The sequence below is a fragment of the Mycobacterium saskatchewanense genome (genome assembly GCF_010729105.1).
Taxonomy (GTDB): domain Bacteria; phylum Actinomycetota; class Actinomycetes; order Mycobacteriales; family Mycobacteriaceae; genus Mycobacterium; species Mycobacterium saskatchewanense.
Genome location: NZ_AP022573.1, coordinates 54,924 through 112,594, shown reverse-complemented (window position 1 = coordinate 112,594; position 57,671 = coordinate 54,924). Strand labels below are relative to the sequence as shown.

Sequence of the window (57,671 nt, the reverse complement as noted above, 5' to 3'; positions counted from 1 at the left end):
TGGTCGCCGTCGAGGTCCACGCAGGTCGCCCGCGAGATCAACGTCAGGATGCCCGGGTTGACCACATTGGTCTTCATGTCGCTGGTGTCGTCGAGCTGGCGGCCCTCGGGGATGACGAGCCGCCCGACCCTGCTGCTCGGGTCGGTCAGCCGGGCGACGGCATTGGCGGCGGGGATCTCGGTGCGCATCCGGTAGTAGCCGGGCTGGATCGAGTCGATCTTGCTGTTGCCGTGCGCGGCGTTGACGAACGCCCGCACGGTGCGCACGACGCCCTGGTTGTGCAGGGTCTCGCCCACCATGGTGGTCGAGTCGCCGGACTGGATCTGGATGACGACGTCCCGCTTGCCGCCCCCGCTGTAGTCGTCGCCCGAGCCGAACATGGAGTGCCAGAACTTGGTGGCGACGAACACGCCGGCCACGATGACGACCACCAGGACCGCCAGGACGATCTTGCCGGCAAAGCGGCGGCGCCGCTTGCCCCGCTCGACCCGGTTCCTGTCGACGCGGCTCATCCTGCGCCGGGGCGGGCCGACCGCTTCGGGCTCGGCCCGGCGTGCGCTGTCAACCATCGGTGGCCCCCCGCATCACCGCCGCGCGGCGCTGATCGAGCCAGCTCTGCAGGATGGCCACCGCCGCCGCCTGGTCGATCACGGCGCGCTGCTCTTTGGCCCGCACGCCGGCCGCGCGCAGCGACCGCTGCGCGCTGACGGTGGTCAGCCGCTCGTCGGCGAGGCGCACCGGGACGGGGGCGATCCGCGCGGCCAGCGCCTCGGCGAGCTCGATGGCGTCGAGGGCCGACGGGCCGGTCCGGTCGGCGAGCGTCCGCGGCAACCCGACGATCACCTCCACCGCTTCCAGTTCGGCCGCCAGCTCCGCGAGCCGGCGTATGTGCTTGCCCGACCGGTCCCGGCGCACCGTTTCCACCGGGGTGGCCAGGATGCCGTCGGGGTCGCTGCAGGCCACGCCGATGCGCACGCTGCCGGCGTCGATGCCCAGCCGTCGGCCACGCCCCTGCTCGGGATCGCCGGGCCGGTCAGGCACGCGGTGCTGTACCGAGGCCACTCAACCGACCTGCGCTATCGCGGCGATCCCCGAGCGGACCGCATCGAGCGCCGCGTCGAGGCCGGCGGTGTTCTTGCCGGAGCCCTGCGCCAGGTCGGCCTTGCCGCCGCCGCGGCCGTCGACCGCCGCGGCCATCCGCTTGGCCAGGTCGTCGGCGCGGATGCCGAGCTCCTGGGCGCCCGCGTTCGTGGCGACGGCGTAGGGCACGCTCCCGTCGTTGTCGGCGATCAGGGCGACCACCGCGGGGTCGGTGCCCAACTTGCCGCGGATGTCGCCGACCAGCGACCGCAGGTCGGCCGCCGTCGTCCCGCCGGACATCCGCTGCGCCACCAGACGCACGCTACCGATCCGCTCCGCGCCGGCCGCCGCGTTGGTCGCCGCGGCCCGCGCGCTCGCCTGCCGGGCGCGTTCCAGCTCTTTCTCCGCTGCCTTGAGCCGCTCCACCAGGCCGGCCACCCGGGCCGGCACCTCCTCGGACGGCACCTTGAGCGACGACGCCAACCCGGCCATCAGCGCGCGCTCCTTGGCCAGGTGGCGGAAGGAGTCCAGCCCCACGTAGGCCTCGACGCGGCGCACCCCGGACCCCACCGACGATTCGCCCAGGATCGTCACCGGACCTATCTGGGCGGAGTTGTGCACGTGCGTCCCGCCGCAGAGCTCGATCGAGAACGGGCCGCCGATCTCCACGACGCGCACCTCGTCGGGATAGGCCTCGCCGAACAGGGCCATTGCGCCCATCGCCTTGGCCTTCTCGAGCTGCTCGGTGAACGTGTGCACCTCGAAGTCGGCCTGCACGGCCTCGTTGGTCACCTCTTCGATCCGGGTGCGCTGGTCCTCGGTCAGCGGTCCCTGCCAGTTGAAGTCGAACCGCAGGTAGCCCGGCCGATTCAGCGACCCCGCCTGGACGGCGTTGGGGCCCAGCACCTGGCGCAGCGCGGCGTGCACCATGTGGGTGCCGGAGTGCCCTTGGGTGGCGCCGCGGCGCCACTCCGGATCGACCGCCGCGACGACGGCGTCGCCCTCCACGAATTCCCCGGATTCCACGTTGACCCGGTGCACCCACAGCGTTTTGGCGATCTTCTGCACGTCGGTGACGGCCGCGCGGGCGCTCTCCCCGGAACCGGTCCCGCTGATGAAGCCGGCGTCGGCGATCTGCCCACCGGACTCCGCGTAGAGCGGGGTGCGGTCGAGCACCAATTCGACGCGCTGCCCGGGTTGGCCGCCGTGCGCGATCACCGGAACCCGCTTGCCGTCCACGAAGATGCCGAGGATCCTTGCCTCGGAAGACAATTCGTCGAAGCCGGTGAACTCGGTGGGCCCAGCGTCGACGAGCTCGCGGTAGGCGGTCAGGTCGGCGTGCGCGTGCTTGCGCGCGGCAGCGTCGGCCTTGGCGCGACGGCGCTGCTCGGCCATCAGCTCCCGGAAGCCGATCTCGTCGACCTGCAGGCCGGCCTCCGACGCCATCTCGAGGGTGAGCTCGATCGGGAAGCCGTAGGTGTCGTGCAGGGTGAAGGCGTCCGAGCCGGAAATGGCTTTGGCGCCCGACGCTTTGGTGGCCCCGGCCACCTCGTCGAACAGCCGCGACCCCGAGGCCAGGGTGCGGTTGAACGCGGTCTCCTCGGCGACGGCGATGCGCCGGATGCGGTCGAAGTCGGCGACGAGCTCGGGATACGACGGGCCCATCGCGTCGCGCACGGTGGCCATCAGGTCGCCGACGACCGGGCCCTCGATGTCCAGCAGCTTGGCCGAGCGGATCACCCGGCGCAGCAGCCGCCGCAGCACGTAGCCCCGCCCGTCGTTGCCGGGGCTTACCCCGTCGCCGATCAGGATGGCCGCGGTGCGGCTGTGATCGGCGATGACGCGGTAGCGAACGTCGTCGTTGTGGTTGCCCACGTCGTACGGGCGTGGGGCCCGCGCGGCGACGGTGTCGATCACCGGCCGCAGCAGGTCCGTTTCATAGACGTTGTGGACGCCCTGCAGGATGAACGCGACCCGCTCGACGCCCATGCCGGTGTCGATGTTCTTGCGCGGCAGCGGCCCGAGGATCTCGAAGTCGGTCTTGCCGGTGCCCTCGCCGCGCTCGTTCTGCATGAACACGAGGTTCCAGATCTCGATGAAGCGGTCCTCGTTGGCGATCGGGCCGCCGCCCACGCCGAATTCCTCGCCGCGGTCGTAGTAGATCTCCGACGACGGGCCGCACGGCCCGGGGATGCCCATCGACCAGTAGTTGTCCTCCATGCCGCGGCGCTGGATCCGCTCGGCGGGCAATCCCGCGATCTCCTGCCACAGCCGCTCGGCCTCGTCGTCGTCGAAATAGACTGTGGTCCAGAGCCGTTCGGGATCGAGGCCGTAGCCGCCATCCTCAAGACGGTTGGTGAGCAGCGCCCAGGCCAGTTCGATGGCCTCGCGCTTGAAGTAGTCGCCGAACGAGAAGTTGCCGGCCATCTGGAAGAACGTGTTGTGCCGGGTGGTGATGCCGACCTCGTCGATGTCGGGCGTGCGGATGCACTTCTGGATACTGGTGGCCCGCGCGTACGGCGGGGTGCGCGAGCCCAGGAAGAACGGCACGAACTGCACCATGCCCGCGTTGACGAACAGCAGGTTGGGGTCGTCGAGGATCACCGACGCGCTCGGCACCTCGGTGTGGCCCGCTTTCACGAAGTGATCAAGGAACCTCTTCCTGATCTCGTGTGTCTGCACTCTCGTTCGCTTCTTCCTATTAGCCCGCTGTCGACCCGACGTACCTTCCCAGCCTATTCGGCGGTCGAGTGCGCTCCCGCCAACCCTCCGGAAAGCTCAACCCTCCAGGAAGCTCAGCCGGACCGAGCGCCGCGGGTTGTCCCGGTTGAGGTCCACCAGCACGACGCTTTGCCACGTGCCCAGCTGTGGCTCACCGCCGGTGACCGGCACCGTCACCGACGGCGCCACGATCGCGGGCAGCACATGGTCGGCGCCGTGGCCCTCCGAGCCGTGCGAGTGCCGGTAGCGGTCGTCGCGGGGCAACAGCCGTTCCAGCGTCTCCACCAGGTCGTCGTCCGACCCCGCCCCGGTCTCGATGATCGCCACCCCCGCCGTCGCGTGCGGGACGAACACGTTGCACAACCCGTCGCCGCGCGACCAGCAGAACCCGCGCACCGCCTCGGTGAGGTCCACGATGCGGCGACGCGAGGTGTCCACGTCAAGCACGTCGGTATGCACCCGGACAAGCCTACGGCGCGGCCTCGCTGATCGGCCAACCGAATGTGAGGGCGGCCACACCGGGGCATTGCGGCCGATCACCGGCAGGAGGAAGGTGATTGGTGGGCCCGGTGGCGCCACGGGGCCCGGCCCAGACAAAGCCCCGACACAGGAGGCCGATCGTGTACACACGCTCCACCACCATCCAGGCGCAACCGCTGTCGATCGACATCGGGATCGCGCACGTCCGCGATGTCGTCACACCCGCGCTGAGACAGATCTACGGGTTCGTGGGGGTGTCGCTGCTGGTCGACCGGCAGTCCGGCAGATGCATCGCCACCAGCGCCTGGGAGAGCGTGCAGGCGATGCGCGCCGCCGCCGGGCGGGTGGCCCCCGTTCGCGACCGCGCCGCGCTGATGTTCGACGGGAGCGCGCGGGTCGAGGAGTGGGAGATCGCTTTGCTGCACCGCGACCACCACACTCGCGAGGGCGCCTGCGTGCGGGCCACCTGGCTCAAGGTCGTGCCGGATCAGCTCGGTCGGTCCCTGGACTTCTACCGGACGGCGGTGCTCCCGGAGATGGAGGCCCTCGACGGGTTCTGCAGCGCCAGCCTCATGGTCGACCATCCCGCGCGCCGGCGGGCGGTGTCGTGCTCGACGTTTGACAGCGTGGACGCCATGGCCCGCAACCGCGACCAGGCGACCGAGCTGCGCAGCCGGCGGGTGCGCGACCTGGGCGCCGAGGTGATCGACGTTGCCGAATTCGAGCTGGCCATCGCCGACCTGCGGGTGCCCGAGCTGGTCTAGGCGCGGGTCGGCCGGTCGCCGCGGGCCCTGCTAGGGCAGAGCGTCTCCGGGGAACCGGCGGCAGGGGTGCACCTCGTAGGTGAAGACGCATCGGCTCATCTTCTCGTCGGCGAAGGTCTTCTCGTCGGTGAAGGTCTTCATGCCCGTCCCCTCTTGCGGATGATCGCCCGCAGCCGCTCCAGCCGCCCGGCCATGTCACGTTCGGCGCCGCGGCCGGTGGGCCGGTAGTAGTCGACACCCACCAACTCGTCCGGTGGATATTGTTGGCCCACAACGCCGTCCGGGTGGTCGTGGGCGTACCGGTAGCCCTGCGCGTTGCCCAGCGCCGCGGCGCCCGAGTAGTGGCCGTCGCGCAGGTGCGGCGGCACCAGCCCGGCCTTGCCGGCCTTGACGTCGGCCATGGCGGCGGCGAGCGCGGTGGTCACGGCGTTCGACTTGGGCGCCGTCGCCAGGTAGATGGTGGCGTGAGCCAGTGTGAGTTGCGCCTCGGGCATGCCGATCAGCGCCACGGTCTGCGCGGCGGCGGCCGCCACCTGCAGGGCGGTGGGGTCGGCCATGCCGATGTCCTCGCTGGCGAGGATCATCAGCCGGCGGGCGACGAACCGCGGGTCCTCCCCCGCGACGAGCATGCGCGCGAGGTAATGCACGGCGGCATCGACATCGGAGCCGCGCACCGACTTGATGAAGGCGCTGACGACGTCGTAGTGCTGATCGCCGTCGCGGTCGTAGCGCACGGCGGCCCGGTCCAGGGACTGCTCGACGGTCTCGACGGTCACCTCGCCGCCGGCGTGCTGGGCCCCCTCGGCGGCGACCTCGAGCGCGGTCAGCGCGCGGCGGGCGTCGCCCGCCGCCAACTGCACCAGCAGGTCGACGGCCTCGGGCCGCACCGCGACCCGGCCGCCCAGCCCCCGGGGGTCGTCGATCGCCCGTCGCACCACCGTCCGGATGTCGTCGGGCGTGAGCGGGCGCAGCTGCAGGATGACCGACCGCGACAGCAGCGGGGCGACCACCGAGAACGACGGGTTCTCGGTGGTCGCCGCCACCAGCAACACCACCCGGTTCTCCACGGCCGACAGCAGGGCGTCCTGCTGCGTCTTGGAGAACCGGTGCACCTCGTCGATGAACAGCACGGTCTGCTGGCCGGAGAGCAGCGCCCTGCGCGCGACATCGATAACGGCGCGAACCTCTTTCACGCCGGCGGACAGCGCCGACAGGGCCTCGAACCGCCGGCCGGTCGCCTGCGAGATCAGCGCCGCCAGCGTCGTCTTGCCGCTACCGGGCGGGCCGTAGAGGATGACCGACGCCACGCCCGAGCCCTCGACCAGGCGGCGTAGCGGCGACCCGGCCGCCAGCAAGTGCCCCTGGCCGACGACCTCGTCCAGCGACGCCGGCCGCATCCGGACCGCCAGCGGCGCACCCGCCGACACGCCCAGGCCGCCGCCGGGGCCCGCCTGCGGCGCGCCGGGCAGGTCGCCGGGGACGTCGAACAGACCGTCGGACACGGCTTCAGGCATACCACGCCCAGTCAATCCGGGCGGGGTGCCCGCATCTTTGCTAAGTTCCGTGTGCGCGTGCCCACGAAGTTGAGCAACAGCTAGGACGACATGAGCCAGCCTCCCGAGTATCCAGGCACCCCGGCCGACCCGCACGGCGGAAATCACAACCCTCCCGGCTACCCGCCACCACCACCCGGCTATGGCGCACCGCCTCCCGGTCCCGGTTACGGCGCACCGCCGCCCCCTCCCCCGCCCGGCTACGGCCCCCCGCCCGGCTACGGCCCGCCGCCCGGGTACGGGGCGCCGCCCCCGCCGCCACCGGGCTACGGGCCGCCGCCCGGATACGGCCCCCCGCCTGGCGGTTATCCGCCGCCCGGGTACGGCGTTGCGCCCGAATCGCAGTTCAGCATCGGCACCGCGATCAGCTGGGCCTGGACGAAGTTCACCAACAACGCCGTGCCGTTGGTGGTCGCCACGCTGGTGTACGGGGTGCTGATCGCCATCGCCATGGGCGTGGTCGGGCTCGGCCAGAGCATGGGGACCACGACCACCACCTCCGACGACGATTCCTTCAGTTTCAACACCAACGTCGGGCCCGCCGGGATGGCGGTCATGGCGTTGGGCTATCTCATCGTTGCCGTCGTCGGTGCGCTCGCCGAATCCGCCTACCTCTCAGGCTGTTTCGACATCGCCGACGGGCGGGCGGTCACCATCGGCTCGTTTTACAAGCCGCGCAACTTCGGGATGGTGTTGCTGGCCTCGCTCATCGTCGTCGTGCTCACCGGCATCGCCTCGGCCCTGTGCTTCCTCCCGGGCCTGATCCTGGGCATCTTCGTCCAGTTCACCATCCCGTTCGTCATCGACCGCTCGCAGTCGGCGATCACCGGGCTGACGTCCAGCTTCTCGACGGTGGCGTCGAACTTCGGCAACGCGTTACTGGTATGGCTGGTCGGGTTTGCCCTGGTCTTCGTCGGCGCGCTGGCGTGCGGCGTCGGCCTGCTGGTCGCCGCCCCGGTCGCCTCGCTCATCCTCGTCTACGCCTTCCGCAAGCTGACCGGCGGGCAGGTCGCGCCGCTCGAGCGGCAGGGTCACCAGGCCGGACCGCCGCCGGGGATGCCGCCCTACCCCGCCGGCTGAGGGGTCCGGACGAGCGAGGCGCAGTCGCGGTGCGCTGCAGCCTCGCCGCGCTCGTGATTTGATCGGCGGTTATGAGCATCAAAGTGGCGCTGGAGCACCGCACCAGCTACACCTTTGACCGGCTGGTCGGCGTGTACCCGCATGTCGTCCGGCTGCGCCCGGCGCCGCACTGCCGCACCCCGATCGAGGCCTACTCGCTGCGCGTCGAACCGGCCGAGCACTTCATCAACTGGCAGCAGGACGCGCTGGGCAATTTTGTTGCCCGCCTTGTCTTCCCGAACCCGATGCGCCGGCTGACCATCACGGTCGGCCTGATCGCCGACCTGAAGGTGATCAACCCGTTCGATTTCTTCATCGAGGACTGGGCCGAGACCTGGCCGTCCGGCGGAATGACGTACCCCAAGGCGCTGGCCGACGACCTCAAGCCCTACCTGCGGCCCGTCGACGAGGGCGGCGAGGGGTCCGGACCCGGCGATCTGGCGCGGGCGTGGGTGCGGAACTTCTCGGTGCCCGACGGCACGCGCACCATCGACATGCTGGTCAAGCTGAACCACGCGGTCAACGCCGACGTCGCCTACAGCTTGCGGATGGAAGCCGGGGTGCAGACACCGGATTACACGCTGCGCGCCGGCGTCGGCTCCTGCCGGGACTCGGCCTGGCTGCTGGTGTCGGTCCTGCGCCAGCTCGGGCTGGCCGCGCGGTTCGTGTCCGGCTATCTGGTGCAGCTGGCCTCCGACGTCAAGGCGCTCGACGGCCCGTCGGGGCCGGCAGCCGACTTCACCGACCTGCACGCCTGGGCCGAGGTGTACATCCCCGGCGCGGGCTGGATCGGGCTGGACCCGACGTCGGGGCTGTTCGCCGGGGAGGGCCACATCCCGCTGGCCGCCACCCCGCACCCGTCCTCCGCGGCGCCGATCACCGGCGGCACCGAGCCCTGCGAAGCGACGCTGGAATTCTCCAACACCGTCACCCGCGTCCACGAAGACCCGCGCGTCACCCTCCCCTACACCGACGAGGCGTGGCACACGATCTGCGAGGTCGGCCGCGGCGTCGACGAGCGGATGGCGGCCGCCGACGTGCGGCTGACCGTCGGCGGCGAGCCCACCTTCGTGTCGGTGGACGACCAGGTTTCCGAGCAGTGGACGACGGCCGCCGACGGCCCGCACAAGCGGCAACGCGCCTCCGACCTGGCCGCCCGCCTCAAGGCCGTGTGGGCGCCGCAGGGCCTGGTGCAGCGCGGCCAGGGCAAGTGGTATCCCGGGGAACCGTTGCCGCGCTGGCAGATCGCCCTCTACTGGCGCACGGACGGACGGCCGGTGTGGAACGACGAGGCGCTGCTCGCCGACCCGTGGGCCACCGAGCCGGCCGATCCCGTCGACAGCGCAGCGGCGTACGAGGTGCTGGCCGGGGTCGCCGACGGCTTCGGGCTGCCACTGAGCCAGGTGCGCCCGGCCTACGAGGACCCACTGCAGCGGCTCGCGGCCAAAGCCCGCCTGCCCGAGGGCGATCCGGTGCGAGCGCCCGAGGACCTCGCTCCCGAAACCGACACCCCGGCCGGCCGCGCCGCGTTGCTGGCCCGCCTCGACGAATCCACCGCCACTCCAGAGGCGTTCGTCCTGCCGCTGCATCGCACCGACGACGACCTCGGGTGGGCGAGCGCCGACTGGCGGCTGCGCCGCGGGCGCGTCGTGTTGCTCCCCGGCGACTCGCCGGCGGGGCTGCGGCTGCCGCTGGACTCGATCAGCTGGAAGCCCCCGCGGCCCATGTTCGACGCTGACCCCCTGGCAGCGAAGGATGCCCTCTCGGCGGAGTCGGGCGCGGCGGTGGTCACCGATCCCGAGGGGGCGCCGCCGACCGCCATGGTCGCCGAGGTCCGTGACGGCCTGGTGTACGTCTTCATGCCGCCCACCGGGGCGCTCGACCACTTCCTCGACCTCATCGCCCGCGTCGAGGCGGCGGCCGCGAAGGCCGGCCGCGCCGTCGTGATCGAGGGCTACGATCCCCCGCCCGATGCGCGGCTGCGGTCGACGACGATCACCCCCGACCCCGGCGTCATCGAGGTCAACGTGGCGCCCAGCGCCGGCTTCGCCGAGCAGCGTCAACTGCTCGAAACGCTGTACGAGCAGGCCCGATTGGCTCGGCTGTCGACGGAGTCGTTCGACGTCGACGGCACCCACGGCGGCACCGGCGGCGGCAACCACATCACGCTCGGCGGCGCGACGCCCGCGGACTCGCCGCTGCTGCGCCGCCCGGATCTGCTGGTCTCACTGCTCACCTACTGGCAGCGGCACCCGTCGCTGTCCTACCTGTTCGCCGGGCGGTTCGTCGGCACCACCTCGCAGGCGCCGCGGGTGGACGAGGGCCGCGCCGAGGCGCTCTACGAGCTCGAGATCGCCTTCGCCGAGATCGCCCGGCTGTGCGCGGGCGGGGCGCCCAAGCCGTGGGTGACCGACCGCGCGCTGCGGCACCTGCTCACCGACATCACCGGCAACACCCACCGCGCCGAGTTCTGCATCGACAAGCTCTACAGCCCCGACAGCCCCCGCGGGCGGCTCGGCCTGCTCGAGCTGCGCGGGTTCGAGATGCCGCCGCACCTGCGCATGGCGATGGTGCAGTCGCTGCTGGTGCGGTCGCTGGTGGCGTGGTTCTGGGACGAGCCGCTGCGCGCCCCGCTGATCCGCCACGGAGCAAACCTGCACGGGCGATACCTGTTGCCGCACTTCCTGATTCACGACATTGCCGACGTGGCCGCCGACCTGCGCGCGCACGGCATCCCGTTCGAGACGAGCTGGCTTGACCCGTTCACCGAATTCCGCTTCCCGCGCATCGGCACCGCCGTGTTCGACGGGGTGGAGATCGAGCTGCGCGGCGCGATCGAGCCGTGGACGACCCTCGGCGAGGAGTCCACCGCGACGGGCACCGCCCGCTACGTCGACTCGTCGGTCGAGCGCATCCAGGTGCGCATCATCGGCGCCGACCGCCATCGCTACGTGGTGACGGTCAACGGCTACCCGGTTCCGTTGCTGGCCACCGACAATCCCGACATCCACGTGGGCGGTGTGCGGTTCAAGGCCTGGCAGCCGCCGAGCGCGCTGCACCCGACCATCTCGGCGGACGGCCCGCTGCAGTTCGAACTGATCAACCTCACCAGCGGCACCTCGTGCGGCGGTTGCACCTACCACGTCGCCCACCCCGGCGGCCGCGCCTACGACGAGCCGCCCGTGAATGCCGTCGAGGCCGAGGCGCGCCGCGCCCGCCGCTTCGAGGCCACCGGCTTCACCCCCGGCAAGCTGGACCTGGCCGACATCCGGGAGAAGCAGGCCAGGATCTTCACCGACATCGGCGCGCCGGGCATCCTCGATCTGCGGCGTGTGCGTACCGTGCAGCGGTAATGGCAGTCGCGGACATGACATTCGGAGCCGGCGAGGCCCCGACGGCCGCCGGCGGCCGCTACGACGCGGACCGCCTGCTGGCCGGGTACCGCACCGCCCGCGCCCAGGAGGCGCTGTTCGACCTGCGGCGCGGCCCGCGGATCGGGTACGACGAGTTGGTCGACCGCGACGGGAACGTGCGGCCGGCCTGGTCGGAGCTGGCCGACGCGGTCGCCGAGCGGGGCCGGGCCGGGCTGGACCGGCTGCGGTCGGTGGTGCACGGCCTCGTCGACAACGACGGCATCACCTACACCGAGGTAGACCCGGCCCGCGACGGGGTCCCCGGGCTGGAGCCGAGGCCGTGGAGCCTGGACACCCTGCCGATCGTGGTGTCGGCGGCCGACTGGGACCTGCTGGAGGCCGGGCTGGTGCAGCGGTCGCGCCTGCTCGACGCCGTGCTCGCCGACCTGTACGGGCCGCGCAGCATGCTCACCGGGGGCGTCCTGCCGCCGGAACTGCTGTTCGGCCACCCCGGTTACGTGCGCGTCGCCAACGGAATCGAGGTGCCCGGGCACCACCAGCTCTTCATGCACGCCTGCGACCTGAGCAGGCTGCCCGACGGCAGCTTCGCGGTCAACGCCGACTGGACGCAGGCGCCGTCGGGCGCCGGCTACGCGCTGGCCGACCGCCGCGTCGTCGCCCACGCGATCCCGGACCTCTACGAGCGGATCGCGCCGCGCCCCACCACGCCGTTCGCCCAGGCGCTGCGGCTGGCGCTCATCGACGCGGCGCCCGACGTCGCCCAGGACCCGGTGGTGGTCGTGCTGACCCCGGGCATCTACTCCGAGACCGCTTTCGACCAGGCGTATCTCGCCACCCTGCTGGGCTTCCCGCTGGTGGAGAGCGCCGACCTCGTGGTTCGCGACGGCAAGCTGTGGATGCGTTCGCTCGGGACGCTCAAGCGCGTCGACGTGGTGTTGCGCCGCGTCGACGCGCAATACGTGGATCCCCTTGACCTGCGCGCCGATTCGAGGCTCGGGGTGGTCGGCCTGGTGGAGGCGCAGCATCGCGGGACGGTGACGGTGGTCAACACGCTGGGCAGCGGCATCCTGGAAAGCCCCGGCCTGCTGCGGTTCCTGCCCGAGCTGGCCAAGCGGCTGCTCGCCGAGGAGCCGCTGCTGCAGACCGCCCCGACCTACTGGGCCGGCATCGCCGGCGAGCGCTCCCACCTGCTGGCGAACCTCTCGTCGCTGCTGGTGAAGTCCACCGTCGGCGGGAAAACGTATGTGGGGCCTGCACTTTCGTCCCAGCAGCTGGCCGATCTGGCAGCCCGGATCGAGAAGACGCCGTGGCAGTGGGTGGGCCAGGAGCTGCCGCAGTTCTCGTCGGCGCCCACCGACCACGCCGGCGTGCTGTCGTCGGCCGGCGTCGGCATGCGGCTGTTCACCGTCGCCCAGCGGAGCGGGTATGCGCCAATGATCGGCGGCATCGGCTACGTGCTGGCGCCCGGACCCGACGCATATCTGCTGAAAACCGTTGCCGCCAAGGATATCTGGGTGCGCCCGACGGAGCGCGCACGGACCGAGACCGTGGGCCTGCCCGTGGCCGAGCCGCCGGCGAAGACCGCCGCGGGCACCTGGGGCGTCAGCTCGCCGCGCGTGCTGTCCGACCTGTTCTGGATCGGGCGGTACGGCGAGCGCGCGGAGAACATGGCCCGGCTGCTGATCGTCGCCCGCGACCGCTTCCACGTGTACCGGCACCACCAGGACACCGAGGAAAGCGAGTGCGTGCCCGTGCTGCTGGCCGCGCTGGGTGACATCACCGGGACCGACACCGCCGCCGACGCACAGGACGCCAGCGACGGGGCCGAGATGATCGCCGTCGCCCCGTCGACGCTGTGGTCGCTGACCGTGGACCCCGCGCGGCCGGGGTCGCTGGTCCAGTCGGTGGAGGGGCTGGCGCTGGCGGCGCGCGCGGTGCGCGACCAGCTGTCCAACGACACGTGGATGGTGCTGGCCGGGGTCGAGCGCGCGATCGCGCTGCGGGCCGAACCGCCGGACTCGCTCGCCGAGGCCGACGCGCTGCTGGCCCACGCGCAGGCCCAGACGCTGGCCGGGATGCTGACCCTGGCGGGGGTGGCCGGCGAGTCGATGGTGCGCGACGTCGGCTGGACCATGATGGACATCGGCAAGCGGATCGAACGGGCCCTGTGGCTCACCGCGCTGCTGCAGGCCACGCTCATCACGGTCCGCGGGGCGGCCGCCGAGCAGACGATCATCGAGTCCACCCTGGTGGCATGCGAGTCGTCGGTCATCTACCGGCGCCGCACCGTCGGCAACATCAGCGTCGCCGCGGTGACCGAACTGATGCTGTTCGACGCGCAGAACCCGCGGTCGCTGCTCTACCAGGTGGATCGCCTGCGCGCCCGACTCAAGGACCTGCCGGGCGCGTCGGGGTCGTCACGGCCGGAGCGGCTCGTGGACGAGATCGCCACCCTGCTGCGGCGGTCGCATCCCGCCGAGCTGGAAGTGGTCGCCGGCGGGCGGCGGGCGGAGCTGTCGGAGCTGCTCGCCGCCGTGCACGCGGAGCTGCGCGACCTCGCCGAGGCCATCACCACCACGCAGCTGGCCCTGCCCGGCGGGATGCAACCGCTGTGGGGTCCCGACGAACGCCGGGTGATGCCGGCTTAGCTGGTCGGCCTGTCGCGGCGGAAATTCCTAGATCGATGCCGCCCGGTCCATGGGAACGCCGCGGTAGCGGTGCGGGTCGGGCAGTCGACGACGACGCAGCATGTGCACCAGCACCAGGACCGACAGCGTGGCGGCGTAGACGCACCACAGCGACGTGAACGCCTGCAGGTAGAGAACGGCGACCACAATCAGCCCCACCAGGTTCGCCAACCCGAACATCACGATCGAGCGGTAGCCCGACAGCACCGCCGGGCCGATGACGGCGATGACGTAGAGCGCCGCCCACAGATAGGGGTGGCTGACGTCGGTGTGGTACGCCAGCGCATGGGGGCACCTCGTCATCCCGACCGGCCTGGTGAGGACGACGACGGCCAGATATGCCGCCACGACGGCGCCGAGCGCCACGAAGGGCGCCACCCGCAGTCGCGCACCGCGCGGCTCGAGCATCAACACCGCCAGCGGCACCCAGGCGGGCAGCAACGGCAATGCGATGACGATATAAGCGCGCATCGCCACCTGGGCCAGCCCGGCGGGGACGACGCCGTTGGGCCACACCGCCGCTTCGAGGAGCTGGTGGAACGCGAAAATGGTGGGCAGCAAAGCGAATGGCACCTCCCGCCAGTGCCTCACCTCGCGCAGGGTTGCGACCGCGACCGGTAGCAGCGCCGTGCCCACCACCAGGTCCGCCGTCATCGAGAAGCACATCGCCCCAGTCTGCCCGTTTGCGACGCCGCCAACCGAGGACGGCTACCCGGCTATCGCCGCCGGCCCGGTCTCCTGCGACGTCAGCTCCTCGACCACGGTGTGGATGAACTGCATCTTCTCCAGCACCTTCGTGGGCAGCACGAACGGGTACAGGTCATCGTGGCCCATGGACCGGTTCACCATGTTCAGCGACCACGACAGCGGCAGCCACAGGTCGATGATCATCTGAAATGCGCTGGGCCCCAGCGGCGGCCGGTCGAACGTCGCCGTCGCCGGCGCCAGGCCGCACCACGCGCAGGTGTCCAGGGTGTCCCGGATGTGCAGGTAGTGCGCGAACGTCTCGGCCCAGTCCTCGGCGGCGTGCATCGTCGCGTACGACGACACGAACGTCTCCTGCCAGCCCTCCGGCGCGCCGTTGCGGTAATGCCGGTCCAGCGCCTCCTGGTAGTCGGCGTCGGGGTCGCCGAACAGCTCGTTGAACCGGGCGACGTAGTCGGCCGTCGGGGCGATCAGCCGGTAGTAGTAGTAATGGCCGATCTCGTGGCGGAAGTGCCCCAGCAGCGTCCGGTACGGCTCCTCCATCTCGACGCGCAGCTGCTCGCGGTGCACGTCGTCGCCCTCGGCCAGATCGATGGTGATGACGCCGTTCTCGTGTCCCGTGATCACCTTCTCGTGCGCGCTGGACAGCAGCCGGAATCCCAGGCCGTAGTCGGGGTCCTGGTCGCGCCCGATGATCGGCAGCCGCAGCTCGTGCAGCTCCACGATGAGCCGCCGTTTGGCCGCCTCGGCGCGGGCGAAGGCCGCCAGCCCCTCGGTGTCGGCGTCGTTGGGCCGCTCAAGGGTGAGCGCGCACGACACGCACAGGCTCCCGCGGTCGCTCTTGGGGACCAGCCAATTGCATTCGGCCAGATAGAGGTTGCCGCACAGCTGGTATTCCTCGGCGGGCACGGCGCCGGCGTGCTCGCCCTCGTCGCCCTTGGCGATGACCAGCAACGCCATCTGCTCGAGGGAGAAGCCCAGCGCGCTGCCGCACGACAGGCACTCGGAGTTCTCGAACGTCAGGCGCTGGCCGCAGTTGGGGCAGTGGAAGTCACGCATCGAAGGACTCCCCCTCGAACGGCACGACGTCGACGGCCACGTCGATCTTGCTGTGTTCGGAGTTGGTGTAGATGATGCCGCGCACTGGCGGCACGTCCGCGTAGTCGCGTCCGCGCCCGACGATGATGTAGCGCTGGTCGACCAGCTGGTCGTTGGTGGGATCGAGCCCAAGCCACTCGAATTGGCCGGGCTCCTGCGGCGTCCATACCGCGGCCCAGGCGTGGGTGGCGTCGATGCCGATCATGCGATCCTTTCCGGGGGGCGGGTCGGTGGCCAGATACCCCGAGACGTAGCTGGCTGCAAGACCGTTAGCGCGGAGGCAGGCGATCGCCAGCCTCGCAAAGTCTTGACATACCCCTTCGCGGGCCGCCAGAACCTCGTTGACCCCGGTGGAAATCGTCGTCGACCCCGAGCGGTAGGTGAAGTCGGCGAAAATCCTCGACGTGAGCTCCCGCAGCACCTCCACCAACGGCCGCCCCGGCGGGAAACTGGGCGCGGCGTAGTCGCGGACCGCGTCGGTGATCTCCGGCGGGTCGAGGTCAAGGGTGAACTCGGTGGCGAGCGCCCCCCGGCTACCGGCCGGCCGGGCCGCCTCCCACGGCTGGGTCGCCGGCCCGCTGCTGTACCGCTGCGGCGGCGGCGGGTACACGTCGACGATCGAGTCGCTGGTGATCGTCAGCGCGCGGTGCGGTTCGGTGACGTGGAAGTAGTTGCTGATGTTGCCGTACACGTCGCGGCTGGTGGAGCTGTCGGCGGGTGCGGGGTCGATGGTCAGCCGGTGGGCGATGCAGCGCTGGCGCAGCGAGTCGCGCGGGGTGAGGAAACCGCGGCCATAAGAGCTGGTCACCACGTCCGAGTAGCGGTACTCGGTGCGGTGGGTGACGCGGTGGCGGTGGGCGACGGGGGCCTCATCCGGCTGCGGGCCGGCTTCGGACAAGCGCACCTCCTGGACGTTTCTGCGGCGACCTATTTCTACTACTGTCGGCCACGCGCCGCCTCCGGGAGCACAATCAATGACGTGGCCACGTGGGACGACGTCGCCCGCATCGTCGGTGGGCTGGCACTCACCTCGGAGCCGTCACCGCATGACTGGCGGGTCGGCAAGAAACTGCTGGCGTGGGAGCGGCCGCTGCGCCCGTCGGACCGCGAGGCGCTGGCGCGCAGCGGGGTGGAGCCCCCCTCGGGCGACATCCTCGGCGTCCGGGTGTCCGACGAGGGCGTCAAGTTCGCGTTGATCGCCGACGAGCCGGACATCTACTTCACGACCCCGCATTTCGACGGCTACCCCGCGGTGCTGGTCCGGCTGGCCGAGGCGTCGGTTCGCGGGCTCGAGGAGCTGATCACCGAGGCCTGGCTGACGCAGGCGCCGAAGAAGCTGGTGCAGGAGTTCCTGGCCGACTCGATGTGAGCGGTCACACCCTGCGCACCTGCCGCAGCTCGATCACCCGCTGCAGGTCGTCCACGCAGGCGGTGACGACGTCGGCCAGCACCACCTCGGTCTTCTCCCGGGCCTGCGACTGCAGCCGGCGCGCGTGGTGGCGCGCGGCCGCGGTGTACGCCGACGCGCCCGCCGGGTCCGGGTCGGCGAGGGCGGTCGCCGCCGCAAGCTCGACCAGCACGGTGGGCACGGTCGGCGGGAACCCGTCGCGGCAGCTGTCGACCGCGAGGGCACGCGCCAGTTCCAGCACCGACCCCGCCAGCAGCGCCACGTGCACGGCCTGGTGCTCGGCGGCGTCGACGGCGTCGCGCAGGCCCCACCGTCGCGGCGCGATGCGCACAGCCTGGCGGGCGGTGGTGCGCGCGCCGACCAGCTCGCCGAGCTCGGCGTGCACCCGGTCGACGGCCGACAGCGGCCAGTCGGGCGGGGCGGCCCGGCGCCCCGCGGCGACCTCCGAGGCGTCCGTCAGGACACCGTGCAGGACGCCGAGTACCCCGACGCGCGCGGTGCGCAGCACTCGCAACGGGTCGGCCGGAAACAGCAGCACGGCGAACACGATCGCGACGACGCCCCCGAGCAGCGCGTCGAAGAGGCGCTCGAAGCCGACGCCGCTGCGGTACAGCGCGAGCACCAGGATCGCGGAGACGGCGGTCTGGTTGGCGAACATCATCCCCTGACCGATGTAGCCGTGACCGATGAAGACCGCCACGCACAGCGCCAGCAGCGCGGCCACCCCGATGGCCAGGGAACCGGGGCCGAACACGGCCTGCACCAAGGTGCCCACCGCGATGCCCACGGTCACACCGATCATCATCTGGATGGCCCGCTGCGCGCGCAGCACGTTGCTGATCGACAGCGACACCGCGGCGGCGATCGGCGCGAAGAACGGTTGTGGGTGGCCGAGCGCCTCGTGGGCGACGTACCAGGACAGGCCCGCGGCGACCGAGGTCTGCAGCAGCGTGAACCACACGCCGCGCAGCCGCTTGAGGCCTGCGCGCGCCGCCCTCACGGGAACTAGGCCGGCTGCAGCTCGAACAGCGGGATCACCCGGCTCGTGTTGGCCTGGTACTCGGCGACCACCGGCGCCGCGGCGACGACCTTCGGCAGGACGTCCTCGCGGTCGGCAATCGGCAGCTCGCGGGCGGTGACGTCCAATGCCTGGACACCCGTTTCGGCGCCGACCTCCACGCGCGCCCGTGGATTCGCCCGCAGGTTGTGCACCCAGGCCGGGTCCCTGGGGGAGCCGGCGAAGGAGCCGATGATGATCAGCTTGCCGTCGATGCGGAAGTAGGCCAGCGGTGATACCCGCGGCTGCCCGGACCTGGCGCCGGTCGTGGTGAGCAGCAACAGGTTCGCGCCCGCGAACTGCCCGGCGACCTTCCCGCCGTTCGCCCGGAATTCCTCGATGAGGGCGTTGTTGAATTCTCTTACGTCGCCGATGTCCGGTCTGTCAGCCATGCCTGCTCAAACCTGTTTCGGCTTGGCGTCTATTCCGGATTCCTTGCGCTGCTGGGCGGTGATGGGGGCGGGCGCGTTGGTCAGCGGGTCGACGCCGCCGCCGGTCTTGGGGAACGCGATGACGTCCCGGATCGAGTCGACGCCCGACAGCAGCGCGTTGATCCGGTCCCAGCCGAAGGCGATGCCGCCGTGCGGCGGGGCGCCAAAGGTGAAGGCCTCCAACAGGAATCCGAACTTCTCCTCGGCCTCGGCCCGGTCCAGGCCCATCACGGCGAAGACCCGCTCCTGGACGTCGCGGCGGTGGATACGGATCGAGCCGCCACCGATCTCGTTGCCGTTGCAGACGATGTCGTAGGCGTCGGCGAGCACGCTGCCCGGATCGGTGTCGACCACACCCTCGTACTCCGGCTTGGGCGAGGTGAACGCGTGATGCACCGCGGTCCACGCCCCCGCGCCGACGGCCACGTCGCCGGCGGCGGTCGCCTCCTCCGCGGGCTCGAACAGTGGCGGGTCCACCACCCACACGAACGCCCATGCGGCGGGATCGATCAACCCCAGCCGGTGCGCGATCTCGTTCCGGGCGGCCCCGAGCAGCGCCCGCGACGACTTCGGCGGCCCGGCCGAGAAGAAGACGCAGTCCCCCGGCTCGGCGCCGACGTGCGCGGCCAGGCCGTCGCGTTCGGCGTCGGACAGGTTCTTGGCCACCGGGCCGCCCAGCGTGCCGTCCTCGCCGACCAGCACGTAGGCCAGTCCCCGGTGCCCGCGCTGCTTGGCCCACTCCTGCCAGCCGTCCAGCGTGCGACGCGGCTGCGACGCCCCGCCGGGCATCACGACGGCCCCGACGTATGGGGCCTGGAAGACGCGAAACGTGGTGTCGGAGAAGAACTCCGTGCACTCGACGAGTTCGAGCCCGAAACGCATGTCGGGCTTGTCGGAGCCGAACCGCCGCATGGCATCGGCGTAGCTGATCCGCGGGATGGGCGTCGGAACCTGGTAACCGATCAACGCCCACAGCGCCGTCAGGATCTCCTCGGAGATCGCGATGATGTCCTCGGCGTCGACGAAGCTCATCTCCATGTCGAGCTGGGTGAACTCGGGTTGCCGGTCGGCGCGGAAGTCCTCGTCGCGGTAGCAGCGGGCGATCTGGTAGTAGCGCTCCATTCCGGCGACCATCAGCAGCTGCTTGAACAGCTGCGGGCTCTGCGGCAGGGCGTAGAACGAGCCGGGGTGCAGCCGCGCGGGCACCAGGAAGTCGCGCGCCCCCTCGGGCGTGGAGCGGGTGATCGTCGGCGTCTCGATCTCGACGAAGTCGTGCCGGGCCAGCACCGAACGTGCCGCGGCATTGACGTTGGAGCGCAACCGAATCGCCGCGGCCGGGCCCTCGCGGCGCAAGTCCAGGTACCGGTATTTGAGCCGCAACTCCTCGCCGGCGGGCTCGTCGAGCTGGAACGGCAGCGGGGCACTCTCGCCGAGCACGGTCAGCGCGGTGGCGTTGACCTCGATGTCGCCGGTGGCGATCTCCGGATTGGCGTTGCCCTCGGGGCGGGTCTCGACGACGCCGGTGACGGCGACGCAAAACTCGGCTCGCAGGCGGTGCGCCTGGGCCAGCGCCTGTCCTTCCTGCAAGGACGCGCGGAACACGACCTGCGCGACACCCGAGGCGTCCCGCAGGTCGATGAAGATGACGCCGCCGTGGTCGCGGCGGCGGGCTACCCAACCGGCCAACGTGACCTGCTGGCCGGCGTCGCGATTCCGGAGCGACCCGGCCCCGTGGCTGCGCAGCACAAACACTCCCTTTCACCCGGTTGGAACGAGTGCCCAGTCTAGAGGGAGGTAATTTCGCTCCTATCGTCACCAACATCGCACTCGTGGGTCCGGGCGCCGTCGGCACGACGGTCGCCGCGCTGCTGCACCGGGCCGGGCATCCCGTTCTGGTGTGCGGCCGCACCCCGCGCGACGCCATCGAACTGCGACCCGACGGCGCGGACCCGATCGTGGTGCCCGGCCCCGTGCTCACCGACCCCGCCGACGTGGCCGGCCCGGTCGACGTCGTGGTGCTGGCCGTCAAGGCCACCCACAACGCCGATGCCGGCCGCTGGCTGGCCCGCCTGTGCGAGGAGCACACCATCGTCGCGGTGCTGCAGAACGGGGTGGAGCAGGTCGAGCAGGTGCGGCCGCACTGCCCGTCGTCGCCGGTGGTCCCCGGCATCGTGTGGTACTCCGCCGAAACCCAGCCCGGGGGCTGGGTGCGGCTGCGGACCGAGGCCGCGCTGGTGCTGCCGAGCGGCCCGTCCGCGCAGGCCGTCGCCGACCTGCTGCGTGGCGCCGGCTGCCGCGTCGACTGCGACCCCGACATCGTCACCGCCGGCTGGCGCAAGCTGCTGACCAACGCGCTGGCCGGGTTCATGGCGCTCGCCGGGCGGCGGTCGGGGATGTTCCGCCGCGACGACGTGGCCGCGCTGGCGCGCCCCTATGTCGCCGAGTGCCTGGCCGTGGCGCGGGCCGAGGGCGCCCGCCTCGGGGACGAGGTGGTCGACGAGGTGGTGGAGCTCTTCCGCCGGGCCCCGGAGGACATGGGGACCTCGATCCTGGCCGACCGCGAGCATCGCCGGCCGATGGAGTGGGACATCCGCAACGGCGTGATCGCCCGCAAGGGCCGCGCCCACGGGCTGGCGACGCCGATCAGCGACGTTCTGGTGCCGCTATTGGCCGCGGCCAGCGACGGGCCCGGATAGATTGGTGCGATGTTCAACGACGGAATGCAGATCGACACCAGCACCGCGTCGAGCTCCGGCGGCCGCGGGATTCGCATGGCCCTCGGGGGCGGCGCCGGCGGGCTGCTGATCATCTTCCTGGCGTTGTTCTTCGGTGTCGACCCCGGCGGGATCGTGAGCCAGCAGCCGATGGATACCAGCGGCGACGTGGCACCCGGGTTCGACCTCAGCGTCTGCAAGACCGGCGCCGACGCCAACAAGTACGTGCAGTGCCGGGTGGTGGCGACGGGCAACTCCGTGGACGCGGTGTGGCACCAGCTGATGCCCAAGACCTACACCCGGCCGCACATGCGGTTGTTCACCGGATCGGTGGACACCGGCTGCGGGCCGGCCACCACCGCCGTCGGGCCGTTCTACTGCCCGGTGGACCAGACGGCCTACTTCGACACCGACTTCTTCCAGGAGCTGGTCGACAAATTCGGTTCCAGCGGTGGGCCGTTCGCGCAGGAGTACGTCGTCGCCCACGAGTACGGCCACCACGTTCAGCAGCTGCAGGGCGTGCTGGGCCGCTCGCAGCAGGGCGCGCAGGGCGCCGGCGGCAACGGGGTGCGCACCGAGCTGCAGGCCGACTGCTACGCCGGCATCTGGGCGCACTACGCCTCGACCGTCAAACAGGAGAGCACCGGCGTGCCCTATCTGGAACCGTTGAGCGACAAGGACATTGCCGACGCGCTGTCGGCCGCGGCGTCGGTCGGCGACGACCGCATCCAGAAGGAGTCGACCGGGCGCGTCAATCCCGAGTCGTGGACCCACGGTTCGTCGGCGCAGCGGCAGCACTGGTTCACCGTCGGCTACCAGACGGGCGACCCGAACAAGTGCGACACGTTCAGCGCGACCAGTCTCGGCTAGTCGCGGCCGCCGAGATCGCCTGTGCGGTCGTGATCCGCGACCGAGCGTGACCCACACCGCAATCTCGGCGCTTGGTGCGCACGGGGACTGGGCCGGTTAGCCTGGCGGCGTGCTCACAGAATTGGTAGGCCTGCCGGGCGGCTCGTTTGAGATGGGATCGGCCTCGTTCTATCCGGAGGAGACGCCGGTCCACACGGAGTCGGTGGGGCCCTTGGCGATTGAACGCCACCCGGTCACCAACGCCCAGTTCGCCGAATTCGTGGCCGCGACCGGTTATGTCACGGTCGCCGAGCGAAGCCTGGACCCCGCGCAGTACCCGGGCCTGGACCCCCAGGACTGCGCGCCGGGCGCGCTGGTGTTCCGCCCGACGCCCGGTCCGGTGGACCTGCGGGACTGGCGGCAGTGGTGGACATGGGTTCCCGGCGCGCACTGGCGGCGTCCGTTCGGGCCCGATTCGTCCATCGACGACCGCCCCGACCACCCCGTCGTGCAGGTCGCCTTTCCCGACGCGTCCGCGTACGCCCGCTGGGCCGGGCGCCGGCTGCCGACCGAGGCCGAATGGGAGTACGCCGCCCGGGCCGGAACGACGACCGTCTACCCGTGGGGTGACACGGTCGCCCCGGACGGGCAGCTGATGGCCAACACGTGGCAGGGGGACTTCCCCTACCACAACACCGGCGCCCTCGGCTGGGTCGGCACGTCACCCGTGGAATCGTTCCCGCCCAACGGGTTCGGCCTCTTCGACATGATCGGCAACGTCTGGGAGTGGACCGTCACGCGGTACCAGACCCGGCACCGGCCCGGCGGTCCGGCCAACACGTGCTGCCCGCCGCCGGACATGGGCGACCCGGCGGTCATGCAGACACTGAAGGGCGGCTCCCACCTGTGCGCCCCGGAGTACTGCCATCGGTACCGGGCCGCCGCGCGGTCGTCGCAGTCGCAGGACAGCGCGACCTCCCACATCGGATTCCGCTGCGCGACGTAACGGATGAGTGGCGCAGCACCCGCGTTAACGCCGCGCCGAACCCGCTGGCCTAGCCGTTAACACGGGGGCAGGTGGCGTAACATTCGGTATACCGCCACCGCCGCTTCCAGCTGGCACAGTAGTGCCATGCCCCGGCGGCCCCACATTCCCCCGAAGGACTTTCCGCGTCCGCCGACACGGGAGTACGCCGGTACCCGGGCCGACGCGGCCCGCTGGGTCCGCGACGTCCTGCGCGGCCAGATCCTCGAGGGCGCGTTCGGCGGCCTGGCGGCGGCCCGTCCGGCGCTGCCGTCGGAGTCGGCGCTGGCCGCCGAATTGGGCGTGAGCCGCAACGCCATTCGGGAAGCGCTCAAGCTGCTCCGCGCCGAGGGGCTCATCACCCGCGTCCAGGGCTCGGGCACCTTCGTGACGGGCGCCAAGCTCCGCCAGCACCTGGACCGGTTGGAGGGCCTCGCCGAATCCCTGGCCGGGCACCGGATCCCGGTGGAGAACCGGGTACTGTCCGTGCGCGAGTCGACCGCCACGCCGTTCGTGGCGGCGAAGCTGCAGCTGCCGGAGAACGCGCCGATCCTGTTCATCGAACGGCTGCGCTCGGTGGGTGGGGTGCCGCTGTCGCTGGACACCACCTCGCTGCGCGCCGGCGCGATCCCGCTCGACGCCAATTTCGACTCCGACGACGTCTTCACGATCATCGAGACCAAACTCGGCGTCCGCCTGGGATGGGCGGAGATCACCGTGGAGTCCGTGCTGGCCGACGCCACCACCTCGGAGCTGTTGCGCGTCCGGCCCGGAGCCCCGCTGCTGCTCCTGCACCGGCTCACGCACCTCGAGGACGGGACGCCCTTCGACCTGGAGACAGTTCGCTACCGCGGGGACCGCTGCTCCCTGGTCACCACCACACCCCGCGACCAGCCACCGTAAGCCTGGCCGCAGTCACCACTCCTCACCAAACCCCGAACCGAACGAAATCGATTGCGAGGTAATACCGTCATGCCCGAACAACCCAATATCGTCTACTTTCACGTCGACAACCTCGGCCTCGGCGAGCTCGGCTGCTACGGCGGTGGCATCCTGCGCGGGGCCGACACCAAGCGCATCGACGAGTTCGCCACGGAGGCGCTCAAGCTCTCCCACTTCGTCGTCGAACCGCAGTGCACGCCGACCCGCTCGGCGCTGATGACCGGGCGCTACCCCATCCGCTCCGGAAACCACACCATCGCCCTCGGCGGCAACGACGGCGGAATCGTCGCCTGGGAGCGCACCATCGCCGACATCCTGTCCGAGGCCGGCTACGCCACCGCCTGTTATGGCAAGTGGCACATCGGCGCCGAGGACGGCCGGTGGCCCACCGACCACGGATTCGACGAATGGTACGGCCCGGCAAGGACTTACGACGAGTGCCTGTGGCCCGACGACCCCTGGTACGACGGGGAGCGGGACGGCTACTCGTACATGTACGAGGGCACCGAGCAGGACGGCGTCCGCACCACCGACCAGCAGCTCACGGTCAAGCTGAAGGGCGAGGTCGACGGCGAGTACGACCGCCGCGCAAAGGCGTTCATGAGGCGCAGCGTCGAGGCGGGAAAGCCGTTCTACCTCTACCACAACCACTCGCTGATGCACTTCCCCATGGTGGTGCGCGAAGAGTTCAAGGGGCAGAGCACCAATGGCGAGTGGGGCGACTCACTGCTGATGCTCGACCACGATTTCGGGAGCATCCTCGACGCGCTCAAGGAGTTGGGCATCGAGGACAACACGGTGGTGGTGTTCGCCGGTGACAACGGCCCGGAGGACCACCTGCTCGGCCGCGGCACCGCGGGCTTTTTCGACGGCTCCTACTTCAGCTCGGCCGAGGGCGGCATCCGCACGCCCTGCCTGATCCGCTACCCCGGCCAGGTGCCGGTGCGCGAGAGCAACGAGATGGTGCACGTCACCGACATGTTCCCGACCCTGCTGCGGTGGGCCGGCTGCAGCCCTCCCACGGACCGGATCATCGACGGCATCGATCAGCGCGAATTCTTCTCCGGCGCCGAGGAATCCAACCGCGAGGGCTGCATGGTGTGGCTCAACGAGGAACTCCACGCCGTCAAATGGTCGCAGTTCAAGATCAGCTTCAAGCGCCAGCAGCACTTCCACGACCCGGAGATCCCGCTGGGCTTCGCCCGCATCATCAACCTCCTCGAGGACCCGAAGGAGCGGGAGGCCGTGAACCAGACCTTCGTGCGGTGGTGGGTGATGCAGCACGCCCGCCGGTTGATCCGGCAGTTCGAGGCGAGCGTCGAGACCGAGGACCTGATCCCGTCCGGGGCGCCCATCGATTACGTTCCGCGCCAGCGCGCTTCCTGACATCGCGACGGCGGCGCCCCGGTGGAGGTCACTCCACCGGGGCGTTCGTCATCCTCGGACGGCCCCGCTTGGGCGGGGGCGCCGCATGTTTCGGCATCCGCCCGGCGTCGTCGAGCGCCCGGCGCAGGATCATTTCGATCTGCCCGTTGAGGCTGCGAAACTCGTCGTTGGCCCAGCGGCTCAGCGCTTCGTGGACGGCGGGGTCGACCCGGAGCAGGACCTGCCGGCGGTCGCTCACGTGTAGAGCGTGCCGGTGTTGACCACGGGCGAGGGCGGCTGGTCCGCGCAGAGCACCACCATGAGGTTGCTGACCATGCTGGCCGCGCGCTCCTCGATGCGGGTGCGGGCCTCGACCGACGCCGCTCGCTTGCTGCCGTCGCAGCATTCGGAGATGGCCAAGGCATCGACCTCCTGGAGAATTGTGATAAAGCTGCTATCACTTTTCGGGCCGCTTGGTGGTCGGTCAGATCAACGGCAGCACCAGGTACGCCACCGCCGCGGCGGTCAGCGCCAGCATGGCGGCACCGGCCACGGCCACCTCGGTCGCCGGTCCAGCACACGGCGGGCGGTCACACAGGATCCGCTGGCGCGTCCGGCCGGCGAGGTAGAACAGCGTCGCGGCGGCGACGACGATGCCGGCCAGCGCGAGCTGTCCCGGGCTGCGGTTCTGCACCAGCGGATCCTTCAGCATGACCAATATTCCGTTGCCCGCCAACGCAATCGACGTGCGCCGCCACGACAGCACCGTGCGCTCCGGCTGCAGGCCGGTATCGGAGGTCATCAGCCTGCGGCGAGCGCGAGACCGACGAGCAGCCCGCCGAGCGAAAGCAGCCCGGCGGCCAGCATGCCAGGACCGACGGGCCGCGGCAGCGGGCCGCCGCGGCGCATCGCGTCGTCGACCTGGCGCCAGCGCGACCAGCCGGTGGCGGATGTCGCCATCGCCAGCACACCGATTGCGCCGCCCGCGATGTGCCGCAGCCCCGGCACGGCGAGGGGCGGCATGAATTGCGCCACCGCGATCGCCGCGGCCAGCAACCCCAAAGCGGTGCGCTGCCAGGCCAGAAAAGTCCGCTCGTTGGCCAACGTGAACCGGTAATCGGGCTCGGTGAGGCACGGTCCTTCCACGCCGGCCACTTTTCCCGGTTCCGACCGCCGTTGCCAGCAAATGCCCGGTGGCGTAACTTCGGCGTCATCCGCCTGGGCGGAATCGCTGCTCTCGGATCTCGGTCCGCACCCCAGCTGAGCTGGGCAAATCCGCCGGTTCGCATGGCGTAACTGCGAGGCAACCTTCATTGATCGGCAGGTAACAGACTGCTCGGAGTCTGGTCATGTGTCCCGCAAACGTCATTCGATGGCCGTCGTCGCAGCCGGTGCAATGCTGGCCGCCTCGTCGCTGACGAGCTGCGGCCTGCTCGGTGAACCGACCGACGTGATCAACGTCGGGTACCAGTCCAAGACCATCAACACCGTCAACGCCGGGACACTGATGCGCGATCGCGGCGACTTCGAGAACGCCCTCAAGGCGCTCGGCGCCAGCACCGGCAGGAAGTATCGCGTTGTGTGGCAGGACTTCTCGTCCGGCGCACCGCTCACCGCGCAGATGATCGCCTCTCACGTCGACATCGGATCCATGGGCGACTATCCCCTGCTGACCAACGGATCGAAGACGAAGAAGTACGCCGACGCCGAGACCGAATTGGTCGCCGTCACCGGCTACAGCCTGCGGGGATCACTCAACCAGGTCGTGGTGCCCGCGACGTCCCCGGCAACCAAACTCACCGACCTGGTCGGCAAGCGGGTCTCGACCAGCCTCGGCTCCGCCGGCGACGGCATGCTGTCCACCGCGTTGCGCCGGTCCGGGATCGCCCCGGGCGCGGTGCACATCGTCAACCAGGACCCGGCCGTCGGGGCGTCGTCCATCGACGGCCACCAGGTCGACGCGCTCGGGCAGTTCGTGCCCTGGCCGCAACTCGTGGTCTTTCGCAACCAGGGCCGCCTGCTGTACGACGGCGGGGACAACAACGTGCCCACGTTTCACGGCGTGGTGGTGCGCAAGCAGTTCGCCGACCGCAACCCCGGCGTCATGGCCGCGTTCATGTCGGCGATGTCGGTGACGACGAGTTACCTCGTCGCCAACCCCCTGCCGGCGGCGCTGCGCGTCGGCAAGCTCACCGGCATCGAACCCGAGGTCGTCTACCTGTACAACGGCCCCAACGGCCTGGTGTCGTTCGACATGACGGCCAAGCGGCAGTTCGCCGACGCCCTGCAACAGATCAAAGGGTTCCTCGTGCAACGGGGTTCGGTCGCGCGGTCGTTCGACGTCGGCGCATTCGTCAACGACGCGTACGTCCGGCGGCTGTTCGGGTCCGACTACGAGCGGCGCCGTGACGACCTGACCAATCCCGACCGGCTCACCGGGGACGACGGGCTGTGCGGGCAGCCGGTCGGCGACGCCCCGCAGGCTTCCGAGCTGTGGCTCGCCGGCGCCGACCACACCGAGGCCGCCGCCACCCCGACCTGCCTGCTGCGTCATGTCGCGGCTGCGACCGCGAAGGTGCGCGCCGCCTATACCCCCGACACCGTCACGGCCACAAGGCTTTTCGCCGACCACGCGACGTGGCTTGTCGACCCGGCGGCGCCCCCCACCCAGCGGTACAAGCCCTTCGCCACCCAGGAGGCCGCCGACACCTACCGCGGGCAACACCCGCAAACAACCCCGATCTCCTACGCCACAGCGGTGTCGCTGTCGCGATCATCCGGTTAACGCGCTCCGAGCAAAGGAAACTCGATGACCAACACCCTCACCCTGGGCAACCTGAGAGTCCGGCCCAGCCGCTCCGCCGCCACCGTGGATTCGCGGTGGCGGATCTCCAGGGAGCTCTTCACCTCGCCGTCCGCCCGCCACCGCGCCGCCGCGACCGTCCTGCCGCTCGTGCCCGTCGCGGTGTTCGTCGCGCTGTGGCAGGTGCTGACCGACCACAACGTGGTGGCGTGGCTGCGGTTCAACCGCATGCCGACGCCGGCCAGCGTGCTGCACGCGCTGCTCGCCCGGGTGACGTCGAGCGGCTACTACGACGACCTGCTGGCCAGCCTGCAGCGCATCCTGCTGGGGTTCGGGCTCGCGGCGGTCGCCGGCATCGCCCTGGGCGTCCTGATCGGGCGGTCGTCGATCGCACGAATGACGTTGCGCCCCTTCGTCGAAATCGTCCGGCCCATACCCGCAATCGCCCTGGTTCCGCTGACCATCCTGCTGTTCCCGTCCAGTGAGCAGGGCATCGTGTTCATCACCTTCTTCGCCGCCATCTTCCCGGCGCTCGTCAGCACCATCCACGCGATGGATTCGCTACCGAAGGTGTGGGAGGACGCCGCCAAGACGATGGGCGCGGGCCGGTTGTCGGTGCTCTGGCACGTCGTCCTGCCGGGCGCGCTGCCGGGCATCTTCGCCGGCCTCTCGGTCGCGATGGGCGTCGCGTGGATCTGCGTGGTCAGCGCCGAGATGATCTCCGGGCAGTTCGGCATCGGCTACTACACGTGGCAGTCGTACGGCCTGCTCGACTACCCCGGGGTGGTCGTCGGCATGATCTCGATCGGAGCCCTGGGCCTGGCCACCGCGTGGCTCGTCGAGCGCCTCGGACGCCGCGTCAACCGCTGGCTGCCGAGGACCGGGCGATGAGCATCGGCGCCGCGGTCACCCTCGACAACCTGCGCCTGGGCTTCAACGGCGTCACGGCCGCCCAGGTGTCCCTGACCGTCGAGCCCGGCGAGATCGTGGTCCTCCTGGGACCGTCGGGGTGCGGGAAGTCGACCATCCTGCGCGCCCTCGCCGGTCTGCTGCAGCCGATGGGCGGCACCGCCATGGTCGACGGCGCGGCCGTCACCGGCAATGCCGCCCACTGCGCCATGGTCTTTCAGGAAGACGCGCTCTTCCCGTGGCGCACCGCGCTGAAGAACGTCCAGTACCCGCTGAAGCTGCGCGGCGTGCGGGGCAGGGAACTCAGGCGCCAGGCCGCGGCCCGACTCGAGCAGGTGGGCCTGGGCGACTACCTCGACCACCTGCCCGGGCACCTGTCCGGCGGCATGCGGCAGCGGGTCCAACTCGCCCGCACCCTGGCCTGCGAACCGCGGGTGATGCTCATGGACGAACCTTTCGGGGCGCTGGACGCCCAGACCCGCCTCGACATGCAGAAGCTGCTGGTGTCGGTGTGGGAGGCACAGAAGATGACGATCCTGTTCGTCACCCACGACGTCGACGAAGCGCTGCTGCTGGCCGACCGCGTCGTGCTGCTGAGCCACCGCCCCGCCACCGTGGCCGACATTATCGCCGTCGACCGGCCGCGGTCGGCCGAGGCCCAGTTCGGCGAGCCGTTCCAGCGGCGGCGCGCCGCCATCCTCGAGTTCCTCGGGCACGGCCCGACACTCGCCTAGCTCGACGGCGCCCCGCGCCGAAGCCCCACACCGAAGGAGATCCGCGGTGAGCATCAGCCTGAGCAGACCCGCCCGCCTGCCCTCCCCCGCCCGGCTGCGCACCGAAGCGCTGGCCGGCCTGGTGGTCGCGCTGGCGCTGATCCCGGAAGCCATCTCGTTCTCGATCATCGCCGGTGTCGACCCGCGCGTCGGGTTGTTCGCGTCGGTGACCATGGCCGTGAGCATCGCCGTCTTCGGCGGCAGGCCGGCCATGATCTCGGCCGCCACGGCCTCGGTGGCCCTGGTGGTCGCCCCGGTCGCGCGCCAACATGGGCTGGACTATCTCGTCGCCACCATCATCCTGGCGGGCGCCATCCAGATCCTGTTGGCCGCCGTCGGCGTCGCCAAGCTGATGCGGTTCATCCCGCGCAGCGTGATGGTCGGCTTCGTCAACGCGCTGGCGATCCTGATCTTCGTCGCGCAGCTACCGCACCTCGTCGGCGTGACCTGGCTGGTGTACCCGCTGACCGCGGTGGGCCTGGCCGTTATGGTCTTCCTGCCCCGGCTGACCACCGCGGTTCCGCCGCCGCTCGTGGTGGTGCTGCTGATCACCGTCGCGGTGCTCGCCTTCGGCTGGCACGTGCCCACCGTGGGTGACCAAGGGGCACTGCCCAATTCGCTTCCCGTGCCCGGCCTGCCGCACGTCCCGTTCACCGGGGCAACCCTGGCGACCATCGCCCCCTATGCCCTGGGCGCCGCGCTGGTCGGGCTGCTCGAGTCGCTGATGACCGCCAAGCTCGTCGACGACATCACCGACACGCCCTCGAACAAGACGCGGGAGTCGTGGGGTCAGGGCGTCGCGAACATCATCACCGGCGTCTTCGGTGGCATGGGTGGATGCGCCATGATCGGCCAGACCATGATCAACGTGAAGGTGTCCGGGGCGCGCACCCGGGCGTCCACCTTTCTCGCCGGGGCGTTCCTCCTGGTGCTGCTGGTCGCGCTCGGCGACGTCGTCGGGCTGATCCCGATGGCCGCCCTCGTCGCGGTGATGATCATGGTGTCGGTGACGACGTTCGACTGGCACAGCATCGCACCGGCCACGCTGCGGGTCATGCCGCGCAGCGAAACGCTGGTCATGCTCGTCACCGTCGCCGCGACGGTGGCGACCGACGACCTCGCCATCGGCGTGGTGCTCGGCGTGCTCACCGCGATGATCGCGTTCGCTCGCCGGGTCGCCCACCTGACGACGGTGGAACCCCTGGATGCCCCGGATGCGGGGGGCCGCACCCGGACCTACCGGGTGCGCGGGGAACTGTTCTTCGCGTCGAGCAACGATTTGGTGCACCAGTTCGACTACGTGGACGACCCGGACAGCGTCGTCATCGACCTCACCGACGCCGACATCTGGGACGCATCGAGCGTCGCGAGCCTCGACTCGATCCGGCAGAAGTACGCCAGCAAGGGCAAGTCGGTGCGGATCACCGGGCTCGACGACGCCACACTGCAGCGCCTCGGCCGCCTCTCGGGACAGCTCGCGATCTGACGGCCGGGCGACCGAGTTGTCTACCAGCGCCGCGTCGAGCAGGTCACCCCGGTGGTCGCGCTCTGGGTCACCACGACCTGGCCGTCGACGGCGATCTGGCACTGGATCTGCGGGGTGTTCGACGAGTCGCAGTCCGGCCAGTGGCACCCGCCGCTGGCGGTGACGATCGCCCATTGGTTGGGGTCGGCCAGCGTGGCGTTGTAGACCAGCGGCTGGCCCGCGGTGAACGCCGTCTGAACGGAGTTCATGTACTGCGACGAGTTGGCGTCGTAGGCGGCCTGGCTGGGCGGATCGGTGTTCATGTAGCGCACGTTGCCGGTCAGGTTGCCGGTGGCGGTGATCGTGTACGTCACCTGATGGCCGGCCGGATCGGCAAATGAGGTCGCGGGCGTGACCGCCATCGCGAGCGCTGCAGCAAACGCCGCACATCCGGCTTTCGAGATCGCGCTGGTCACTTTCTGCACGTTCCCCATGTCGGAGACGCTACCGGATTCGTTACGTGGTTCCGGTATGAAGCAACTATGAGCGACGATCCCGCCACGGGCATCAGCCGGCGCAGGCTGCTGACGACGAGCGCCGCATCCGCCGTCTTCGGGGCGGGCATCGGCGGCGGGGCCGCGGTGCTGTGGTCGCACCCGCACGCTGGGGTCTGGTACCAGCCGGACCGCGACGGCGCGCCCCCGGTGTCCGGCCTGCACCTGCAATTCGGCAGGGACGCCGCCACCGAGGTGGTGGTGTCGTGGCACACCATCGAGGCCGTCCGCAACCCGCGCGTCATGCTGGGCACGCCCGCGTCCGGCTTCGGCAGCACCGTCCCCGCCGAGACCCGGACATATCGGGACGCCAAGTCGAGCGTCGAGGTTCGCGTCTACCACGCCCGACTGACGGGCCTGATCCCCGACACCGACTACGTCTACGCCGCGGTGCACGACGGCGCCGACCCGGAGACCGGCACCGTGCGCACCGCCCCCTCGGGACGGAAAGCCCTGCGCTTCACCAGCTTCGGCGATCAGTCCACGCCCACGCTGGAACGCCTGCCCGACGGCAGCTACGGCACCGACAACATCGGGTCGCCCGCCGCCGCGGACACCACGCTGGCGATCGAACGCCTGGCCCCGCTGTTCAACCTGGTCAACGGCGACCTGTGCTACGCGAACCTCGCCCAGGACCGGGTGCGGACCTGGGCGAACTGGTTCGAGAACAACACCCGCTCGGCGCGGTTCCGGCCGTGGATGCCGGCCGCCGGCAATCACGAGAACGAATTGGGCAACGGGCCAGTCGGTTACGGCGCCTACCAGACGTATTTCGCGCTGCCCGACTCGGGCGCCGGGGCGGAGCTTCGCGGGCTGTGGTACTCGTTCACCGCCGGCTCGGTGCGGGTGATCAGCCTGAACAACGACGACGTGGCGTTCCAGGACGGCGGCAACTTCTACGTGCACGGCTACTCGGGTGGGGAGCAAAAACGTTGGCTCGCAACCGAACTCGATGCCGCCCGGCGTGACCCGGGCATCGACTGGGTGGTAGTTTGCATGCATCAGACGGCGATCTCCACGGCCGACAAGGCCAACGGCGCCGACCTGGGGATCCGCGAGCAGTGGCTGCCGCTGTTCGATCGGTACCAGGTCGACCTGGTGGTGTGCGGCCACGAACACCACTACGAACGGTCGCACCCGCTGCGCGGAACGCTGCCGACCGACACCCGGACGCCGATACCCGTGGACACCCGGTCCGACCTCATCGACGCCACCCGGGGCACGGTGCACCTCGTCATCGGCGGCGGCGGTACCTCCGCCCCGACCAACGGGTTTTTCTTCCCCCAGCCGCGGTGCCGGGTGCTGACCGGCGTCGGCGCGTTCGATCCGGGGCTCGGCCGCAAGGCGCCGATCTACGTGTTGGAGGACGCGCCGTGGTCGGCATTCCGCGACCGCGACAACGCGTACGGCTTCGCGTCCTTCGACGTCGACCCGGGTCAGCCCGGCGGCAACACCTCGATCAGGGCGACCCACTACGCCCAGAGCGGGCCGCTGGGCGCCGTGACCGTGGTCGACGAGTTCACCCTGACCAAGCCGCGCCGCGACAACCCGAAGTAGTCAAAACAGCGTCGGCTGGGCGGGTGCGGCCGCGGCCGCGGCGGCGCGCGGAAAGGGGCGGTGGTCGCCCCCGAGCCCGTGTTTGGCGATCAACGCCGCCGCCCGGTCCCGCAACATGTCGCGGTAGCCCGGCGGCAGGTAGGCGCCACGCCGGTATAGCTCGCGGTAGCGGCCGACCAGTTCAGGATGCGAGCGGGCCAGCCACGCCATGAACCACCCGCGGGTCGAGCCGCGCAGGTGCAGGCCGAAGACGGTGACCCCGCTGGCGCCGGCCGCCTTGATCTGCCCGAGCAGCCGGTCGAGGTGGTCGACCGAGTCGGTGAGATGCGGCAGCACCGGCGCGACCATGACGTGGCAGCCCAGGCCGGCGTCGCGGATCGCGGTGATGAGGCCCAGGCGCGCCTGCGGCGTCGGCGTGCCCGGCTCGACGTCGCGGTGCAGTTGCGCGTCGCCGACCGCCAGCGACACCGCGACCGACAGCGGAACCTGTTGCGCCGCATCGGCGATCAGCGGCAGGTCGCGCCGTAGCAGCGTGCCCTTGGTGAGGATGGACAGCGGCGTACCGGACTGGGCCAGGGCGCCGATGATGCCGGGCATCAGCGCATAGCGGCCCTCTGCGCGCTGGTAGGGGTCGGTGTTGGTGCCCAGCGCGACGGTCTCGCGCTGCCACGACGGCCGCCGCAACTCCCGGCGCAGCACCTCGACGACGTTAGTCTTGACGACCACCTGGGTGTCGAAGTCCGCGCCGCAATCGAGGTCCAGGTATTCGTGGGTGGGCCGCGCGAAACAGTAGCGGCAGGCGTGCGAACAGCCGCGGTAGCCGTTGACCGTGTACCGGAACGGCAGCGCGGCGGCGTTCGGCACCTTGTTCAGCGCCGACTTGCAGAGCACCTCGTGAAACGTGATGCCCTCGAACTGCGGCGCCCGCACGCTGCGGAGGAAGCCGATCCGCTGCAGCCCGGGCAGTGCCCCGTCCTCGACGGGCGCCCCGTTGACCGCGACGGCCTGACTCGCCCAGCGCATCCCCTTATTCGAACATCAGTTCGAGTAAGAGTCAAGCCGGCTCAGTCGTCGATGTGCGTGGGCGGGTCGGAGAAGGAGAAGTCCGGGGGCCGCTCGTCGGGGCCCATCACGTCGCAGCGCCGCTCGGGCATGAGGAACGAGCTGGCGCCGCTGAGGACCAAGTGGGTGAACGCCACGCATCGTTGCCAGGTGCCGTCTGGCTGGACGGGGCCGTCGCACTTGCTGAGGAAGGCTCCGCCGTACTGGCAGCCGGCGCTGGCCGGCGGCGCGGCGACGATCAGCGCAACGGCCGTCAGGAGGGCGGCGAGGCCGCCGACGATGCTGCGCCTCATGGTTGCTCCCGTCAGATGACCGTTGGAAACCACCGGAAACCCCGACGTTACCTCTTATGGCACCGGTTCGGTGGGTTGCGTCGTGCCCGCGAAGTCCCCTTGCCACCGCGCGGGCGGGATCGACGACCTGCCTTCCCATACCGCGACGAGTTGATGCAGCGGGAGTTGCGCCGCCATGTCAGCGGGCCTCGGCGCGCCCCGTGAGCGCGACGATGTGATCGGCGAGCTCCACATAACTGTCTTCGGGAACGAAGTGCCGGCCGCGTAACGCCGTCGGCCCCTCGAGCCCGGCCAGGCGTGCCGCGATCCGGCCGTGTTTGTTCAGCGTGAGGAACGGATCGTCCGCGCCCCACAGGACCTGGACGGGGTAGCGGGTGCCCGACACCGCGGAGGCATAGAGGTCCGTCTTCGCACGCGTCGTCTCAAACCCACGCATGATCCGGCGGAAGGCCCGCGCACCGTCGGGGCCGAACAGAAGTCTCTGGTGGACATCGATTTCGGCGTCCGTGGTCGGCGAGTCGGGCGACAGGCCGGTCAGGCGCATCAACAGACGAAACACCGGCCCGCGGCCCGCGGCGAGCCACAAGCGATCCAGGACCGGCCACGCGAACGGCTTCATCGGCGGCGGCCGCCGAAACGTGTGGGCCTCGATCATCGTGTTGAGGATCGTCAGCGAGGCGACCCGCTCCGGGGCGCGGGCGGCGACCTCGAAACCCACCGGGCCGCCGATGTCGTGCACCACGAGGTGGAACCGGTCGACATCCAGCGCGTCGAGGGTCGCCGCGAGGTGATGGCCCAATCCCGTCCACGAGTAGTCGAAATGCGCTGGGCGAGCGGATAAGCCAAGGCCGGGTAGGTCCGGCGCCACGCCCCGCAGGCCCCGGCCGGCCAGCTCGGGAAGCAGCCGACGCCACAGGAAACTCGAGACCGGCACTCCGTGCACACAGACCACCGGCACCGGACCGCTGCCCTCGTCGCGCACGAACGTTCGCACTCCCGCGACGTCGACGAAGTGGCCCGCACGCTGGTGCGCCTCGATCAGTCCCGCTACCTCGCCGCGCACGCCGTCCCCTCTAACTCCGCTATCTTGGAACGCTCAGTTCAAGATAACAGCACGCATGTTACGGTGGAAGCCCCGATCGAGATCGTTGTTTGAGGAACATGCCCGACGTCAAGCATTTCGACGTGACCGCCGCTCTCGACGCCGCAGTAGCGCTTTTCTGGCGAAATGGCATGGCAGCGACGGGCATTCAGGACATCACCTCCGCGACCGGCCTCAACCGCTCGAGTTTGTACGCCACCTTCGGCAACAAGCAGAGCCTGTACGTGTCGGCGTTGCGGCGCTACATCGATACCTGGGCCACCCCGGCGCTGCGCCACCTCACCGACAGTGATCGCGGACTGGCGGCGGTGACCGACTTCTTCGACGCGCTGATCCAATTGCGCTGCGAGAGTTCCTTCGCCGGCTGGGGTTGCATGATCACCAACGCCAACGCCGGCATCGAGGTCCGGGACCCGGAGATTCGCGGATTCCTCGATCGGCACCACCGGCAGCTGCGGGACGCGATGCGCGTCGCGCTCGAGACCGCCCGCCGGCGCGAACAAGTGCCTGCCGACGCCGACCTCGATGCGGCGGCCGACATGCTGATCTCGCTCACCTACGCCCTCAATCTGCGTTCGCGTTCCGATGCCGACGCGGCGGCACTGCGCGAAATCGCGGCAAGAACGATCACATCGATCGGCCGCGAAAGCGGGACCTGACCTCTCACCGGCTCAGCCGGGAAAGCACCTCCGCAACGACGGCGTCCGTCGGCACCGACACCTGGTCGCCGGTGGCGAGGTCCTTCACGCCGACCGTCCCCGACTCGATGTCGCGATCCCCGAACACCAGCGCGATGCGCGCCCCGGAGCGGTCCGCCGCGCGCATCGCGCCCTTGAGCCCCCGGTCGCCGTAGGCCATGTCGACGCGGGCACCCGCAGCACGCAGCTGCGCGGCCAGCACCGCCAACCGCAGCTTGGCGGGCTCGCTCAGCGGCACTCCGAACACGTCGCAGCGCGAAGTCTGCCCCACGCTCTTGCCCTCGGCGCGCAGGGCCAGCAGGGTACGGTCCACGCCGAGCCCAAAACCGATGCCGGACAGATCCTGTCCGCCGAGCTCGTGCATCAGGCCGTCGTAGCGGCCGCCGCCGCCGATGCCGGATTGCGCGCCCAGCCCGTCATGCACGAACTCGAACGTGGTCTTGGTGTAGTAATCCAGCCCGCGGACCATGCGCGGGTTGATCACGTACGGCACGCCCAGGGCGTCCAGATGCGCCAGCACGGTGTCGAAGTGCTGCTTGGAGACGTCGGACAGGTGGTCGAGCAGCACCGGCGCGTCGGCCGTCATGGCCCGCACCGCCGGGCGCTTGTCGTCGAGCACCCGCAGCGGGTTGATCTCGGCGCGCCGCCGGGTCTCCTCGTCCAGGTCGAGCCCAAAGAGGAAGTCCTGCAACAACTCCCGGTAAAGGGGGCGGCACGTCTCATCACCCAGCGAGGTGATTTCCAGCCGGAACCCGTCGAGCCCCAGCGAGCGGAACCCGGCGTCGGCGACCGCAATCACCTCGGCGTCCAGCGCCGGATCGTCGACCCCGATCGCCTCGACGCCGACCTGTTGCAGCTGGCGGTAGCGGCCGGCCTGCGGACGCTCGTAGCGGAAGAACGGCCCGGCGTAACAGAGTTTGACCGGCAGCGCGCCGCGGTCGAGGCCGTGCTCGATCACCGCGCGGACCACGCCGGCCGTGCCCTCGGGCCGCAACGTCACCGAGCGGTCGCCACGGTCGGCGAACGTGTACATCTCCTTGGACACCACGTCGGTCGACTCGCCGACACCCCGCGCGAACAGGGCGGTGTCCTCGAAGATGGGCAGCTCGATGTCGCCGTACCCGGCCCGGCGCGCCGCGGCCAGCAACCCGTCGCGCACCGCCACGAATTGCGCGGAGTCGGGCGGCACGTAGTCCGGCACCCCCTTGGGCGCAGAAAACGCCGAGAACTCCGTCACGGGCTGAGGCCTTCCAGGAACGGATTCAGGCGTCGCTCGGCGCCGATGGTGGTGGCGTTGCCGTGCCCGGGCAGCACCACGGTGTCGTCGTCGAGGACCAGCAGCTTGCCGATGATCGAGGTGAGCAGGTCGCGGCCGCTGCCGCCGAAGAGATCGGTGCGCCCCACCGAGCGCTCGAAGAGCGTGTCGCCCGTGAGCACCACGTCGGCGCCGGACTTGGCCGCCTGGGCGAAGCGGAATACCACCGAGCCGCGCGTGTGCCCGGGCGTGTGATCGACGCTGACGCTCACATTGCCCAGGTCGAGCTTGTCCCCGTCGCGGTCGAGCTCGACCACCTGCTTGGGCTCGCGGAAGAACGCGCCCGCTACCAGCTGCGCCATCCGCGGTCCCAGCCCGTAAATCGGGTCCTTCAACATGAACCGGTCCTCGGGGTGAATGAAGGTGGGGCAACCGTAGGTGTCCGACACCTTCTGCGCGGACCACATGTGGTCGATGTGCCCGTGGGTCAGCAACACCGCGGCCGGGGTCAGCCGATTCTCGTCGAGAATGCGCCGCAGCGGGCCCATCGCCCGCTGTCCCGGATCGACGACGACGGCGTCCGCCCCGGGCCGCTCGGCCAGCACGTAGCAGTTGCACTGCAACATGCCGGCGGGAAATCCGGTGATCAACACGGTTCCCAGTTTCCCATCTCCGGCAGGGCCGCTTGACACGGGTCGCGGCGCGGACATTAGCCTGAGCGGGCGAACTCGGGCCCAAACTCACCCAACATGGAGGCGTACCGGCCGTGCCGACCAACGAACAGCGCCGCGCCAACGCCAAGCGCAAACTCGAACGCCAGCTGGAGCGCCGCGCGAAGCAGGCCCGACGGCGTCGCATCATCGTGATCGCGGCCGGCTCGATCGCGGCGGTGGCCGTGATCGCCGTGGTGGTGATCGCGATCGTCAACACTAAGCACGAGCACAAGAGCAACACCGCCGCGACGTCGTCCGCGCCCAGCAGCACCACCGAGTCGACGACGCCGCCCCCCACGCAGCCGGGGGCCGTTCCGCCGCTGCCGCCGTTCAAGCCCTCGGCCAACCTGGGCGCCAACTGCCAGTACCCGGCGTCGTCGGACCAGGCCGCCAAGCAGGTCAAGCCGCCGCGCACCGGCAAGGTCCCGACCGATCCCGCTGAGGTGAGCGCGAGCATGGCCACCAGCCAGGGCAATATCGGGCTGATGCTGGCCAACAACGAATCGCCCTGCACCGTAAACAGTTTCGCCAGCCTCATCGGCCAGAAATACTTCGACAACACCAAGTGCCACCGGCTCACCACCTCGCAGGGCCTGGGCGTGCTGCAATGCGGCGACCCCAAGGGCGACGGCACCGGCGGGCCGGGATACCAATTCGCGAACGAGTACCCGACCGATCAGTACCCGCCGAACGACCCGAAGGCGCAGGAGCCGGTCATCTATCCGCGCGGCACGCTGGCGATGGCCAATGCCGGACCGGGCACCAACGGCAGCCAGTTCTTCTTGGTCTACAAGGACTCTCAGTTGCCGCCCCAGTACACCGTCTTCGGCACCATCCAGCCCGACGGGCTGGCCACCCTCGACAAGATCGCCAAGGCGGGCGTCGCCGGCGGCGGCGAAGACGGGGCCCCGGCCATCGACGTCACGATCAAGTCGCTGCTGCTCGACTGACCGTCGGATCGGTACGAGTTACCCTCTACACGGCCGTGATTCGCCTATGGTCTTTGGGTGAGCATCGATCCGGAAACGTTCGGCCACTATCAGATCCAGGGGTTGCTCGGGCGTGGCGGCATGGGGCGGGTGTACCGCGCCTTCGACCCCGCGACCGACCGGGTCGTCGCTCTCAAGGTGCTCCCCCCGCACCTGGCTGAAGATGAGGATTTTCAGAAGCGTTTCCGCCGGGAGGCCCGCATAGCGGCGGGCCTCAACGACCCGCACGTGGTGCCCATCCACGGTTACGGCGAGATCGACGGCCGGCTGTACGTCGACATGCGGTTGATCGAGGGCCGCGACCTGAGCGAGTTCATCGCCGAAAGCGGGGGTCGGCTCAGCCCCGAGCAGGCGGTCGCGGTGATCGAACAAGTAGCCGCGGCACTGGACACCGCCCACGCGGCGGGCCTGATTCATCGCGACATCAAGCCGAAGAACATCCTGGTCACCACGGCCCGCAACTTCGTCTACCTGATCGACTTCGGCCTCGCGCGCACCATGACCGACACCGCGCTCACCCAGACCGGCCACACGATGGGCACCGTGGCCTACCTGGCGCCCGAGCGCTTCAGGGGCACGACGGATCACCGCGCCGACATCTATTCGCTGGCCTGCGTGCTGTACGAATGCCTCACCGGGAAGCGGCCCTTCGCCGGCGACAGCCTGGAAGAGCAGCTCAATGCGCACCTGTACACGCCGCCGCCACGGCCCTCGGCGGACGCCCCCGGCATCCCGGCGGAGCTCGACGCGGTGGTCGCCCGCGGCATGGCCAAGGACGTCGACCAGCGGTATCAATCGGCCATCGAGTTCGCCGAAGCGGCGCGGGCGGCGTTGGGCAGCCCGGCCGTCGCTCCGGCCTGGGCGCCGCCGCCACCACCCATGCAGCCCCCCACCCAGCGGGTGCCCCACCCACCGCTGCCGCCCGCCGGCGTCCCCGAGCCGCGACCGGCCCCGAGCCCGCCCACGCAGTCCCGTCGCTTGCTGCTGGGCGTCGTGGGCGCATCCGTCCTGGCGCTGGTGGCGGTGGTGGCGCTCGTCATCGCCCTGGTGACCAGGGACGACGGCGCGGGAACGAGCGCGGCGTCGAGCACCCCCGTCCGCGAGGTGGTGCCCAACAGGGCGGGAGCCGGGTCGACCGGCGCGGCGGCCCCGACCGTCCCGCCCCTGCCGGCGTTCGCGCCGCCGACCGACCCGGGCGTCAATTGCCAGTACCCGCCGTCGTCGGAGCCCGCCAGCAAGCCCGTCAATCCCCCGCCGGCGGGAAAGGTCTCGACCGACCCGCCGGAGATCCCGGCCATCCTGTCCACCAACTTCGGTGACATCGGCATCCGCCTCGCCAACGCCGAGTCTCCGTGCGCCGTCAACAGCTTCACCAGCCTGGCCCGCCAGCAGTTCTTCGACAACTCCGAGTGCGGCCGGCTGACCGTCCAGCCGGACGGCGGCATGCTGCTGTGCGGCGGACCCGGCCCCGAGGGCAGCGGCGGTCCGGGTTACGAATTCGCCGACGAATATCCCACCGACCAGTACGCCCCCGCCGACCCGGCGCTCCGCCAGACCGTGCTGTATCCGCGCGGCACGATCGCCTTGGCCACCGTCGGGCCCAACTCCAACGGCAGCCAGTTCAACTTGGTGTTCAAGGACACCGAGATGGAGCCCACGTCGACCGTGCTCGGTTCGATCGACGAGACGGGACTGGCGATCCTCGACAAGATCGCCGGCGCCGGGGTTGCCGGTGATCGTCAGACGGGCATGCCCGCGTCAACGGTCACGATCAAATCCGTGCGGGTCGGCTAGAACGGACCAGACGGGATACACCTCGCTGACTTGGCAGACGGCCGACGCCAGGAGGGGTTCGTGGCGGCCGGCAGCGCGGCGGAGATTCGGTTCGGGGCGGCGGGGGCGCGTCGTGTCCGCTTACTTGCCGCCGAGATTGCCGCAGCGGTCGTGGTCCGCCCGGCAGATCGCGACCCTCACCGCAATTTCGGCGCCGAGCGCCGAGGAGTAGCGCGGCGCTGGGTCACGACAGCTAGGCGGCGGACGTCACCCGGTAGACGTCGAAAACGCCCTCCACGTTGCGCACGACGTTGAGCAGGTGGCCGAGGTGCTTGGGGTCGCCCATCTCAAAGGTGAAGCGGCTCACCGCAACCCGGTCACCCGAGGTCGTGACGGATGCCGACAGGATGTTCACCTTCTCGTCGGCCAGCACCCGCGTCACGTCCGACAGCAGCCGGTGCCGGTCGAGCGCTTCGACCTGGATGGCGACCAGGAAGACCGACGACGGCGACGGCGCCCACAGCACCTCGATGATGCGCTCGGACTGCTGCTGCAGCGACGCCGCATTGGTGCAGTCGGTGCGGTGCACGCTGACTCCCCCGCCGCGGGTGACGAAACCCATGATCGCGTCGCCGGGCACCGGGGTGCAGCACTTGGCCAGCTTGGTCAGCACGCCGGGCGCGCCGGGCACCGAGACGCCGACGTCGTCGCTGCTGCGGGGGCGGCGCAGCATGGTCGTCGGCGTGGACCGCTCGGCGAGCTCCTCTTCGGCCTGGTCGATGCCGCCCAGCTCGGCCAGCAGCCGCTGCACGGCGTGCTTGGCCGACACGTGGCCCTCGCCGATCGCGGTGTAGAGCGCGGAGACGTCGGTGTAGTGCAGCTCGCGGGCGACCGCGGCCATAGACTCGGCATTGACCAGGCGCTGCAGGGGAAGCCCGCCCCGGCGCACCTCCCGGGCCATCGCCTCCTTGCCGGCCTCCAGCGCCTCCTCGCGGCGCTCCTTGGCGAACCACTGCCGGATCTTTGTCTTCGCCCGCGGCGACACCACGAACTGCTGCCAGTCACGCGACGGTCCCGCGTTGGCCGCCTTGGACGTGAAAACCTCGACGACTTCGCCGTTTTCGAGCTTGCGCTCCAGGGCGACCAGGCGGCCGTTGACCCGGGCGCCGATGCAGCGATGGCCGACCTCGGTGTGTACCGCGTAGGCGAAGTCCACCGGGGTCGAGCCGTTCGGCAGGGTGATGACGTCGCCCTTGGGGGTGAACACGAAGATCTCTTGTACCGCAAGGTCGTAACGCAGCGACTCCAGGAACTCGCCGGGGTCGGCGGCCTCCCGCTGCCAGTCGAGCAGTTGCCGCATCCACGCCATGTCGTCGATCTCGGCAGCGGCGTGGGGATGCGGAAGGCCGTTGCGGCCCTTGGCCTCCTTGTACCGCCAGTGCGCTGCGATGCCGTACTCGGCGGTGCGGTGCATGTCGCGGGTGCGGATCTGCACCTCCAGCGGCTTGCCCTCCGGCCCGACGACCGTGGTGTGCAACGACTGGTACACGCCGTAGCGGGGCTGCGCGATGTAGTCCTTGAACCGCCCGGCCATCGGCTGCCACAGCGAGTGCACCACGCCGACGGCCGCGTAGCAGTCCCGGATCTCGTCGCACAGGATGCGGATGCCGACCAGGTCGTGGATGTCGTCGAAGTCGCGCCCCTTGACGATCATCTTCTGGTAGATCGACCAGTAGTGCTTCGGGCGGCCCTCGACGGTCGCCTTGATCTTCGACGCGTTCAGCGTGTTGGTGATCTCGGCGCGAACCTTGGCCAGGTAGGTGTCCCGCGACGGCGCGCGGCCGGCCACCAGCCGGACGATCTCGTCGTACTTCTTGGGATGCAGGATCGCGAAGGACAGGTCTTCGAGTTCCCACTTGACGCTGGCCATACCCAGCCGATGCGCAAGGGGCGCAATGACTTCCAGCGTCTCGCGGGCCTTACGGGCCTGTTTCTCCGGCGGCAGGAAGCGCATGGTGCGCATGTTGTGCAGCCGGTCGGCGACCTTGATCACCAGCACGCGGGGATCGCGCGCCATGGCGGTGATCATCTTGCGGATCGTCTCGCCCTCGGCGGCGGTGCCCAGGACCACCCGGTCCAGCTTGGTGACGCCGTCGACGAGGTGCGCCACCTCCTCGCCGAACTCCTCGGACAGCTGTTCGAGCGTGTACCCGGTGTCCTCGACGGTGTCGTGCAGCAGCGCGGCCACCAAAGTGGTGGTGTCCATGCCCAATTCGGCCAGGATGTTGGCGACGGCCAGCGGGTGGGTGATGTACGGATCACCGGAGTGCCGCAGCTGGGTGGCGTGCCGCTGGTCGGCGACCTCGAACGCCCGCTGCAGCAGCTGCACGTTGGCCTTGGGGTAGATCTCGCGGTGGACGGCCACCAGCGGTTCCAGCACCGGGTTGAGCGCGCTGCGCTGGGCCGTCATCCGTCGCGCCAGCCGGGCGCGGACCCGACGCGACGCGCTGCTCGACGTCTTCAGGGTCTCGGTGGGCTGCTCCGGCGCCTCGCCGACCGGCAGCGGCGCGGTGGCCGGCCCCGAGGCCGGCTCGCCGGCACGCGGCGACGCGGGCGATTCAGCGGGCACGTCGAGAGCCTGCGTTGCGCCCTGGTCGTTCACCACGTGGTCACCTCCGATCTCCATTTGAGGATATCGCCAAAGCGCGCCTGCGCCGGACGCTCTGCGACAACCCGGCGTCGCTCAGGACGGATCGGCGTAGCGACGTGGGTGAAACGGCTGGTCGGGACGTTCCGGCCGCCGCTTCTGCGGCGCCGCGGGGGGTGGCGTGTTCGATACGCCTCCGGAAGGTGTGACGGCCGTGGCGGAAGGCCGTCGCGCGGAAACCCGAGCCAGTAGATGGTGCCCGGGTCGCCCGGGTGGGGGAGGACGCCGACACGCGGCCTTCCTCCAGGTCGCACACGTAGTAGCAATACGCCGCATCGTCCACCGGCGACCGGGGGCCGACGCCGACGATCGACTCCCTGGTGTCGCCGCACAGGCCCCAGGTGACGGCCGAGAGCGGCGCCTCGTAGACCAGGAGGATGTTCGGGCCCGCCGTCCAGGCATGCGACACCAGAAAGGGCGGGCGTCCATCCTCGTCGTGGTAATACGCGATGTAGCCCAACAGCTTTCGCAGCACTTCCGTCGATTCGGCGGCGGCCCGCCGACTCACCGCTACGCCCTGCTCAGGCTGTGCACCCGCAGCGGCGCGACGGCCTCGCGGCCACCCAACGCGGTCAGCTCGATGACCACCGCCGCCGCGGTCACGTCGGCCCCCACCCGCTCCAGCAACCGGGTCGCCGCGCCCAAGGTGCCGCCGGTGGCCAGCACGTCGTCGATGATGACCACGCGGCGGCCGCGCAGATCGATGCCGTCGGCGGGGATTTCCAACGTGGCGGTGCCGTACTCCAGGTCGTACCGCTCGGAGTGCACGGGCGGGGGCAGCTTCCCGGCCTTGCGGATGGCCAGCACGCCGGTGCCCAATCGACCGGCGACCGCCGCCGCCGCCAGAAACCCGCGCGAGTCGATGCCGGCCACCAGGTCGGCGGCGGACGCGATGTCGGCCAACGCGTGGGTGACCGCCGTCATCGCCTCGCGGTCGGCGAACACCGGCGTCAGGTCCTTGAACTGGATTCCGGGCTCGGGGAAATCGGCGACCTTCCGGGTCAGGGAGTCGATCAGGTCGCCCACCGAACGGACCCCCGCACCCGTCACTGGACCAGCGCCCATCGGTCCATGTTCCAGCCCGCGCCCCAGCGGGTCGGATTCTTGCTCACGGCGTACATCTTCTTCGACAACAGCAGCGTCCGCTGCTGACGGTAGAGGGGCAAGGTCGGCATATCGCCCCACAGTACCGGGGCGGCCTCGGCCAGCAGCCTGACGCGCTCGGCCGGGTCGGCCGAGACCGCCAGCGCGCTGATTGCGCCGTCGACCTGCGGATTCGAGTAGCCGGACAGGTTGTTGCCGTTGCCGCTGTGCAGGTCGTAGGCGTCCATCGCCGACGATCCCGTCGACCCGCTGCCGGTCGCGCCGCCGGTACTCGCCAGCAACATGTCGATCTTTCCGTCCTTGAGCGCCGCGGGGGAATCGACGGTGACGCTGGAGATCGCGATCCCCGCGGCGGCGCACGACTTGGTGATCGCACCGACGGTGACCGCCAGCCGCGCGTTGGGTCCCTGGTACCCGATCCGCGCCGACAGCGGCGCCCCGCCGAGCGCTTCCCGCGCGGCGGCCGGGTCGGCCTTGCCGAACTGGCCCGCGTCGGGGGCCCCGTCCCCGGCGGACACGGCGTCGTCGGCGACCGGAGCCAGCCGCGAGTTCGCGATGGGCGCCCCCGCGTCGTGGGCGATGGTGTCGCGCGGCGTGCAGAGCGCGACCGCGCGTCGGGCCTTGGGCTGCGACAGCGGGCCCTGCGGAGCGAAGATGAGCTGCTCGATACCGTCCGACGGGGACTCGCTGCGGTCGTAGTTGTCGGGCGGCGCGAGCGCCCCCGAGGAGCCGGACGCGACGTCCACGACGTCGACGCTGCGGCTGTTCACCCGGTCCTGGATGTCCGGTCCCTGCGGCCACACCGTGATCCGTTTGGTGATCGCCCGGGGGCCCCACCACCGGTCGTTGGCGACGAGCACGACCCCGCCGTGATCGAGGATCGACTCGATCTTGTACGGCCCCGATGACGGGAAGAGCTTGAGATCCAGGCCCGGCTTGAGGTCCCAGATGGTGTTCCACTGTTTGGCGATCTGCTCCACGAGCTGCCCGTTCCTGCTGAGCAGCGCCGCGGTCACGTCGACGTTGAGCCGGTCGGCGATGATGTGCGACGGCATCAGCGAGGTCGCGGAGAACAGCTGGGCGTAGTCCACGACGCTGCGGTCCGGGACAAAAGACACCCGGGCCTTCTTCTGCCCCGGGATGCAGTCGACGTTGGCGATGTCGACGTAGCCGGCCTGGCTGGCGGCGTCGAACTCGGGGAACTTGCCCGATTGCGCGGCCCAGGTCAGCACGAGGTCGTCGCAGGTCACCGGCTTGCCGTCGGAGTAGACGGCGTTGTCGGCGATCTGGTAGTCAAGCACCAGCGGCGAGCCGCCGACGACCGACACGGTGCCGAAGTCGCGGTCGGGAACCACCTGCCCGTCGGGACCGTGATAGGCGAAGCCGGTCAGCGTGCGGGCGAACGCCTGCGCCCCGGCGGACGCCGCACCCGCCACGGTGTTGGTGTTGTAGGTGGAAAGTGGGCCGTCGACCACGTAATCGATCTGCGAGGCGGCACTACCGGAACAGCCGGTCAGCGCGAAGGCGGTCAGCAACAGCACCGCCAGACCGGCACTCGCCCACCCCGTCAGGCCGCGGGGGCCGGCGCGGACGGCCATCGGAGCTACCGCCGGCCGGCGTTTCGCTTGCCGGTCGGGCGCCGGGTCCCCGTCGGCCGCACCGGGCGCGCACCCGGCGCGGGCTTACTCGGCGCCGGCTTGTCGGGCTCCGCGGCCGGCGCCGCGTCATCCGCGGCCGAAGGCTCCTGCGCGTCGGTTTCGGCGTCGGCATCGACGCTGTCGGAGGTGTCGGCGACCTCGGCGGCACCCCGCGAACCGGGGCTGCGCCGCCGCAGGACCCGCCGGGTGTGCGCGCGCACCAACTCCGTGCGCTCCCGCAGCGTCACCAGCAGCGGGGTGGCGAAGAAGATCGACGAGTACGTCCCGACCAGGATGCCGACCAGCTGCACCAGGGCCAGGTCCTTCAGGGTGCCGACGCCGAGCAGCCACACCGCCACCACCATCAGCGCCAGGATCGGCAGCACCGAGATCAGGCTGGTGTTGATCGACCGCATGAACGTCTGGTTGATCGCCAGGTTGGCCTGCTCGGCGAACGTGCGCCGGGTGGTGTGCTGGAACCCCTGGGTGTTCTCCTCCACCTTGTCGAAGACGATCACGGTGTCGTACAGGGAGAAACCGAGGATCGTCAGCAGCCCGATGACGGTGGCGGGGCTGACCTCGAAGCCGACCAGGGAGTACACGCCGGCGGTGACGGTCAGGTCGAAGCACATGGTCGTCAGCGCCGAGACGGCCATGTAGCGCTCGTAGCGCACCGTGATGTACAGGCCGACCAGGGCCAGGAACACCACCAGCGCGATCAGTGCCTTCTTGGTGATCTGACCGCCCCACGTCGACGACACCGCCGAGTCGCTGATCGCCTGCTTGCTGGGCTTACCGTCGGTGCCCCTGGGCTGGAAGGCGTCGTACAGGGCGTTGCGCAGCTTGGCCGTCTGGTCGTTGGTCAGCGTCTCGGAGCGGATCTGCACCGTCGCCGACGCGCCGCTGCCCACGACGACCACCGATTCGGGATCGGTGCCGAGGGCCTTGCGGAAGACGTCGGATACCTGCGAGGTCTGCACCGTGCCGGTGGCCCCCGCGGCCGGCATCGACACCGTGGTGCCGCCCTTGAAGTCGATCCCGAAGGCGAAGCCACGCACGACGATGCTGACGATCGCGATGGCCACGATCGCCCCGCTGATCCCGTACCAGACCCTGCGGCGCCCGATCACCTCGAACGCGCCGGTGCCGGTGTAGAGCCGCGACAGGAAGCCGTGGCGCGGCTGGTCGGCGCCGCCGGTCAGCTCCACGGCATCCGACGCCTTGGGGGTCTTGGAGGCGGTCATGCGCTACCCCGTCCCGTCTTCACGACTGCCGAGGCCCGGCGTTCGCGGGCGACCTGCTGAACGGCTCCGAGGCCGTTGTACCTCGGCTTGGCCAGCGTCGGAGACTTCGACGCGAGGTAGACCAGCGGCCAGGTCACCAGGAACACCACCACCAGGTCGAGGATCGTGGTGAGGCCCAACGTGAACGCGAAGCCCTTCACCTGGCCGATCGCCAGGAAGTACAGCACCGCCGCGGCCAGGAAGGTCACGGCGTTGCCGGACACGATCGTCTTGCGGGCCCGGACCCAACCCCGCGGCACCGCCGACCGGAACGAACGGCCCTCGCGGATCTCGTCTTTGATGCGTTCGAAGAACACCACGAACGAGTCGGCGGTGGTGCCGATGCCGATGATCAGACCCGCGATCCCCGCCAGGTCCAGGGTGTAGTTGATGTACCGGCCCAACAGCACCAGGATCGCGAAAATCATCGCGCCCGAAGCGACCAAGGACAACGCCGTGAGCAGCCCGAGCACCCGGTAGTACAGCAGCGAATACAGCAGCACCAGCAGCAACCCGATCGCGCCCGCGATGAGGCCCGCCCGCAGCGAGGTGAGCCCCAGCGTCGCCGAAACCGTCTGCGCCTCCGACGATTCGAACGACAGCGGCAGCGACCCGTACTTGAGCACGTTGGCCAGCTGGCGGGCGGTGGCGGCGCTGAAAGGCGGGTCACCGCCACTGATCTGGGTGCGGCCGCCCGGGATCGCCTCGTTGATGCGCGGGGCGCTGACGACCTGGGAGTCCAGGGTGAAGGCCGTCTGCTCGCCGACGTGGGCGGCGGTGAAGTCCGCCCAGACGTTCGCGGCGGCCGGCTTGAACTGCACGTCGACGACGTAACCGATGCCGCGCTGGTTCAGCGACGACGTGGCGTCCTCAATCTGGTCGCCGCTGATGATCGACGGGCCCAGCAGATACGCCGCCTTGTGGTCGGTGGAACAGGTGACCAGGGGCAGCTTCGGGTCATCGTTGCCGGCGAGGATGTCGGTCTTGTCGCACTGGGTCGCCTCGAACTGCAGGGCGATGTACTGAACACCCTGACGGGTGCTCTGCCGCAGGTTCTTTTCCTCGGCGATGCGCTCGGCGAGTTCCTTGCGCGGGTCCGGGGGCTGGATCGGCGGCGGCGCTTCCCCGGCCGGCTGTCCGGGCCCGGGCGCTGGACTCGGGCTGGGCGCGGGACTCGGGCTGGGCGCGGGACTCGGCGGTGGGTCCTGGGGATAGGGCCGCGGCTGCGGCGCGGGCTGGCCGGGCGCGGGCTGTCCGGGTGGCGCGGGCTCCGGCGCCAGACCGGGCGGCGGCGCGCCGGGGGCGCCGGGAGCGCCGGGGGCACCGGGGGCACCGGGCGGCGGCGCGCCGGCGGGCTGACGCGGCGCCTTGGGCGGGGCGCTTTGCGCCGGGACCGCCTGGATCACTGGCCGGATGTAGAGGCGGGCGGTCTGCCCGAGGTTGCGGGCCTCGTTGCCGTCGCTGCCGGGCACCGTGATGACCAGGTTGTCCCCGTCGACGACGACCTCGGAGCCGGAGACACCGAGACCGTTGACCCGGGAGCTGATGATCTGCTGCGCCTGCGCCAACGCCTCGCGGCTCGGGGCGGAGCCGTCCGGCGTGCGGGCGGTCAGCGTGACGCGGGTGCCGCCTTGCAGGTCGATGCCGAGCTTGGGAGCGGCCCGCTTGTCGCCCGTCAGGAAGACCAGCAGGTAGACACCGACGAGCATTAAGGCGAACACCGACAGGTAGCGGGCAGCGTGCACCGGCGCCGAAGACGATGCCACGGTCCTTCCCTTCTGCTCGAGAATCGGTTCGCAATCCCGACAGAGCCTACGTGGTCCCCGTCGGCGCCCGGTCGGTCGGGAATTCCCGTCAGGAATCCTTGATGACCGGGGTCTCGTCGGCGTCGGCGTCGTTCTCCGACTCGTCCTCGTCGGTGTCGGGGACGATCCGGTCGCGGACGGCCATCTTCATCCAGGTGGTCACCACGCCGGGCGCGATCTCGAGTTCGACGGTCTCGTCCGCGATTGCAACGACCGTCGCCTCCAGACCCGAGGTGGTGTGCACCCGGTCCCCCGGCCGCAGCGACTCGTGGAGGTCGATGGTGGCCTGCATCGCGCGCCGCTGGCGCCGCGACGCGAAGTACATGAAGCCGCCCATGATCAGCAGGAACGGCAGGAACAAGACCAAACTCTGCATCGACCCGTCTTTCGTATTGACAATCCCTCGGTCCAGTGTGCCCGTCCAGTTTGGCAGGCCGCCGGCCGGAGCCGACCGCTAGGCTTTAACCGCGACGCGACCCGCGCGCCGCGGTGAGGAGGATGACAGTGGCCAGCCTCGAGCAAAGCCGCAAGCTGGTCACCGAAATCCCCGGTCCCGCATCGCTCGAATTGACCAAGCGCCGCGCCGCGGCCGTCTCGGGCGGCGTGAACGTCTCCATGCCGGTGTGGGTCGCGCGCGCCGGCGGAGGCATCGTCGAGGACGTCGACGGCAACCGGCTCATCGACCTGGCCTCCGGCATCGCCGTCACCACCATCGGCAACTCGTCGCCGCGCGTCGTCGAGGCGGTGCGCGCCCAGGTGGCCGAGTTCACCCACACCTGCTTCATGGTCACCCCGTACGAGCAGTACGTGGCGGTCGCCGAGCAACTCAACCGGCTCACTCCCGGCTCCGGCGAGAAGCGGTCGGTCCTGTTCAATTCCGGCGCGGAGGCCGTCGAGAACGCGGTGAAGGTGGCGCGCTCCTACACCCGCAAGCCCGCGGTGGTGGCGTTCAACCACGCCTATCACGGGCGCACCAACCTGGCCTTGGCGCTCACCGCCAAGTCCAAGCCCTACAAGAGCGGATTCGGCCCGTTCGCGCCCGAGGTCTACCGGGCGCCCATGTCCTACCCCTTCCGCGACGGGCTGCTCGACAAGGAGCTGGCCACCGACGGCGAAAAGGCCGCGGCCCGCGCCATCACCATCATCGACAGCCAGGTCGGCGCCGACGACCTGGCCGCCGTCATCATCGAGCCGATCGCCGGCGAGGGCGGATTCATCGTGCCGGCCGAGGGCTTCCTGCCGACCCTGCTCACCTGGTGCCGCGACAACGGGGTGGTGTTCATCGCCGACGAGGTGCAGACCGGTTTCGCGCGCACGGGCGCGATGTTCGCCTGCGAGCACGAGGGGATCGAGCCCGACCTGATCTGCACCGCCAAGGGCATCGCCGACGGGCTCCCGCTGTCCGCCGTCACCGGCCGTGCGGAAATCATGGATGCGCCGCACGTCGGCGGTTTGGGTGGCACGTTCGGCGGAAACCCCCTTGCCTGTGCCGCGGCGCTGGCCACCATCGAGACCATCGAGGACGACGGCCTCGTCGAGCGGGCGCGACAGCTGGAACGGCTGATCACCGAACCGCTGCTGCGGCTGCAGGCCGCCGACGACCGGATCGGCGACGTCCGAGGCCGCGGCGCGATGATCGCCGTGGAGTTGGTGAAATCGGGTTCCGCCGATCCGGACGCGGAACTTGCCAAGAAGTGGTCCATGGCCGCCCACGCGGCCGGGGTCATCGTGTTGACCTGCGGCATGTTCGGCAACATCGTCCGGTTGCTGCCCCCACTGACCATCACCGACGAGCTACTGAGCGAAGGACTCGACCTGCTCGGCGACGTTCTGGGCGACCTCTAGACCACCTGGGGATCGCGACGACGCCCCTGGTGGGCAATCTCACACCCGCGCCATTGGGCGCGCCTATGGAGGAATACCATTACTTTAGCTAACGTTCTAATTATCAGCGCATTCGCCGCGAATTGATCTGAATTTCATTTGGTAAGGACACGTTTATGAGCACACCGAACACCGACGAGCGTCTCGCCCGCCGCATCGAAGAGCTGACCGCCACCGACCCGCAATTCGCAGCGGCCCGCCCCGACCCCGAGATCACCGCCGCCCTCGAGGAGCCCGGGCTTTCGTTGCCGCGGATCGTCCGGACGGTGCTGGACGGCTACGCGGACCGGCCGGCGCTCGGGCAGCGCGTGATGGAGTTCGTCAAGGACCCGCACACCGGACGCACCACGCTCGAGCTGCTCCCCCGCTACGAGACCATCACCTACGGCGAGCTGGGCGAACGCGTCGGTGCGCTGGCCCGGGCCCTTGCCGACGGGCCCGTGCGGCCCGGCGACCGGGTCTGTGTGCTGGGCTTCAACAGCGTCGACTACGCCACCATCGACATGGCGCTGGGCCAGGTGGGTGCTGTGGCCGTTCCGTTGCAGACCAGCGCCGCGCTCACCCAGCTGCAGCCCATCGTGGTCGAGACCGAGCCCAGCGTGGTCGCGTCGAGCGTCAACCAGCTGCCCGACGCCGTCGAGCTGATCCTCAGCGGCCCCGCCCCCACCCACCTGGTCGTGTTCGACTACCACCCCGAGGTCGACGACCAGCGCGAGGCCGTCGAGGCCGCGCGCGGGCGGCTGGCCGACACCGCGGTCACCGTCGAGACCCTGACCGACGTCCTCGACCGCGGCAGGGCGCTGCCCGACACGGCGCTGCCGGAGCCGCAGGAGGACGACCCGCTGGCCCTGCTGATCTACACCTCGGGCAGCACCGGCGCCCCCAAGGGCGCGATGTACCCCGCGAGCAACGTCGGCAAGATGTGGCGCCGCGGCAGCAAGAACTGGTTCGGCGAGAGCGCCGCATCGATCACCCTCAACTTCATGCCGATGAGCCACGTCATGGGGCGCGGCATCCTGTACGGCACCCTCGGCAACGGCGGCACCGCCTACTTCGCGGCCAAGAGCGATCTCTCCACGCTGCTCGAGGACCTCGAGCTGGTGCGGCCCACCGAGCTGAATTTCGTACCACGGATCTGGGAGACGTTGTTCGGCGAATTCCAGCGTCAGGTGGAGCGCCGGCTGACCGACGGCTCGGACCGCCAAGCGGTCGAAGCCGCGGTTCTCGAGGAGCAGCGGCGGTACCTGCTGGGCGGCCGGTTCATCTTCGCGATGACGGGCTCGGCGCCCACCTCGCCGGATCTACGCAACTGGGTCGTCTCGCTACTGCAGATGGACCTGCTGGACGGCTACGGCTCGACCGAGGCCGGCATGGTGCTGTTCGACGGCGAGGTCCAGCGCCCGCCGGTCATCGACTACAAGTTGGTCGACGTGCCGGACCTGGGCTACTTCGCCACCGACCGGCCGTATCCGCGCGGCGAGCTGCTGCTGCGGACGGAGAACATGTTCCCGGGCTACTACAAGCGGGCCGAGACCACCGCCAGCGTGTTCGACGAGGACGGGTACTACCGCACCGGCGACGTGTTCGCCGAAGTGGCGCCCGACCGGCTGGTGTACGTCGACCGCCGCAACAACGTGCTCAAGCTCGCCCAGGGCGAGTTCGTCACGCTGGCCAAGCTGGAGGCGGAGTTCGGCAACAGCCCGCTCGTCCGCCAGATCTACGTCTACGGCAACAGCTCGCAGCCGTACCTGCTGGCCGTCGTGGTGCCCACCGAGGAGGCGCTGGCGCGCTGGGATCTCGACACCCTCAAGGGTGAGATCGCCGACTCGCTGCAGAGCGTTGCGCGCCAGGCCGACCTGCAGTCCTATGAGGTGCCCCGCGACTTCATCATCGAGACCACGCCGTTCAGCCTGGAGAACGGCCTGCTGACCGGGATCCGCAAGCTGGCGTGGCCGAAGCTCAAGCAGCACTACGGTGAGCGGCTGGAGCAGCTGTACGCCGAGCTGGCCCAGGGGCAGGCCAACGAGCTGGCCGAACTGCGGCGCAGCGGTGCCGACGCACCGGTGCTGCAGACCGTCACCCGCGCCGCGGCGGCCATGCTGGGCACGGCGGCCAGCGACCTGTCCCCCGATGCGCACTTCACCGACCTGGGCGGAGACTCCCTATCGGCGTTGACCTTCGGCAACCTGCTGCGCGAGATCTTCGACATCGACGTCCCGGTGGGTGTCATCGTCAGCCCGGCCAACGACCTGGCGGCCATCGCCGGCTACATCGAGGCCGAACGGCAGGGCACCAAGCGGCCCACGTTCGCCGCGGTGCACGGCCGCGGCGCGACCGAGGTGCGCGCGAGCGACCTGACCCTGGACAAGTTCCTCGACGCGGAGACGCTGTCTGCGGCGCCGAACCTGCCGAAGCCGGCCGCCGAGGTGCGCACGGTGCTCCTGACGGGCTCCACGGGCTTCCTCGGCCGCTACCTGGCGCTGGAATGGCTGGAGCGGATGGACCTGGTCGACGGCAAGGTGATCGCCCTGGTGCGCGCCAAGTCCGACGAGGAGGCGCGCGCCCGGCTGGACAAGACCTTCGACAGCGGTGACCCCAAGCTGCTCGAGCACTACCGGGAGCTGGCGGCCGACCACCTCGAGGTCATCGCCGGTGACAAGGGCGAGGCGAACCTCGGCCTGGACGCGCAGACGTGGCAGCGGCTGGCCGACACGGTCGACCTGATCGTCGACCCGGCGGCCCTGGTCAACCACGTGCTGCCGTACAGCGAGCTGTTCGGCCCCAACGCGGTTGGCACCGCGGAGCTGATCCGCATCGCGCTGACGACGAAGCTCAAGCCGTACACCTACGTGTCGACGATCGGCGTGGGCGACCAGATCCAGCCGGGCCAGTTCGTCGAGGACGCCGACGTCCGGCAGGTCAGCGCGACGCGGGCGGTCAACGACAACTACGCCAACGGCTACGGCAACAGCAAGTGGGCCGGTGAGGTGCTGCTGCGCGAGGCCCACGACCTGTGCGGTCTCCCGGTCGCGGTGTTCCGCTGCGACATGATCCTGGCCGACACCACCTATGCGGGCCAGCTCAACCTGCCGGACATGTTCACCCGGCTGATGCTGAGCCTGGTGGCGACCGGCATCGCGCCCGGCTCGTTCTACGAGCTGGACGAGAACGGGAATCGGCAGCGGGCGCACTACGACGGCCTGCCGGTCGAGTTCATCGCCGCCGCGATCTCCACGCTGAGCCCGCGGGAGGGTTACGACACGTACCACGTGATGAACCCGTACGACGACGGCATCGGGCTCGACGAGTACGTCGACTGGCTGATCGACGCCGGGTACTCCCTCCAGCGCATCGCCGACTACGGCGAATGGCTGCGCCGGTTCGAGGGGTCGATGCGGGCCCTGCCCGAGCGCCAGCGCCAGTACTCGCTGCTGCCGCTGCTGCACAACTACCAGCAGCCCGAGAAGCCGCTGCGCGGCTCGCTGGCACCGACCGACCGGTTCCGCGCCGCCGTGCAGGAGGCGAAGATCGGTCCGGACAAGGACATCCCGCACGTCTCGGCGCCGATCATCGTCAAGTACGTCACCGACCTGCAGCTGCTCGGGCTGCTCTGACAGGCTCGGCGAACAGCAGATCGCCCGGCCCCCACGGGGGCCGGGCGATTGCTTTGTCCGGTCTTCGGGTCAGCCCTGCGGGTGCGGCCAGCGCAGGTACCCCGCGCCGGCGCGCTGGCGACGCCAGCCCCGCTTGTGCTGGGCCTCGGCCGGGGCGTAGCGGTCCATCCGCGGCTTGGTCAGCGCGCCCGAAGAAACCGGCTCCTCCAGCGACTCACGGACGGGATCGAAGGGCTCGGCCCCCGGCGGCGCGGCGGTTACGGGCGCCACGTCCCGCGCCAGCCGAACCGCCGTGCGCGCAAGGACGACGCCGCCGACGAAGATGATGAGCGCGCCCAGCCCGTCGAAGTAGGAGACCTCCAGCAGCGCGCGCTTGCGCTCGGTCGCGGCGATCGGGTCACCGGCGGAGCCGATTCCCAGCAGCGGCGCCACCTGCTCCCCCACCACGAACCACGCACCGGCCAGCACGGCCAGCCAGCCGCCCAGCATCGCGGCGACGCGATTGCCGGCGACGATCAACAGCAGGCCGCCGACCACGGTCGCGGCTCCCGGCAGCACCTCGAGCCAGCCGCGGGCCGAGCTCCACGCCCAGTCCCTGTCGGGCGTGTACGCGAAGTTGAACCGGGGGCCGACGAACGGGATCAGGGCGCCCCAGGCACCCAGGATGACCAGGAGCAATCCACTGATCGCACCGCGCGAGCGCGGCATACTCAGCGCGCGCGGGCGGTCATATTCTGCGTGTTTCATGACATCTCCTCGGTAGAAGCCGGGCCGTTTTCCGGCTCCCGATGGGTACCCCCGGTCCCCGGGAAGTAACCCGCCCGGAGTCGTCAGCGCACGCCGAGAAGCAGCAGCGCGATGGCAAGGGCAGGGAAAATGCCCTGGACCAGGGCGGCCCGGGCCTTGTCCGGCGCCGACACCAGGAGAACGACCGCGGCCGCGGCCATCGAGCCGGCTCCGGCGAGGATGAGTGTCGCCCCGACGACGTGATGCCCGATGGAAACCGTGGCAATGCCGACGGCGGTGATGATCGCCAGGAACAAGTTGTAAAAGCCCTGGTTGAAGGCGAGGAGCTTGGTGGTCTCGGCCTCCTCGGGCGTCGTGCCGAACGTCGCGCGGGTGCGCGGGGAGGTCCAGGTCAGGGACTCCATAATGAAGATGTAGACGTGCAACAGGGCAGCCAGCCCGGCGAATATCAACCCGGCGTTGATCATCGCGTCCTCCTGGCCGACCGATCAGATACTCACCATCGCCACTGACTCTATGGTGGCGACCCGCTTCGCCCGGCTCCGCCGCGCTCACGATCGCCACCGACTCTATGGTGGCGACCCGCTTCGCCCGGCTCCGCCGCGCTCACGATCACCACCGACTCTATGGTGGCGACCCGCCGCTACTCGAACAGACCCGGTTGGCTGGCGCCGACGGGCGGGGTCATGCCCAGGTGCGTCCAGGCCTGCGGGGTGGCCACCCGCCCGCGCGGGGTGCGCGCGATCATGCCGGCGCGCACCAGAAAAGGCTCGCAGACCTCTTCCACCGTCGCCGCCTCTTCGCCGACCGCGACCGCGAGCGTCGACACCCCGACCGGGCCGCCGCCGAAGCTGCGGGTCAGCGCCGAGAGCACCGCCCGGTCCAGCCGATCCAGGCCGAGCTCGTCGACGTCGTACACCGCGAGGGCGGACTTGGCGACGTCGCGGGTGATGATTCCGTCGGCGCGCACCTCGGCGTAGTCCCGGACGCGGCGCAGCAGCCGGTTGGCGATGCGCGGCGTCCCGCGCGAGCGGCGGGCGATCTCGGCGCCGGCGTCGTCGCCCAGCTCGATGCCGAGGATCCCCGCCGACCGGGCCAGCACGCGCTCCAGCTCGGCCGGCTCGTAGAAGTCCATGTGTGCGGTGAAGCCGAACCGGTCGCGCAGCGGACCCGTCAGCGCGCCGGACCGGGTGGTAGCGCCGACCAGCGTGAACGGCGCAACCTCCAGCGGGATCGAGGTGGCGCCTGGCCCCTTGCCCACCACCACGTCGACCCGGAAATCCTCCATCGCCAAATAGAGCATTTCCTCGGCCGGCCGCGCGATGCGATGGATCTCGTCGATGAACAGCACGTCGTGCTCGACCAGGTTCGACAGCATCGCGGCCAGGTCGCCGGCGCGCTCCAGGGCGGGACCGGACGTGACGCGCAACGAGGACCCCAGCTCGGCGGCGATGATCATGGCCAGCGACGTCTTGCCCAGCCCGGGCGGGCCGGACAGCAGGATGTGGTCCGGCGTTCCACCCCGATTCTTGGCGCCCTCGATGACCAGCTGCAGCTGTTCGCGCACCCGCGG

The 57,671-nt window shown here is 70.3% G+C and carries 50 protein-coding genes and 1 pseudogene (2 of these 51 cut by a window edge); 20 read left to right on the top strand and 31 right to left on the bottom strand.

The annotated features are described in order from the left end of the window. The 4 genes from G6N56_RS00570 to G6N56_RS00555 form a co-directional block, all read right to left on the bottom strand. Nucleotides 1–569 carry the start of an endolytic transglycosylase MltG gene (locus tag G6N56_RS00570; protein WP_085256976.1) on the bottom strand. 670 nt of this gene lie to the left of the window's left edge, so only the first 569 of its 1,239 coding nucleotides appear in the window; it begins with the start codon at nucleotides 567–569; the stop codon falls past the left edge of the window. Continuing rightward, nucleotides 562–1,062 carry a Holliday junction resolvase RuvX gene (gene ruvX / locus G6N56_RS00565; RefSeq protein ID WP_085256975.1) on the bottom strand — a complete coding sequence of 167 codons (501 nt, stop codon included), beginning with the start codon at nucleotides 1,060–1,062 and terminating at the stop codon, nucleotides 562–564. Before ruvX ends, G6N56_RS00570 begins: the two co-directional genes overlap by 8 nt. Next, complete coding sequence (gene alaS / locus G6N56_RS00560; RefSeq protein WP_085256974.1) at nucleotides 1,063–3,762, bottom strand: alanine--tRNA ligase; 2,700 nt, start codon at nucleotides 3,760–3,762, stop codon at nucleotides 1,063–1,065. It abuts the gene before it with no gap. A 96-nt stretch (nucleotides 3,763–3,858) separates the two neighbouring features. Further along, entirely contained in the window at nucleotides 3,859–4,248 is a 390-nt protein-coding gene (locus tag G6N56_RS00555) for a secondary thiamine-phosphate synthase enzyme YjbQ (RefSeq protein WP_180150538.1), read from the bottom strand. A gap of 173 nt (nucleotides 4,249–4,421) precedes the next feature. Between G6N56_RS00555 and G6N56_RS00550 the strand changes: the two genes are divergently transcribed. Beyond that, complete coding sequence (locus G6N56_RS00550) at nucleotides 4,422–5,045, top strand: hypothetical protein (protein WP_085256972.1); 624 nt, start codon at nucleotides 4,422–4,424, stop codon at nucleotides 5,043–5,045. Nucleotides 5,046–5,182: 137 nt separating this feature from the next. On the opposite strand, the gene G6N56_RS00545 is transcribed toward G6N56_RS00550, so the two are convergent. Then, entirely contained in the window at nucleotides 5,183–6,559 is a 1,377-nt protein-coding gene (locus G6N56_RS00545) for a replication-associated recombination protein A (RefSeq protein WP_085256971.1), read from the bottom strand. Nucleotides 6,560–6,649: 90 nt separating this feature from the next. Here G6N56_RS00545 and G6N56_RS00540 point away from each other — a divergent pair, with 90 nt between their 5' ends. The 3 genes from G6N56_RS00540 (at nucleotide 6,650) to G6N56_RS00530 (ending at nucleotide 13,739) form a co-directional block, all read left to right on the top strand. Further along, nucleotides 6,650–7,678, top strand: coding sequence for a DUF2189 domain-containing protein (locus tag G6N56_RS00540; RefSeq protein WP_163645074.1), 1,029 nt, complete (start codon nucleotides 6,650–6,652; stop codon nucleotides 7,676–7,678). A gap of 71 nt (nucleotides 7,679–7,749) precedes the next feature. Then, nucleotides 7,750–11,070: a transglutaminase family protein gene (locus G6N56_RS00535; RefSeq protein WP_085257746.1), complete on the top strand. Its 3,321-nt coding sequence runs from the start codon at nucleotides 7,750–7,752 to the stop codon at nucleotides 11,068–11,070. Then, entirely contained in the window at nucleotides 11,070–13,739 is a 2,670-nt protein-coding gene (locus G6N56_RS00530) for a circularly permuted type 2 ATP-grasp protein (RefSeq protein WP_085257745.1), read from the top strand. Before G6N56_RS00535 ends, G6N56_RS00530 begins: the two co-directional genes overlap by 1 nt. A gap of 27 nt (nucleotides 13,740–13,766) precedes the next feature. Here the strand turns inward: G6N56_RS00530 and G6N56_RS00525 are convergent, their stop codons facing one another. The 3 genes from G6N56_RS00525 to G6N56_RS00515 are packed head-to-tail and all read right to left on the bottom strand — an operon-like array spanning nucleotide 13,767 to nucleotide 16,479. Next, the gene (locus G6N56_RS00525; protein ID WP_232069180.1) at nucleotides 13,767–14,432 is read right to left on the bottom strand and encodes a DUF6629 family protein; all 666 of its coding nucleotides are present in this window, start codon (nucleotides 14,430–14,432) and stop codon (nucleotides 13,767–13,769) included. A 54-nt stretch (nucleotides 14,433–14,486) separates the two neighbouring features. Beyond that, nucleotides 14,487–15,542, bottom strand: a complete 1,056-nt coding sequence (locus G6N56_RS00520; protein ID WP_085257743.1) for a zinc-binding metallopeptidase family protein — start codon at nucleotides 15,540–15,542, stop codon at nucleotides 14,487–14,489. Then, nucleotides 15,535–16,479 carry a transglutaminase family protein gene (locus G6N56_RS00515; RefSeq protein WP_085257750.1) on the bottom strand — a complete coding sequence of 315 codons (945 nt, stop codon included), beginning with the start codon at nucleotides 16,477–16,479 and terminating at the stop codon, nucleotides 15,535–15,537. The genes G6N56_RS00520 and G6N56_RS00515 overlap by 8 nt, the downstream gene beginning before the upstream one ends. An 81-nt stretch (nucleotides 16,480–16,560) precedes the next feature. Here G6N56_RS00515 and G6N56_RS00510 point away from each other — a divergent pair, with 81 nt between their 5' ends. Then, nucleotides 16,561–16,950, top strand: a complete 390-nt coding sequence (locus tag G6N56_RS00510) for an MmcQ/YjbR family DNA-binding protein (RefSeq protein ID WP_085257742.1) — start codon at nucleotides 16,561–16,563, stop codon at nucleotides 16,948–16,950. Between the two features lie 4 nt (nucleotides 16,951–16,954). Here G6N56_RS00510 and G6N56_RS00505 read toward each other — a convergent pair whose 3' ends face one another. The 3 genes from G6N56_RS00505 to aspS are packed head-to-tail and all read right to left on the bottom strand — an operon-like array spanning nucleotide 16,955 to nucleotide 20,229. Continuing rightward, on the bottom strand, nucleotides 16,955–17,989 hold the full coding sequence (locus G6N56_RS00505) for an FUSC family protein (RefSeq protein WP_085257741.1): 1,035 nt from the start codon (nucleotides 17,987–17,989) through the stop codon (nucleotides 16,955–16,957). A 5-nt stretch (nucleotides 17,990–17,994) separates the two neighbouring features. After that, nucleotides 17,995–18,438 (bottom strand): nitroreductase family deazaflavin-dependent oxidoreductase, encoded by a 444-nt coding sequence (locus G6N56_RS00500; RefSeq protein ID WP_085257740.1) that lies wholly within the window; start codon nucleotides 18,436–18,438, stop codon nucleotides 17,995–17,997. Nucleotides 18,439–18,444: 6 nt separating this feature from the next. Then, on the bottom strand, nucleotides 18,445–20,229 hold the full coding sequence (gene aspS, locus G6N56_RS00495; RefSeq protein ID WP_142280790.1) for an aspartate--tRNA ligase: 1,785 nt from the start codon (nucleotides 20,227–20,229) through the stop codon (nucleotides 18,445–18,447). Between the two features lie 56 nt (nucleotides 20,230–20,285). On the opposite strand from aspS, the gene G6N56_RS00490 reads away from it, so the two are divergent. The 5 genes from G6N56_RS00490 (at nucleotide 20,286) to G6N56_RS00470 (ending at nucleotide 25,392) form a co-directional block, all read left to right on the top strand. Then, entirely contained in the window at nucleotides 20,286–21,173 is an 888-nt protein-coding gene (locus G6N56_RS00490; RefSeq protein ID WP_180150537.1) for an oxidoreductase, read from the top strand. A gap of 9 nt (nucleotides 21,174–21,182) precedes the next feature. Then, nucleotides 21,183–22,061: a KPN_02809 family neutral zinc metallopeptidase gene (ypfJ, locus tag G6N56_RS00485; protein ID WP_085257738.1), complete on the top strand. Its 879-nt coding sequence runs from the start codon at nucleotides 21,183–21,185 to the stop codon at nucleotides 22,059–22,061. Nucleotides 22,062–22,170: 109 nt separating this feature from the next. Next, nucleotides 22,171–23,046 (top strand): formylglycine-generating enzyme family protein, encoded by an 876-nt coding sequence (locus G6N56_RS00480; RefSeq protein WP_085257737.1) that lies wholly within the window; start codon nucleotides 22,171–22,173, stop codon nucleotides 23,044–23,046. Between the two features lie 126 nt (nucleotides 23,047–23,172). After that, on the top strand, nucleotides 23,173–23,967 hold the full coding sequence (locus tag G6N56_RS00475; protein ID WP_085257736.1) for a GntR family transcriptional regulator: 795 nt from the start codon (nucleotides 23,173–23,175) through the stop codon (nucleotides 23,965–23,967). A 69-nt stretch (nucleotides 23,968–24,036) separates the two neighbouring features. Then, entirely contained in the window at nucleotides 24,037–25,392 is a 1,356-nt protein-coding gene (locus G6N56_RS00470) for an arylsulfatase (protein WP_085257735.1), read from the top strand. 28 nt (nucleotides 25,393–25,420) lie between these two features. Here the strand turns inward: G6N56_RS00470 and G6N56_RS00465 are convergent, their stop codons facing one another. The 4 genes and pseudogenes from G6N56_RS00465 to G6N56_RS00450 all read right to left on the bottom strand — a co-directional run bounded on the left by G6N56_RS00465 (nucleotide 25,421) and on the right by G6N56_RS00450 (nucleotide 26,517). Next, nucleotides 25,421–25,630 (bottom strand): type II toxin-antitoxin system antitoxin, encoded by a 210-nt coding sequence (locus tag G6N56_RS00465; protein WP_085257734.1) that lies wholly within the window; start codon nucleotides 25,628–25,630, stop codon nucleotides 25,421–25,423. Further along, nucleotides 25,627–25,725 (bottom strand): annotated as a pseudogene (locus G6N56_RS00460) (SPFH domain-containing protein); the annotation flags it as partial. The pseudogene G6N56_RS00460 and the gene G6N56_RS00465, both read right to left, overlap by 4 nt. A gap of 130 nt (nucleotides 25,726–25,855) precedes the next feature. Next, a complete protein-coding gene (locus G6N56_RS00455) occupies nucleotides 25,856–26,173 on the bottom strand; it encodes a DUF202 domain-containing protein (protein WP_085257733.1) in 318 nt (105 codons plus the stop codon). Then, on the bottom strand, nucleotides 26,173–26,517 hold the full coding sequence (locus tag G6N56_RS00450) for a YidH family protein (protein ID WP_232069179.1): 345 nt from the start codon (nucleotides 26,515–26,517) through the stop codon (nucleotides 26,173–26,175). Before G6N56_RS00450 ends, G6N56_RS00455 begins: the two co-directional genes overlap by 1 nt. A 226-nt stretch (nucleotides 26,518–26,743) precedes the next feature. Here G6N56_RS00450 and G6N56_RS00445 point away from each other — a divergent pair, with 226 nt between their 5' ends. Genes G6N56_RS00445 through G6N56_RS00430 form a run of 4 tightly spaced genes read left to right on the top strand, consistent with a single transcriptional unit; the run spans nucleotide 26,744 to nucleotide 31,342 of the window. After that, nucleotides 26,744–28,156, top strand: coding sequence for an ABC transporter substrate-binding protein (locus tag G6N56_RS00445; protein ID WP_085257748.1), 1,413 nt, complete (start codon nucleotides 26,744–26,746; stop codon nucleotides 28,154–28,156). A 24-nt stretch (nucleotides 28,157–28,180) separates the two neighbouring features. Continuing rightward, nucleotides 28,181–29,065, top strand: coding sequence for an ABC transporter permease (locus tag G6N56_RS00440; RefSeq protein WP_085257731.1), 885 nt, complete (start codon nucleotides 28,181–28,183; stop codon nucleotides 29,063–29,065). Next, nucleotides 29,062–29,817 carry an ABC transporter ATP-binding protein gene (locus G6N56_RS00435; protein ID WP_085257730.1) on the top strand — a complete coding sequence of 252 codons (756 nt, stop codon included), beginning with the start codon at nucleotides 29,062–29,064 and terminating at the stop codon, nucleotides 29,815–29,817. Before G6N56_RS00440 ends, G6N56_RS00435 begins: the two co-directional genes overlap by 4 nt. A gap of 46 nt (nucleotides 29,818–29,863) precedes the next feature. Further along, the gene (locus G6N56_RS00430; RefSeq protein WP_085257729.1) at nucleotides 29,864–31,342 is read left to right on the top strand and encodes a SulP family inorganic anion transporter; all 1,479 of its coding nucleotides are present in this window, start codon (nucleotides 29,864–29,866) and stop codon (nucleotides 31,340–31,342) included. Between the two features lie 20 nt (nucleotides 31,343–31,362). Here the strand turns inward: G6N56_RS00430 and G6N56_RS00425 are convergent, their stop codons facing one another. Further along, complete coding sequence (locus G6N56_RS00425; protein ID WP_085257728.1) at nucleotides 31,363–31,815, bottom strand: Rv2576c family protein; 453 nt, start codon at nucleotides 31,813–31,815, stop codon at nucleotides 31,363–31,365. Nucleotides 31,816–31,863: 48 nt separating this feature from the next. Here G6N56_RS00425 and G6N56_RS00420 point away from each other — a divergent pair, with 48 nt between their 5' ends. Beyond that, a complete protein-coding gene (locus G6N56_RS00420; protein WP_085257727.1) occupies nucleotides 31,864–33,432 on the top strand; it encodes a purple acid phosphatase family protein in 1,569 nt (522 codons plus the stop codon). Here the strand turns inward: G6N56_RS00420 and G6N56_RS00415 are convergent, their stop codons facing one another. From G6N56_RS00415 to G6N56_RS00405, 3 genes are all read right to left on the bottom strand, one after another. Then, nucleotides 33,433–34,455 (bottom strand): Rv2578c family radical SAM protein, encoded by a 1,023-nt coding sequence (locus tag G6N56_RS00415; RefSeq protein WP_085257726.1) that lies wholly within the window; start codon nucleotides 34,453–34,455, stop codon nucleotides 33,433–33,435. 41 nt (nucleotides 34,456–34,496) lie between these two features. After that, entirely contained in the window at nucleotides 34,497–34,787 is a 291-nt protein-coding gene (locus G6N56_RS00410) for a CDGP domain-containing protein (RefSeq protein WP_085257725.1), read from the bottom strand. A 178-nt stretch (nucleotides 34,788–34,965) separates the two neighbouring features. Then, on the bottom strand, nucleotides 34,966–35,850 hold the full coding sequence (locus tag G6N56_RS00405; RefSeq protein ID WP_085257724.1) for an alpha/beta fold hydrolase: 885 nt from the start codon (nucleotides 35,848–35,850) through the stop codon (nucleotides 34,966–34,968). A 98-nt stretch (nucleotides 35,851–35,948) separates the two neighbouring features. Between G6N56_RS00405 and G6N56_RS00400 the strand changes: the two genes are divergently transcribed. After that, complete coding sequence (locus G6N56_RS00400) at nucleotides 35,949–36,548, top strand: TetR/AcrR family transcriptional regulator (protein WP_085257723.1); 600 nt, start codon at nucleotides 35,949–35,951, stop codon at nucleotides 36,546–36,548. A gap of 4 nt (nucleotides 36,549–36,552) precedes the next feature. Here G6N56_RS00400 and hisS read toward each other — a convergent pair whose 3' ends face one another. Together hisS and G6N56_RS00390 are read right to left on the bottom strand one after the other, a co-directional pair. Beyond that, nucleotides 36,553–37,824, bottom strand: a complete 1,272-nt coding sequence (hisS, locus tag G6N56_RS00395; RefSeq protein ID WP_085257722.1) for a histidine--tRNA ligase — start codon at nucleotides 37,822–37,824, stop codon at nucleotides 36,553–36,555. Further along, complete coding sequence (locus G6N56_RS00390; RefSeq protein WP_085257721.1) at nucleotides 37,821–38,495, bottom strand: MBL fold metallo-hydrolase; 675 nt, start codon at nucleotides 38,493–38,495, stop codon at nucleotides 37,821–37,823. The genes hisS and G6N56_RS00390 overlap by 4 nt, the downstream gene beginning before the upstream one ends. A gap of 113 nt (nucleotides 38,496–38,608) precedes the next feature. Between G6N56_RS00390 and G6N56_RS00385 the strand changes: the two genes are divergently transcribed. Continuing rightward, the gene (locus tag G6N56_RS00385; RefSeq protein ID WP_085257720.1) at nucleotides 38,609–39,505 is read left to right on the top strand and encodes a peptidylprolyl isomerase; all 897 of its coding nucleotides are present in this window, start codon (nucleotides 38,609–38,611) and stop codon (nucleotides 39,503–39,505) included. A gap of 57 nt (nucleotides 39,506–39,562) precedes the next feature. Next, nucleotides 39,563–41,338: a protein kinase domain-containing protein gene (locus tag G6N56_RS00380; RefSeq protein WP_163645073.1), complete on the top strand. Its 1,776-nt coding sequence runs from the start codon at nucleotides 39,563–39,565 to the stop codon at nucleotides 41,336–41,338. Nucleotides 41,339–41,570: 232 nt separating this feature from the next. On the opposite strand, the gene G6N56_RS00375 is transcribed toward G6N56_RS00380, so the two are convergent. The 7 genes from G6N56_RS00375 to yajC all read right to left on the bottom strand — a co-directional run bounded on the left by G6N56_RS00375 (nucleotide 41,571) and on the right by yajC (nucleotide 50,229). Next, nucleotides 41,571–44,003, bottom strand: coding sequence for a RelA/SpoT family protein (locus tag G6N56_RS00375; RefSeq protein ID WP_180150449.1), 2,433 nt, complete (start codon nucleotides 44,001–44,003; stop codon nucleotides 41,571–41,573). Next, on the bottom strand, nucleotides 43,987–44,532 hold the full coding sequence (locus G6N56_RS00370) for a hypothetical protein (RefSeq protein WP_180150447.1): 546 nt from the start codon (nucleotides 44,530–44,532) through the stop codon (nucleotides 43,987–43,989). Before G6N56_RS00370 ends, G6N56_RS00375 begins: the two co-directional genes overlap by 17 nt. Before the next feature lie 2 nt (nucleotides 44,533–44,534). Continuing rightward, the gene (locus tag G6N56_RS00365; RefSeq protein WP_085257502.1) at nucleotides 44,535–45,089 is read right to left on the bottom strand and encodes an adenine phosphoribosyltransferase; all 555 of its coding nucleotides are present in this window, start codon (nucleotides 45,087–45,089) and stop codon (nucleotides 44,535–44,537) included. After that, nucleotides 45,071–46,726 carry an ABC transporter substrate-binding protein gene (locus G6N56_RS00360; RefSeq protein ID WP_085257503.1) on the bottom strand — a complete coding sequence of 552 codons (1,656 nt, stop codon included), beginning with the start codon at nucleotides 46,724–46,726 and terminating at the stop codon, nucleotides 45,071–45,073. Before G6N56_RS00360 ends, G6N56_RS00365 begins: the two co-directional genes overlap by 19 nt. A 5-nt stretch (nucleotides 46,727–46,731) precedes the next feature. Beyond that, nucleotides 46,732–48,009: a protein translocase subunit SecF gene (gene secF, locus G6N56_RS00355; protein ID WP_085257504.1), complete on the bottom strand. Its 1,278-nt coding sequence runs from the start codon at nucleotides 48,007–48,009 to the stop codon at nucleotides 46,732–46,734. Continuing rightward, nucleotides 48,006–49,814 carry a protein translocase subunit SecD gene (secD, locus tag G6N56_RS00350; protein WP_085257505.1) on the bottom strand — a complete coding sequence of 603 codons (1,809 nt, stop codon included), beginning with the start codon at nucleotides 49,812–49,814 and terminating at the stop codon, nucleotides 48,006–48,008. Before secD ends, secF begins: the two co-directional genes overlap by 4 nt. Before the next feature lie 88 nt (nucleotides 49,815–49,902). Beyond that, entirely contained in the window at nucleotides 49,903–50,229 is a 327-nt protein-coding gene (gene yajC / locus G6N56_RS00345) for a preprotein translocase subunit YajC (protein WP_085257506.1), read from the bottom strand. A gap of 128 nt (nucleotides 50,230–50,357) precedes the next feature. Between yajC and gabT the strand changes: the two genes are divergently transcribed. Both gabT and car read left to right on the top strand, forming a co-directional pair. Next, entirely contained in the window at nucleotides 50,358–51,698 is a 1,341-nt protein-coding gene (gene gabT, locus G6N56_RS00340; RefSeq protein WP_085257695.1) for a 4-aminobutyrate--2-oxoglutarate transaminase, read from the top strand. Nucleotides 51,699–51,853: 155 nt separating this feature from the next. Then, nucleotides 51,854–55,351 (top strand): carboxylic acid reductase, encoded by a 3,498-nt coding sequence (car, locus tag G6N56_RS00335; protein WP_085257507.1) that lies wholly within the window; start codon nucleotides 51,854–51,856, stop codon nucleotides 55,349–55,351. A 69-nt stretch (nucleotides 55,352–55,420) separates the two neighbouring features. Here car and G6N56_RS00330 read toward each other — a convergent pair whose 3' ends face one another. The 3 genes from G6N56_RS00330 to ruvB form a co-directional block, all read right to left on the bottom strand. Beyond that, a complete protein-coding gene (locus G6N56_RS00330) occupies nucleotides 55,421–56,098 on the bottom strand; it encodes a hypothetical protein (RefSeq protein ID WP_085257508.1) in 678 nt (225 codons plus the stop codon). An 83-nt stretch (nucleotides 56,099–56,181) separates the two neighbouring features. Continuing rightward, on the bottom strand, nucleotides 56,182–56,565 hold the full coding sequence (locus tag G6N56_RS00325; RefSeq protein ID WP_085257509.1) for a DUF1304 domain-containing protein: 384 nt from the start codon (nucleotides 56,563–56,565) through the stop codon (nucleotides 56,182–56,184). A 176-nt stretch (nucleotides 56,566–56,741) separates the two neighbouring features. After that, a protein-coding gene (gene ruvB / locus G6N56_RS00320) for a Holliday junction branch migration DNA helicase RuvB (RefSeq protein WP_085257510.1) crosses the window boundary here: on the bottom strand, nucleotides 56,742–57,671 show its 3' portion. The gene runs 120 nt beyond the window's last position; only the last 930 of its 1,050 coding nucleotides appear in the window; its start codon lies off the right edge, out of view — the gene reads right to left on this strand; its stop codon occupies nucleotides 56,742–56,744.

Coding starts and splice junctions, on each gene's coding strand:
- G6N56_RS00455 (WP_085257733.1), bottom strand. CDS start 26,173: ATGACCTCCGATACCGGCCTGCAGCCGGAGCGCACGGTGCTGTCGTGG.
- G6N56_RS00470 (WP_085257735.1), top strand. CDS start 24,037: ATGCCCGAACAACCCAATATCGTCTACTTTCACGTCGACAACCTCGGC.
- G6N56_RS00410 (WP_085257725.1), bottom strand. CDS start 34,787: ATGAGGCGCAGCATCGTCGGCGGCCTCGCCGCCCTCCTGACGGCCGTT.
- G6N56_RS00360 (WP_085257503.1), bottom strand. CDS start 46,726: ATGGCCGTCCGCGCCGGCCCCCGCGGCCTGACGGGGTGGGCGAGTGCC.
- G6N56_RS00445 (WP_085257748.1), top strand. CDS start 26,744: ATGGCCGTCGTCGCAGCCGGTGCAATGCTGGCCGCCTCGTCGCTGACG.
- G6N56_RS00425 (WP_085257728.1), bottom strand. CDS start 31,815: ATGGGGAACGTGCAGAAAGTGACCAGCGCGATCTCGAAAGCCGGATGT.
- ypfJ (WP_085257738.1), top strand. CDS start 21,183: ATGTTCAACGACGGAATGCAGATCGACACCAGCACCGCGTCGAGCTCC.
- G6N56_RS00325 (WP_085257509.1), bottom strand. CDS start 56,565: ATGATCAACGCCGGGTTGATATTCGCCGGGCTGGCTGCCCTGTTGCAC.
- secF (WP_085257504.1), bottom strand. CDS start 48,009: ATGACCGCCTCCAAGACCCCCAAGGCGTCGGATGCCGTGGAGCTGACC.
- G6N56_RS00375 (WP_180150449.1), bottom strand. CDS start 44,003: ATGGAGATCGGAGGTGACCACGTGGTGAACGACCAGGGCGCAACGCAG.
- G6N56_RS00545 (WP_085256971.1), bottom strand. CDS start 6,559: ATGCCTGAAGCCGTGTCCGACGGTCTGTTCGACGTCCCCGGCGACCTG.
- G6N56_RS00435 (WP_085257730.1), top strand. CDS start 29,062: ATGAGCATCGGCGCCGCGGTCACCCTCGACAACCTGCGCCTGGGCTTC.
- G6N56_RS00530 (WP_085257745.1), top strand. CDS start 11,070: ATGGCAGTCGCGGACATGACATTCGGAGCCGGCGAGGCCCCGACGGCC.
- G6N56_RS00500 (WP_085257740.1), bottom strand. CDS start 18,438: ATGGCTGACAGACCGGACATCGGCGACGTAAGAGAATTCAACAACGCC.
- yajC (WP_085257506.1), bottom strand. CDS start 50,229: ATGCAGAGTTTGGTCTTGTTCCTGCCGTTCCTGCTGATCATGGGCGGC.
- G6N56_RS00535 (WP_085257746.1), top strand. CDS start 7,750: ATGAGCATCAAAGTGGCGCTGGAGCACCGCACCAGCTACACCTTTGAC.
- G6N56_RS00400 (WP_085257723.1), top strand. CDS start 35,949: ATGCCCGACGTCAAGCATTTCGACGTGACCGCCGCTCTCGACGCCGCA.
- G6N56_RS00365 (WP_085257502.1), bottom strand. CDS start 45,089: ATGGGCGCTGGTCCAGTGACGGGTGCGGGGGTCCGTTCGGTGGGCGAC.
- G6N56_RS00525 (WP_232069180.1), bottom strand. CDS start 14,432: ATGACGGCGGACCTGGTGGTGGGCACGGCGCTGCTACCGGTCGCGGTC.
- G6N56_RS00475 (WP_085257736.1), top strand. CDS start 23,173: ATGCCCCGGCGGCCCCACATTCCCCCGAAGGACTTTCCGCGTCCGCCG.
- G6N56_RS00440 (WP_085257731.1), top strand. CDS start 28,181: ATGACCAACACCCTCACCCTGGGCAACCTGAGAGTCCGGCCCAGCCGC.
- G6N56_RS00415 (WP_085257726.1), bottom strand. CDS start 34,455: ATGCGCTGGGCGAGTCAGGCCGTCGCGGTCAACGGGGCGCCCGTCGAG.
- G6N56_RS00540 (WP_163645074.1), top strand. CDS start 6,650: ATGAGCCAGCCTCCCGAGTATCCAGGCACCCCGGCCGACCCGCACGGC.
- G6N56_RS00330 (WP_085257508.1), bottom strand. CDS start 56,098: ATGAAACACGCAGAATATGACCGCCCGCGCGCGCTGAGTATGCCGCGC.
- G6N56_RS00520 (WP_085257743.1), bottom strand. CDS start 15,542: ATGCGTGACTTCCACTGCCCCAACTGCGGCCAGCGCCTGACGTTCGAG.
- car (WP_085257507.1), top strand. CDS start 51,854: ATGAGCACACCGAACACCGACGAGCGTCTCGCCCGCCGCATCGAAGAG.
- G6N56_RS00420 (WP_085257727.1), top strand. CDS start 31,864: ATGAGCGACGATCCCGCCACGGGCATCAGCCGGCGCAGGCTGCTGACG.